Genomic DNA, 42591 nt, shown 5'->3' on the forward strand with positions numbered 1-42591 from the left:
TGGTGACAGTGAAGGCTATCAACTGTTCGAGTGACATGCCGTCCTCGGCATAGACGTCGAGCAGAGCGGGCGAGACAGAGGCGAGGCGCAGGCGCTGCTTCACCACGTTGAGAGAGGTGAAGAAGGCAGCGGCGATGTCTTCCTCGGTCCGGCCCTTCTCGCGCATAGCCTGGAAGGCTCGAAATTGGTCGAGCGGGTGGAGCGGAGCTCGCTGGATGTTCTCGGCAAGCGAGTCGTCCTCGGCGAGAATGTCGGTCGCGGAATCTCGCACGACGCAAGGCACCGGCGCACTCTTGGCGAGGCGCTTCTGCTTCACCAACAGCTCCAACGCCCGATAACGGCGCCCGCCGGCCGGAATCTCGAACATGCCGGTCTCTGCGCCTTCGGCGTCGAGGACCGGCCGGACGTTGAGGCTTTGGAGCAAGGTACGCCGGGCGATATCCTCGGCAAGCTCCTCGATGGAGACGCCGGCCTTCTCGCGCCGGACGTTCGACTGGCTGAGTACCAGTTTGTTGAAGGGAATGTCGCGCGAGGACGACAGGGTGATCTTCTGAACGGCAGCAGTCATCGGGGTAGTCTCCGCGGCGGGCAGCCGAGAGCCTCTCTCGGTCTCCAACCCGCCGCGAAAACCGGCGCAGCCCTCTCCCTCTCTTCTCTCGATGCCCTCACAAGGTCACGGGAAGAGCGTCACTTGCCCTCGCGTTGGACCGCACAGCGGCGTAGAGCATGCGCTCCGCCGCCCGTATGCTGCCGGTCTGCTGCGCTGCCTCGACCCAAACTGAAATCGGAACCATGCCCTCGAAGAGAAGGTCGCGTTCGATTGCCATGTCGAACGGCAGACGGACTGCCGTCATCTCCGCCAGGCTGAATGATCCCAGTTCAGGTTCGCCGAGATCGGCCAGGCCGAACAGAGTATCTCCGTCGGAGTCGAGCTCGGTCGCAAGCCAGACTCCTTCACCGAGCGGGTTGAAGAATTTGACCACGGGCACATGGTCGGCGTCAGGCTCACGGCCGTTGGCGAGCAGGCGCTCGCGCATCTCGGGAGTGAGGAGGATCATGCCGCCCTCCTGTCGATGCCGGGCCGGGTCTGGTCGTCGGCCGGCAGGAAACCGAGAATCCAATTGGCCGCCTTGCTGGCCTGAGAGGCGGCGCGGACCACGGCGCGATTGTCCTCGCGTAGCACCTCGAGCCAGGAGCCGATGTAATCGGCGTGCCGGACGGTCGGCACGATGCCGAGCGAAGCGCAGCAGAAGGCCGCGTTCATTTCGGCCACCAGTTCCTCGAACGCATACTTCTTGGTGCCGAAGCTGCCGGTGAGATCGCGGCCGAGCCTTGAGGCATGGCCGGTGGCGTGGCCGAGTTCGTGCAGGGCCGTGCGATGCCAGTTGATCGGCTCGAAATAGGCGTGCGGCGGTGGTACCATGACGAAGTCGGCGTCCGGCGCGTAGAAGGCGCGATTGCCGCCGATCCGAAAATCGATGGCGGTGGCCCGGATCAGCGCCTCGACCTGCGGCTCGATCAGGCCCGGCGGAGGTGGCGGCGCGATGATCGCCACGTCCTCGGGCAGGCCCTCGCACTGCGCCGCATTGAAGGCGGTGAACCGTTTCAGGAACGGTATCGTGGCGGCTTCTTCGCCGGTCTCACGTGCGCGCTTCTTCTCGTCGTCCGGCACGAAGCGGTCGGCGTAGACGACGGTCGTGCCGTGCTCACCCTTGCGGACGTTACCCCCGAGCGAGAGCGCTTGGCGGAACGTAAGCCAGCTCTGGCCGGGATAGCCATGAATGATGACGGCGCCCCAGAGGATCAGGATATTGATCCCGGAATATTGCCGACCGGTGGCGGCGTTCTTCGGCATGGCGAGCGGCGCCTTCGCCGCAGCCGTTCCCCACGGCTGGACCCAGGGCACGCGGCCGGCCTCCAGCTCGCCGATGATCTTGTCGGTGATTTCATCATAGAGGTTCGCCCGGTTCACGCCGGCACCAGCGGATGTGGTCGTTCTGGACATCGCGGATCTCCGCGACGGGCGCCGGAGGCCTCTCCTCCAGCCTGCAACCCGTCACGGCAAATCCGGTCCGCACTCTGACTCTAAGGTAGTTGCGGGGATCTCCTCGCAGAAGGGGGACGGCCGAGACCACAGGCTCGGCGTAGGGGGAAGGCTTTCCCCTCAAAGCGTATTGCCCGAATTCAGGTTGTCAGTATCGGCGTATTTCCGCTCTTCGGGCCGTTTCGGCCTGTCGATTCATTTCATCCCAACAGAATTGGATCATCCCAACAGAATTGGAGACCTCAATCTTGCGGATATTCATCGTGCAGATAAAGCTCTGAAGGAATCGGTCAGCGTGTCGCAGGCTCTGATTCAGAAGCGCGGGGCCGACCTCGCCGCAGGGGAAGGTGCTTCCCTCAAGTGACTGAGTTGTCCGAAGCTTGTATATCTATTTCGGACAAGGAACTTGTCCTGTGTCCGAAAAAGAGCTACAATTTTCGGACATGAACAGCCACTCGCCCGACCTCAAGACCGTTATGCTTGACCGCATCCGTGCGGACGCGCCGCGGAAGGTCTGGACGCCTAGTGACTTCGTCGACCTCGCCTCGCGGGACGCCGTCGATAAGACGCTGCAGCGGCTGGCGAATGCCGGAACCCTGAGGCGGATTGATCGCGGGCTCTACGATCGGCCTGGCTTCAACAAGCTCACGCAAAAACCTAACCCGCCCGATCCGCGCTCGGTCATCGACGCCGTCGGAAGACGCGACCAAACGCGAATGCTTGTCGACGGCATGACCGCGGCGAACGATTTGGGTTTGACTGACGCCGTCCCGGCCAAAATCGTGGTGCACACCGAGGCGCGTCGTCGCGCGATAAAGCTTGGTAACGTGACGATCACCTTTCGTCCAACCGCGGCCAGCAAGCTATTCTGGGCAGGGCGACCGGCAATGCGAGTTGTCCAAGCGCTTCATTGGCTGCGGGATCTCCTAGCGCGTGAAGGCGAGAGCGATCAGGTCAAGCGTAAGCTCGCTAGGCTTTTCGACGACCCGACGGCGGGATCGCCACTCAAAGCCGATCTCACCGCCGGCATGTCGGCTCTTCCGACATGGATGCGGGTGTTTCTAAAACCGCTCATCGAACCCGATGCCGGCCTTGGGCGCCGGCACAACGATGATCGTGATGATGCCGATCATGGTGGCGCTGATCATGCTCATCACCGACAAAGGAGAGGCGACAGCGATGATGGTCAGCGTCACGCGGCCGTCGCACGTCCGAAGCCGAAACCACGCTCCACGCGGAAGAAGCCAACCGCCAATCGCGGCACAACTCGGAGGGCGAAGGCATGAACCCGGCTTTCGATGAGGTTCTCGCGGCCGGGTCGGACGTGATGTTGAGCGCTTTCGATACGACGGCGCTGCGCCTCGGCACGGCATCCCAGAATATCGAGAAGGACTTTTGGGTCTGCTGGGCGCTGGATGCCTTGTTCCATGGCCTGAAGACGGGAGGACCCCGCCTCCTTTTCAAAGGCGGAACGTCCTTGTCTAAAGGGTTCGGCCTGATCAATCGCTTCTCCGAAGACATCGACGTGACGGTGTTTCGGGATGATATCGGCGAGCCGGCGACCATCGAGGAGCTTGACGCGCTCAGCGGCAAGAAACGTCGGGCGCGGCTTGATGCAATCAAGGACGCCTGCCAAGCCTACATTAATGGCTCGCTGCGCGCTGAGTTGACACAGATCCTCCAGGATCGGCTTCAGGCTGCCGGCCTCGATGCCGGCGCAGCACGCGTGGAAGCCGACGAGGCCGATCCCGACGGGCAGACGCTACTGATCTGGTATCCCACGGCGACGCCGCGGTCGGATTATGTGCGAGCGGCGATCAAGATCGAGTCAGGCGCAAAATCCGCGCTCGACCCAAATAGCGATGTGCCGATCAAACCCTATGTCGACGACGATCTGCCGACGCTTGACCTCACCGTCCCGGCCGTGCGCACCGTCGATCCCGAACGCACCTTCTGGGACAAGGTCGTCATCCTCCACGGGTTGCGCCGCTGGTTCGACCAGCGCGGGGAGCTGCGCGGCGGCGGCCAACGCGTGTCCCGTCACTACTACGACCTGCACCAGCTAGGTCGGAACCCGATCGGCGAAGCCGCTATGGGGGACACAGGGCTCGGCGCGGACTGCGTCGCGCATGCCCGCATGTTCTTCAATCGACCGGATTTCGATCTTGCGAATGCGGCGCCGGGTTCGTTCGCGCTGGCGCCGCATGACGCGATGATCGACCAGCTGCGCGTCGATTACAGAGCCATGCAAGGCATGATCTTCGGCGAACCGCCAAGCTTTGAAGCTGTGCTCGCCAGCATCAGTTCGCTCGAAGCCCGCCTGAACGAGAGCGGAGGGGGCCAACGAGAAGCGCGATGAAGCCGTAAGCGTCCACTCCGACGAATTGCGCCCGCTTTTCCTGAGGCGCGCGCCGCGCCGATCCTACACAGACCACCACGCCAGCGATTGAAAAGAAAATGACGCTCGATATCAGGGGAAGCACCAAGAGATTAGCTCGAACCGATGCTCCCTTTGTCTGACTGCCCGCGAGGTTAAACGCGAGTGCTGGATCGCCGAGCGCAGCGGAAGCCTCCCTGCCCATCAACTCGTCGCCGTCACGCGCAAGTATTTTTACTCCGCTTTGCTTAGCAGATCTGCTCCCGCCCACGACCACCATCGCAGGAGTGCGCTAACGCTCGATTCCGGCATTGATGTACTCGAAGAATCTCATTTTCATTTGCCGCTGTAGCGGCCAACATGAATTGACTCACAGCCCGCAGATCGAGATTTCCGTGAGCGCTTCGAAAAGGCAAAAGTCATGCGCCACCCTGATCCTGCAATGATCCCCGTCGGGTTGTGGCCGCAGCCAACGGAAGCTGTGGCCAAAGGACGATCTAGATCGGATTGTCGCGCCGGCGAAGGTCATGAAACCATGAAAAAATCCTTGCTGGGACGGGAGGGATCGAACCTGGAATCAAGCGCCGCAAGTGATTGCCGCCCGGCTGTAGCGCGGGCCGGCACTTTACGTTAACATCCGCTGGCCAGCTTGTAATGCGTACCCGAATCCGATCGCCTCGGGAGCAAAGGGCGATCATCCGACCGCTTGACCCTTCCCACCCTCAGAGCTGGGACAATCCCGATAATGAGGAAATTTGGCTTGAGCTGGCGCGCGCCATTGGGCGGCAGATTGCACGGGACGAAAAGGATGTCACGGGCAGCCGATAGGGGAACGGCATGATGGCAGCGTCACCCAAAATGAGAGCCGTACTATACGCCCGCTATTCCAGCGACATGCAAAAGGCGACCTCGATTGACGGTCAGCTATTGCTCTGCCGAAAGGTCGCCGAACGCAATAACCTAGATGTCATCGATGAATTCGTCGACGCCGCAAAGTCTGGTCTTACCGAAGATGCGCGGGACGGCTATCAACGATTGCTAAACGGTGTTCGAAACCATGACTTTGACGTGGTCATCGTTGAGCATTTCGACCGCTTGTCGCGCGATCCCGCAACGATCCAGCGCCTAAAGCAGGTTTTCGAGTTCAACGGCGTTGAGCTGATGGATCAGAAAGGCATTTACGCCACCGCTACCGATATCAGCATCGCAAGTCTCTATAACACGATTTACAAGCCGCAACTTGCCGACAAGGTTCGGCGCGGCCATGACAACGCTGTCGCTAACGGAAAAATTCCCGGCTCATACGCGTATGGCTATCGGCCGAGGCCTGGAGCGCCCGGCGAGCGTTTGATCGACAAGAACGAAGCAAAGATCGTACTCCGCATCTTCAAGGAATATGCTTCGGGCCGTTCAACCCGAAATATTGCAGCTGATCTCTCCCGCGAAGGTGTGCCCTCGCCTGGCGCCACCCGTCACAAGAACAAGGCCGGTCGCACCACTTGGAATCATCAGTGCATCACTGGCGGTCGTCATGGTCGCGGCATTATCGGCAACGAGTTGTATATCGGCGAGATACATTGGAACGTTCGCTCGACAATTCTCAACCCGGAAACGCAGAAGAAACAGAAGCGCCGCAATCCGGAAGAACGGCACATCATCGTCAAGAATCCCGAGTTGCGGATCATCCCGCAAGCACTCTGGGATACGGTGCAGAAGGTTCGCAGCGTGCGCGCTGTCCATATGTTCGGGCCGACCGGCAAGCCGCAGCGTCGCTCAATGATTCCGCGCAACAATGAGCACCCGCTTGCCGGTGTCCTCCGGTGCGGCGTTTGCAACGGCCATATGCGAATTGCGCAATCGTCCCGGAATGGCGCGCCGCGCGCCGCATGCGCCAACGCGCATCAGCGAGGTACCTGTGAGCACACCCGTAGCTTTGACATGGACGTTCTACTTGAGGATGTCTCCGTCAAGATCGACGTGAAATTGCTTTCGCCAAAAGCCATTGAAGAGGCGATGAGTGCTTGGCAGGAGGAACGCAAGAAAGATCGAAAAAAAGTTAGCGAACGCACCAACCTCGAGCGTCGACGCCGTACGCTAACTGCCGAGATAGAGCGCCTATCATATGCCATCGCAAACAGCCGTCGTAAACCCGATGAGCTGCTCAAGCGGATCGATGAGTGCGATATGGAGCGAGAAAACGTTGATGCGCGCTTGCGGCTGCTGGGCAACGGCAGCGAGAACGTGATCCCGTTCGACCACCCGAAGTTCGGCGAGCTTTACCGTTCGGAAGTTAAAAAATTGGTCACCGCGCTCAAGATCAATTCGAAAGCGATCGAAACCCGCGTCGCCTTCCGTAACTTGATTGACTGCATTGTGGTGCATCCAGTTCGCAAGCGGATGCCCTACGAATATACGCCCTACCTGAACAGTGCCGCCCTTTGCGGCATGAAGCTTTTCCCTGAAAACCGGCGCAAGGGAGAAGAAGTCGGCATGTTGGCCTACTACGATAACGGCAAATCAGGGAAATCGGTGTCTTCGTAGTAGACACGGACCTGCATATGGTGTCGGCCATCGCGGATCTGGCCGTCGAGAATGGGTGAGGTCATTTCGGAAACTCTCGTTCGATGTCCCTGCGGCCGTCGAGAACGCGAACGATCACGATCCGATCCGTTTCCACCAAATAGAATGCAATGTACCCCTCGATCAACAGTCCGCGCAATGATGGCCGCAGTTCGCTTCGGTCCGGACCAAGCAAGGGAAATTCGCTCAGGTTGTCAAATCGCTCGGACAGGCGAACGAGCATTCGGTCCGCAGCCGCGGGACTGCGGTCTGCGAGATAGGAATGAATATCGAGGATGTCGGAGCGTGCTCGCAGGGAGACAACGATCCGCAGGCTCATGGTCTATCGCCGGGTTCGCGAGCGCGCCTGCTTGAGGAATTCTTCGAGATCCCACGGAACGACGCGGCCCGCTTCGACATCGGCCATCCCTTCGTCGATCGCGTCCTTAAGCGCCCGAAACTTCCTGGCCTGAGAGAGGAGGTAGTCAGCCGCCTGCTCCTGCATGTCCTCAGGCAGCAACTCCAACGCTTCCACGGCTTTCTCAACGGCTGAACTCATAAGCATAGTATAGCACGGCGCGCCAGAATAGACAGCCATCAGCCTGGCTGATCAGGACACCACCGGCCCCTTTGCGCCAAGCGTGATCTGGACGATCTCGGGCGGCACGCCGAGGCGGAACGGCATGATGCTGCAGCCGAGGCCGCCGGAGACGACGACGTCGCATTTCAGCTTGATATGGCCATAGGCGAGCCGCATGCCGTGCTTCACCGGCACCGCCGGCGACCAGCCGAGCAGTCGCACCTGTCCGCCATGGGTGTGGCCGGACAGCTGCAACGCGACGCGCGAGGGCACGCGGAGCGCGACGTCGGGCTCATGCGCGAGCAGGATCACCGGCGCGTCGTCGGTGACCTTGGCAAGCGTCGCGTTAAGATCGTCGACGCCGATGCGCGAGACCTGGCGATAGGGCCGCGCCGCCATAAAGGCGAGCTGGTCGCCGAGACCGGCGAGCCAGAACGGACGGCCGTCCTTGGCGAGCCGCACCGCGTCGTTCTCGTAGACCGGAATCCCCGCCCCCTCCAGCGCGCGGCGCGCGAGCGGGATGCCGCGCCCCAAGCGCTGTACCGCCTTGTCTTCCCAGTAGTCGTGGTTGCCGAGCACGGCGTGCACGCCGAGCGGCGCCTTCAGGCCCTTCAGCACCGCGGCCCAGTCGGAGGCCGGAATGAAGCGCGTCACATGACGTAGCCCGGCGACATAGTCGCCGAGCAGCACGATGATGTCGGGGTTCAGGGCGTTCGTCCGCTCGACGATCTCAGCGATGCGATCGAGCGACATCCAGGGATCGCAGGCATGGATGTCGGCGAGTGCGGCGATCTTGAGCGGAAAGTCCGCCGGCCATTGCCGCGGCGACAGATCGTAGCGCGTGAGCGCGAGGCGGACGACCGGCTCGCTCAAGCCATAGGCCGCGGTCGAAGCGGTGGCGGCGGTCAATCCGCCGAACCCGCGCAGAACATGACGACGTGAAATCATGGATGTGTGATCGGTGATGCCTGGCGCTTGTCGAAAACACTCTGAGCTATCATAGGCCCTTGATTGGAGCGAAATTGGGCCGCGTTTGTGCGGACGGCCTGCAGGGATGCCGCAATGGTTAGTAGGCAAGGTTACCGGCAAGCGCGACGCGCTGCATCAACACGTCATTCACGTCTTTGGGAGCGGAGGCCTTTTGTTCGAGCATGAAAACCGCTTCACGCTGTTCCGGATCATGCGTCAATCCTCGTCGCCATTGCCGCCGAACAGGCCGAACTGCGAGGGGTCGCGGTTCGGCTCGGCGAGTCCGAGATGGCGGAAGGCATGCGAGGTCAGGAGCCGTCCCCGCGGAGTGCGCTGCAGATAGCCGCACTGGATCAGATAGGGCTCGATGATGTCCTCGATCGCATCGCGCGGCTCCGACAGCGCTGCCGCCATGGTCTCGACGCCGACCGGCCCGCCGCCATAGTTCAGGGCTATGGTGGTGAGATAGCGCCGGTCCATCGCATCGAGCCCGGCGCTGTCGACCTCGAGGGCGCTCAGCGCCCGGTCGGCGATGCCACGGTCGACGGAATCGGCGTCGGCGGCGGAGGCAAAGTCGCGCACCCGGCGCAGCAGGCGGCCGGCGATGCGCGGCGTGCCGCGGGCTCGGCGCGCGATCTCGTTGGCGCCATCCGGGCTCATGCCGATATTGAGCACGCGGGCGCCGCGGGTGACGATCTTCTCCAGCTCTTCCTCGGTGTAGAAATTGAGCCGGATCGGAATGCCGAAGCGGTCGCGCAACGGATTGGTGAGCAGCCCCGCGCGCGTCGTCGCGCCGACCAGCGTGAATTTCGACAATTCGATTTTCACCGAGCGCGCCGCGGGACCTTCGCCGATGATCAGGTCGAGCTGGAAATCCTCCATCGCGGGATAGAGCACTTCCTCGACCGCCGGGCTGAGGCGATGGATCTCGTCGATGAACAGCACATCGCGCTCTTCGAGATTGGTCAGCAGCGCCGCGAGGTCGCCGGCCTTGGCGATGACCGGGCCGGAGGTGGCACGAAAGCCGACGCCGAGTTCGCGCGCGACGATCTGCGCCAGTGTGGTCTTGCCGAGGCCGGGGGGACCGACGAACAGCACGTGATCGAGCGCCTCGCCGCGCTTCTTCGCGGCCTCGATGAAGATCGAGAGATTCTTGCGCGCCTGGGCCTGGCCGACGAACTCCGTCAGCGACTGCGGCCGCAGTGCGGTGTCGCCGACATCATCGGAGCGGCGTTCGGGCGAGACCATGCGCGAGGGCGTATTCATGATGCGAGACTAACACGAGATGATTGTTCTCCCTCTCCCCGCTCTTGCGGGGAGAGGGTTGGGGTGAGGGGCTCCCTCCGCGAGCGCGATGTGCGTCGAGACCTGTACCCCCTCACCCGGATCGCATCTGCGATGCGATCCGACCTCTCCCCGCAAGCGGGGCGAGGTGAAGAAAAGAGGCGCTCCAATGCACAACTCACTTCGACAATTCCTTCAGGCCCAGCCGGATCAGCTGCGCGGTCTCGGCCTTCTCACCGGCGCTGCGCGAGGCGGCGGCGATGGCGGCGGCGGCCTGCGGCTGGCCGTAGCCGAGATTGACCAGCGCTGAGATCGCGTCGGTGACTGGACGCGGCGCGCGATTGTTGTCGATCGCACCCGAGAGCTGCACCACCGCGGGATCGACATCGGCAAAGCCCGGCGCCTTGTCCTTCAATTCGCTGACGATACGCTCGGCGACCTTCGGCCCGACCCCCGGCGTCCGCGCCACCGCCGCCTTGTCGCGCAGCGCGATGGCGTTGGCGAGATCGGTCGGCGGCAGCGTGCCGAGCACCGCAAGCGCGACCTTGGCGCCGACCCCCTGCACGGTCTGCAGCAGGCGAAACCATTCGCGTTCGTGATCCGAGCGGAAACCGAACAGCTTGATCTGATCCTCGCGGACATAGGTCTCGATCGAGAGCACGGCGGCACCGCCTGGCGACGGCAGCGCCTGCAACGTGCGGCTCGCGCAATGCACCTGATAACCGACGCCGCCGACGTCGAGGATCACGTAATCCTCGCCATAGGAATCGATCAGACCCTTCAGCTTGCCGATCATAGGCTCGCCACCCTGAGCCGCAGCGCGGTGCTCTGGCGGTGATGCGCGTGGGTGATCGCGACCGCGAGCGCGTCCGCGGCGTCGGCGGACGGCGGCTCGGCTTTCGGCAGCAGGATCTTCAGCATCACCTGGATCTGGTTCTTCTCGGCATGGCCGGCGCCGACCACGGTCTTCTTGACCTGGTTCGGCGCGTATTCGGCGACCGAGATACCGAACATTGCGGGCGCCAGCATGGCGACGCCGCGCGCCTGGCCGAGCTTCAGCGTGGCAACGCCGTCCTTGTTGACGAAGGTCTGCTCGACCGCCGCCTCCGCCGGTCTGTAGTCGCCGAGCACGGCGGCGAGCCCCTCATGGATCGCGAGCAGCCGGCTCGCCAGCGGCAGATCGTCCGGCGGCTCGACCGAACCGCAGGCGATGTAGACCAGACGGTTGCCTTCAGTCTCGATCACGCCCCAGCCGGTGCGGCGGAGACCCGGATCGATACCGATGATGCGGACGGGAGAGCGAATCGGCTGGGATGTCATGGGCTAGTGATACCGCCTGCGCCGGGAGAACGAAACACAAACGGAGCCTCATCCCCTGCCGCGGTCGTTGTACTCGGCCCACTCGTCATCCCCGCCTAGTGCGCAATTGCGCACGGGCGCGGGGATCCAGTACGCCGCGGCTTCTCGGATCGAATGCAGGTCTCTGGAATACCGGGTCGCCCGGTCCAGCCGGACGACGACAGCAGTGCAAGCGACTAGCCGCCCATCTTCGCGATCAGAGCGTCGGACACCTCGAAATTGGCGAACACGTTCTGCACGTCGTCGTGCTCGTTGAGCAGGTCCATCAGCTTCAGCAGCTTTTCGCCGGTCTCGTCGTCGACCGCGACGGTGTTCTGCGGCTTCCAGGTCAGCGCCGCCTTGCGCGGCTCGCCGAACTTCGCTTCCAGCGCTTTTGCCACTTCGCGGAAGGTGTCCTGCGAGGCATAGACCTCATGGCCGCCTTCGCTGGAGACCACGTCGTCGGCGCCGGCCTCGATCGCGGCGTCCAGCATGGCGTCGTCGGAGGCGACCTTGGCGTCGTATTCGATGATGCCGGTGCGGTCGAACATGAAGGCGACCGAGCCGGTCTCACCGAGATTGCCGCCGGACTTGGTGAAAAAGGAGCGGATATCGGAGGCGGCGCGGTTGCGGTTGTCGGTCAGCGCCTCGACGATCACGGCGACGCCGCCGGGGCCATAACCCTCGTAGCGGATCTCGTCATAGTTCTCGCCCTCATTGCCCGCAGCCTTCTTGATGGCGCGGTCGATATTGTCCTTGGGCATGTTCTCGGCGCGGGCCGCGACCACGGCGGCGCGCAGCCGCGGATTCATCGCCGGGTCCGGGGTGCCGAGTTTGGCCGCCACGGTGATTTCGCGGGCCAGCTTGCCGAAAAGCTTCGACTTCTGGGCATCCTGCCGGCCCTTGCGGTGCATGATGTTCTTGAATTGGGAATGGCCGGCCATGCGACGTCTCTTCGGAGCTTAGGGTCTGAACAGGGATGGAAAACGCGGCCTTATAGGCCCCTCACGGTCAAAATCAAAGGATCGGCGGGGCCTTCCGGCGGACGAATACTACCGCAAGCCGGAATATGAGGCACTTGTTAACCATGACTTCATGCCCCGGTGCGAGGATCGCCCCGTCCCGCCGCAACTTTCCAGAGCCCCCAAAGAGCCCACATGGCGTTCGGTTTGTTTCGAAAGCAAGTGCCGGAGCCGGCTGCGCCGGCCGTCGCGTCGCAGGTTCCAATCGCGGCCGCGGCCCCTGACGTCTCGACCGAGACTGATTCGGCCAAGGATTCGGCTAAGGAAATCCTGGAATTGCTGGAACTCGAGCTCGGCGCGATGATCCGCCAGCTCGAACGCGCCGCGAGCTCGGTCGCCGATGGCGCCGAGGCGACCGCAGCCAAGCTCGCAACCATCCGCGCCCGCACCGACGCGCTGACCGGCCGCAGCAGCGATGCGCAGAGCACCGCGACGACGTTCTCGCAAGCCGCCGACCGCTTCACCCACTCCGCCGAAGGCATCGGGGCGCAGGTGCGCAGCGCGAGCCAGCTCGCCGACGACGCCGCGGCCGCGGCGCGCGAGGCCACCGCCAATGTCGACCGCCTGCGCGAGTCTTCAGCCGCGATCGGCAACGTCGTCAATCTGATCGCGCAGATCGCGCGGCAGACCACGCTGCTCGCGCTGAACTCGACGATCGAGGCAGCGCGCGCCGGCGCCGCCGGCAAGGGCTTTGCGGTGGTCGCAACCGAGGTCAAGGCGCTGGCGGTGCAGACCCAGAGCGCGACCGAGGAGATCACGCGGAAGATCGAGGCGTTGCAGAAGGACGCCACCGGATCGGCCGACGCGGTGCACCGTATCTCGCAGGCGATCGAAAAGATCCGCCCGGTGTTCGAGAACGTCAACGGCGCGGTCGCCGAGCAGAATGAAATCACCGGCGAGATGGGCCAGAACGCCGCCTCCGCCTCGCACTTCATCGTCTCGGTCGGCACCAGCGCCGGCGAGATCGATTCGGCAACGCGCGAAGCCGCCGCGCATGGCGACAATGTCGCCAAGGCCGGCAAGGCGGTGACCGACTTTGCGCAGAAGCTTAAAGCGCGCTGCGCTGTGCTGCTGCGCCAGGACGAGCGCGGCGATCCGCGCAAGAACGAGCGCCTGCCCTGCAGCCTCAAGATCGAGATCACGACCGCGCGCGGCATCGTCACCGCGTCGGTCTACGAGATCGCGATGGACGGCATTTTGATCGGCGGCGCCGATGCCGAGAAGCTGCCGGCGCAGGAGACCCTGAACGCGACCTTGCAGGAGATCGGCGCGTGCCGGATCCGGATCGGCGAGCGCTCCAAGGCAGGCAGCCAGGCCCGCTTCGAGGCGGTAACCGCCGAGCTGCGCGAAAAAATCGAAGACCGGATGTGGGCGATCCACGAGGAGAACGCCGAGCTCGTCACCCGCGCGATCGAAGCCGGCAGCGCGCTGAACAAAATCTTCGAGAACGGGCTGGCGAGCGGCGCGATCGCGATCGCCGACATGTTCGACACCGACTATGTCGAGATCGCAGGCACCAATCCGGTGCAGTACCGCACCAAAATGCTGGACTGGGCGGAGCGCACGCTGCCGGCGTTCCAGGAGGCATTTCTCGCCAGGGACAAGCGAATGGCGTTCTGCGTGATGATCGACCAGAACGGCTATCTGCCGGTCCACAACAAGCTCTACTCGCAGCCGCAGCGGCCGGGCGACGTGGCATACAACACCGCCAACAGCCGCAACCGCCGCATCTTCAACGATGCCGCGGGTCTCGCCGCCGGCCGCAACCAGCGCGCCTATCTGATCCAGACCTATGCGCGCGACATGGGAGGCGGCAACACGGTGATGATGCGCGAGATCGACGTACCGATCCGCGTGCGCGGCCGGCACTGGGGCGGGTTCCGCACCGCCTACAAGCTTTGAACACTTCGTAGCCCGGATGAAGCGAAGCGCAATCCGGGACACGTGTTTCCACGGGCAGGAGTCTCGGATTTCGCTGCGCTGCATCCGGGCTACACAGTGCGCGCTCAGGCAAGACCGGCAGCGCGAATCACGCTGTAGGATTGGAATGGGGAATGCTGCGGCGGCCGACAGGCCGCTGTAACGGAGGAAGCGTCGATATGTCGGCCGCGCAGCTTGCAGTTCTGGACACGTCATCGGACCGAACGCTGGCCGAGCGGCTGGTGGACCAGCTCGCCGACCGCATCGGCGGCCTCGGGGTGGAACTCGCCGACATCGCCGGCAACGTCCAGGAGGTCGCGAACCGCGTCAGCAGCCAGTCCGAGCGCTTCCATCACTTGCAGACGACGGCCGAGACGATGGTCGCCGCCAATCACGACATCGCCAACGCATCGCAGGCGGTGCAAACGACCGCATCCGCCGCGGTCGGCCAGATCGCGGAGTCCCGCCATGTGGTCGAGACGGCGGTCAGCCATATTGCAGAGCTCGTCGCGGCGGTCGGACGGATCGAGGCGCGGCTCGCCGCGGTCGGCTCCGCGCTGAGCCAGGTCGCCAAGGTTTCCGGTTCGATCGAGGCGATCGCCAAGCAGACCAATCTGCTGGCGCTCAACGCCACCATCGAGGCGGCGCGCGCCGGCAATGCCGGCCGCGGCTTTGCGGTGGTCGCGAGCGAGGTCAAGAACCTTGCGGAAGCGACCCGCCAGGCGACGCATCAGATTTCCGACACCGTGCGCGATCTCGACGGCCAGATCGGCAGCCTGATCGGCGAGAGCAGCGATGCCTCGTTGCGCGCCAAGAGCGCCGGCGAAGGCGCGCAGCAGATTTCGGGCATCATCATGCGCGTGCAGGAAGGCTTCTCATCTGTGGGCGCCGAGATCGGCAGCGTGGCGCGCGCCGCGACCTCCAATCTCGGCCATTGCGACAGCGTGATCGCCGAGCTGAACGAACTGGCCAAGGGCGTCGATCTTTCCTCGCGCGACCTCAAGCATGCCGACAGCCGCGTCGCGAAACTGCTCGAACTCTCCGAGAGCCTGATCGTGACCATCGCCGACAGCGGCGTGGAGACCAGTGATACGCCGCTGATCCGCGTCGTGATCGACACCGCAAGGCAGATCTCCGAGCTGTTCGAGACTGCCGTCGCGCGCGGCGAGATCACGCTCGCGCAATTGATGGACGAGAATTATCGCGAGATCTCCGGCACCAACCCGAAGCAGTACCTGACCGACTACGTCGCGTTCACCGACCGGGTGCTGCCCGCGATCCAGGATCCGATCCAGAAGAGCGACCCGCGCATCGTGTTCTGCGTCGCCTGGGCGCGCAGCGGCTATCTGCCGACCCACAATCCGAACTACCGGCAGCCGCAGGGGCCGGACCCGGTCTGGAACAACGCCAATTGCCGCAACCGCCGCCTGTTCAACGACCGCGCGGTGAGCAAGGTCGCGGCCAACACAAAACCGTTCCTGCTGCAGACCTATCGCCGCGACATGGGCGGCGGCAATTTCGTGCTGATGAAGGACCTGTCATCGCCGATCGTCGTGAACGGCCGCCACTGGGGCGCATTCCGGATGGGTTTTCGGCAGGGCTAGGCCAGCCCCTTGGCCGGGACGGGGGATGCAATGCCAAAATATGGAAAACAACCCCATGCAAAGTAAGCCGGCAGCTGCCGGCGCTCGACACTGCACTTGACACGTCGGGCAACTCAGAAGTATTTTTCCATTATTCCGAAATAATGCGAACACTCCTCGTCCCGGGCAGTCGTGAAATCCGCGACCCCATCCCCGTCATTGCGAGGAGCGACAGCGACGAAGCAATCCATGCCGCCGCTTGTGGTAAGATGGATTGCTTCGCTTCGCTCGCAATGACGAAAAAATCTGCAGCTAGCGAGCGCTGAAACTCACTTCACCCAGAATCCCGGCATTGCGGGCTCGAGCCGTCCGCCGGCGCGCACCGGCGCGACCTTCACCGCGAGCCCGGTCGCATCGTCGGTCTCGACCGCGACGCCGCTCAGCGTGGCCACACCGCCCGCCGGCTCGAAACGGCCGGAGGGAATGCCGGTGAGGAAGCGCTGCAGCGGCTCCTCCTTCTGCATGCCGATCACCGAGTCATAGTCGCCGGTCATGCCGGCATCGCTCATATAGGCGGTGCCGCCCGGCAGCACCTGATGATCCGATGTCGGCACATGGGTATGGGTCCCGACCACGAGGCTGACGCGGCCGTCGCAGAAGAAGCCGACGCCCTGCTTCTCGCTGGTCGCCTCGGCATGGAAATCGAGCACGATGGCGTCACAGCCCTCGCGCAGCGGGCAGGCCTCGAGCTCGCGCTCGATGGCGCTGAACGGATCGTTCGAGGACGGCTCCATGAAGACGCGGCCGATCGCGTTGATGACCAGCGCCCGCTTGCCGCTCTTGGTATCGACCAGCGTGGCGCCGCGGCCGGGCGAATGGCGCGGGAAATTCAGCGGGCGGATCAGGCGCGGCGCGCGCTCGATGAAGACCAGCGCCTCCTTCTGATTCCAGGCGTGGTTGCCGAGCGTGATCGCATCGGCGCCGGCGTCGAGCAGCTCCTGATAGATCGCCTCGGTGATGCCGAAGCCGCCGGCGGAATTCTCGCCATTGACGACCACGAGATCGAGCGACCAGTCCCTGATCATGCCGGGAAGGTGGTCGGCGATGGCGGTGCGGCCGGTCCTGCCGACGACGTCACCAACGAAGAGAATTCGCAAGGCTAGCTACTCCGGAAATCGAACGTCTTGCGCTCCGTTAGCACATAATCGAGCGGGACGTCGTGCGACAGCGCCGGAATCGCCTTGGTTTCCTGTGCAGCAAAGGCAAGTCCGACCCCGATCACATGCTTGGCCTTGCGCAGATGCGCGAAGGTATAGTCGTAATAGCCGGCGCCGTAGCCGATGCGGTGACCGAGCTTGTCGAAAGCCGCGAGCGGCACCAGCATCACGTCCGGATGCACCTCGGCGGCGGCCGGCGACGGCTCGGGAATGCCGAGCGGCCCGAGCATCAGCCGGTCCTGCGGCGACCAGCTGCGGAAGGTCAGCGACTGGCCGCGCGCGTTGATGCAGGGCAGCGCGAGCCGCGCGCCCTTGTCGGCAAGCTTCTTCATCAATGGCGCCGGATCGAGCTCGCTGCGGATCGGCGCATAGCCCGAGACGATCATGCCCTGCGCGATCTCGAACGGCGCGCCGCGCTTGGCGAGCGCTTCGGCAGCCGTCGCGCGCTGCTCGTCGCTCAGCGCATCGCGCTTGGCGAGAGCAAGTGCCCGAAGCTCGGCCTTCGATGGAGATGCGTGCATGATCCATCTTCCGCTGTCGTCGTCCGCGACAACGGACGATCCATCATTCCAGAGACGCTAGCTTTCGTTAAGGCCAGAGCTTTCGTAAGACCGCCGCGGCGCGCTGGACGCCCCGTATCGCGGGGCACAACACTGCTAGACAATTCAACCGCCGCAGCGCGACGACAAGGCAACAGCAAAAATCAGTGCGAAGCCGCAGAGGCCGTTGGAGCGCTCGATCCCGGAGTTCCCTACGAAAGTAGGTGGGCACCATATGTCCGGGTCCACGGACCCGGCCAGGGACAGTTCCCTAAAGGATCGATAAGGCCCCGGGGATATATGGCTCCTGACGCACGACGCAGCTTCGCGGGGCTAATCTAGCCATCGTTGCCGCAATCCGCCAGCGGTAAGGAAGACGCAGTCTTGGCTCCTGGAAGAAACTGTCATGGCCGGGCTTGTCCCGGCCATCCACGTCTTTCTTTTCATGGAGACAAATACGTGGATGCCCGGGACAAGCCCGGGCATGACGAATGTGTGGAAACACCGAGACCAACAGGGACGAACGAAGATCACCCGATCGCGATGCCGCCGCCGATGGTGCGGTTGAGCACCTGCGTGGTGCGCTCGATCCGCTCGGCGGCGGCGTTGAGCGCGTTGGAGACCGCGGTCTGGGTCGCGCGGGCGCGGTCGATGGCGGCAACGCGCGCATTGCGCAGCTGCTCGACCTCTTCCTCGAGGCTGCGGATGCGTGCGCTGGCGTCGACCAGTTCGTCGCAGGCGGTGAGCGCCGCCATCACCGTCAGCCGCGCATCGCCGATCTCGCCGAACTTGCCACGCAGCGATTCCACGCGCTGCTGGAGATTTTCCGCGAGCTTCAGCAGCCGCACCTCCTGGCCCTCCTCGCAGGCCATCCGGTATTGCCGGCCATTGATGGTGACGTTGATGTGGCTCATCTGCTGTCTCCGCCATCGAGCACGGCGCGAATGCTGCCGATTGCCGCGTCGAGCTTTTCCGCGATCTCGCGATTGGCGCGCTCGAGCTTGCGCGTCTTCACCAGCGAGCCGTCGAGCTCGTCGGCAAGCCGCGAGCGATCGGCGCCGAGTGCCTGGATCCGGCTCGCCAATTCGTTCTCGTCGCGGTTGGCCTCGCGGCGCCGCTCCACCGAGCTCTCCAGCGCATCAAGCGCTGACATCAGCCGCTTTGTCGCAGCATCGATATCGGCAAGCGGTGCCTCGGTATTGCCAGACCCGTTGGCGAGACGATCACTCATGACACGCGGCGTGGACCCTTCGGTTGGCTTGGTAGCCTGCTGCAGACAGGCCTGCCGCACGGCAAAACTGGCGGTTCGGCAAGCGTTTACGGGACGAAATTTACGTGGCAAGCGAGCCCAGCGCAACGGCGGCGCAGAACTATGCACCGTTGAATGAAATAGAGCGATTTCGGGCAACTTTTCCCCGTTTTGAGGCGTTTCATCGCCTTGGACTTGCGGAATTGAGGTGCTAATCCACCCGCAACCCGTAAGGCCATCCACGCGCGTATCGCGGCTGCCCGCCCCGATCCGTCCCGCAATCAGCTCCTCATTTTAGGCGGACTTTTCATCATGACGCAGGTCGATCACACCCGTATGGCCAATGCGATCCGTGGCCTCGCCATGGACGCCGTCGAAAAGGCGAATTCCGGCCATCCCGGCCTGCCGATGGGCGCCGCCGACGTCGCGACCGTCCTGTTCACAAAATTCCTGAAATTCGATGCGGCCGACACGGCGTGGCCCGATCGCGACCGCTTCGTGCTCTCGGCCGGCCATGGCTCGATGCTGCTCTATTCGTTGCTGTACCTCACCGGCAACAAGGACATGACGCTCGACCAGCTCAAGCATTTCCGCCAGCTTGGATCGCTGACGCCGGGACACCCCGAGAACTTCCACACCAAGGGCATCGAGACCACCACCGGTCCGCTCGGCCAGGGCATTGCGACCGCGGTCGGCATGGCGGTCGCCGAGAAGATGCTGGCCGCCGAGTTCGGCAAGAAGATCGTCAACCACCACACCTATGTGCTCGCCTCCGACGGCGACCTGATGGAGGGCATCTCGCAGGAAGCGATCGCGCTCGCCGGTGTCTGGCGGCTCAACAAGATGATCGTGCTGTACGACGACAACGGCATCTCGATCGACGGCCCGACCTCGATCTCCGATTCCGTCGACCAGGTGAAGCGCTTCAAGTCCGCAGGCTGGGCCGCCGAATTGATCGACGGCCACGATCCGCAGGCGATTGCCGCTGCAATCACCCTCGCGCAGAAATCCAACAAGCCCTCGATGATCGCCTGCAAGACCACGATCGGGTACGGCGCGCCGCACAAGGCCGGCACCGCCAAGGCGCATGGCGAGGCGCTCGGCGCCGACGAGCTCAAGGCCGCCAAGGAGAAGCTCGGCATCTCGCTCGAGCCGTTCTCGGTGCCCGACGATGTGCTGAAGGCCTGGCGCGAGGCAGGCGCCCGCGGCGCCGCCGAGCACAAGGCGTGGGACGAGCAGTTCGCGCAGCTCGGCAGCCGCAAGCGCGCCGAGTTCGAACGCCGCATTCGCCACGAGCGGCCGCAGTCGCTCGCCAAGGGGCTGCGCGCCTTCAAGAAGGGGCTGCTGGAAAATCCGCTCAACGTCGCGACCCGCAAATCGTCGGAAGCCGCGATCGAGGTGATTGCGGCTGCGATGCCGATGGAGTTCGTGGCCGGCTCGGCCGACCTCACCGGCTCCAACAACAACAAGGCGAAGTCGGCGACGGCGTTCGGTGCCAAGACGCCGAAGGGCCGCTTCATCCATTACGGCGTCCGCGAGCACGGCATGGCGGCGTGCCTCAACGGCATCTTCCTGCACGGCGGCTTCGCGCCGAACGGCGCCACCTTCCTGGTGTTCACCGATTATGCGCGCCCCGCGATGCGGCTGTCGGCGCTGATGGGCACCGGCGTCGTCTATGTCATGACCCATGACTCGATCGGCCTCGGCGAGGACGGCCCGACGCACCAGCCGGTCGAGCACCTCTCCGCACTGCGCGCGATGCCCAACATGCGCGTGTTCCGTCCCTGCGACGCGGTCGAGACCGCCGAGTGCTGGGAACTGGCGCTCAACCGCGTCGATGGGCCGACGGTGCTGGCGCTGACCCGCCAGAACCTGCCGCAGCTCCGCACCACGGCGCCGAACGACAACCCGTGCAGCCACGGCGCCTATGAGCTGGTCGCGGCGCAGGGTGACGCAAAAGTGTCATTGTTCGCGTCGGGTTCCGAGGTCCAGATCGCGGTCGAGGCGCAGAAGCAGCTCGCCGGACGCGGCATCGCGACGCGGGTGGTCTCGGTCCCGTCGCTGGAATTGCTGCTGGCGCAGCCCGCCGAGCGGCAAAATGCCATTATCGGCAACGCCCCGGTCAAGATCGCGATCGAGGCCGCGGTGCGCTGGGGCTGGGATGCCGTGATCGGTCATGACGGCGAATTCATCGGCATGCACGGATTTGGCGCCAGCGCGCCGGCGAAGGACCTTTTCCGGCATTTCGGCATTACTGCTGAAGCCGTCGTTAACGCTGCCACCAAGCGCGTCTGACGCTGGCCTGACACCCGTCGGCCAAGGTTGAGCTTGTCGCAAAAAAGGATTACCTAAGCTCCATCTTTTCCGTACGCGCCCGGCCGAACCGGGCGTTCCGCCGTAAAAACCTCGTGGGAGCGCTCCCGCGGGGCTGACAACAGCATTAGAGGAGACGAGCATGGCAATCCGCGTCGCGATCAACGGGTTTGGGCGTATCGGCCGCAACATTCTGCGCGCCATCGCCGAGTCCGGCCGCAAGGACATCGAGGTGGTCGGCATCAACGACCTCGGCCCGGTCGAGACCAACGCGCACCTGCTGCGCTTCGATTCCGTGCATGGCCGCTTCCCCGGCACCGTCACCGTCGACGGCGACTCGATCAGCCTCGGCGACAACAAGATCAAGGTTTCGGCCGAGCGCGATCCCTCCAAGCTGCCGTGGAAGGCGCTCGGCGTCGACGTCGCGCTGGAATGCACCGGCATCTTCACCGCGAAGGACAAGGCCTCCGCGCACCTCACCGCCGGCGCCAAGCGCGTGCTGGTCTCGGCGCCCGCCGACGGTGCTGACGCCACCATCGTCTACGGCGTCAACCACGACACGCTGACCAAGGATCACCTGGTGATCTCGAACGGCTCCTGCACCACCAACTGCCTCGCGCCGGTCGCCAAGGTCCTGAACGACACCGTCGGCATCGAGACCGGCTTCATGACCACGATCCATGCCTATACCGGCGACCAGCCGACGCTCGACACCCTGCACAAGGATCTCTATCGCGGCCGCGCCGCGGCGATGTCGATGATCCCGACCTCGACCGGTGCCGCGAAGGCGATCGGCCTCGTGCTGCCCGAGCTGAAGGGTAAGCTCGACGGCGTCTCGGTCCGCGTTCCGACCCCGAACGTTTCCGTGATCGACCTCAAGATCGTCGCCAAGCGCGCAACCGACGTCAAGGAGATCAACGAGGCGATGAAGCGTGCGTCCGAGCAGCAGCTCAAGGGCATCCTCGGCTACACCAACGCGCCGAACGTCTCGATCGACTTCAACCACGATCCGCACTCGTCGACCTTCCACATGGACCAGACCAAGGTGCAGAACGGCAACTTCGTGCGCGTGATGTCCTGGTACGACAATGAATGGGGCTTCTCGAACCGTATGGCGGACACCGCCGTCGCGATCGGCAAGCTGGTTTAAGTTCGACTGTTCGTGATGCCCGGCCAAGTGCCGGGCATCTGCGTGTTTGCCGCTCCGTCATTCCGGGATGGTCCGCAGGACCAGACCCGGAATCTCGAGATTCCCCGATGCGCAATTGCGCATCTGAGGTTCGATGCTCCGCATCGCCCCGGAATGACCCCAGGAGTTCGACACCCCCCATGACAAAATCGTTCCGCACCCTCGACGACGTCAACGTGAAGGGCAAGCGCGTGCTGCTGCGCGTCGACCTCAACGTCCCCATGGAAAATGGCCGCGTCACCGATGCCACCCGGCTCGAGCGCGTGGCCCCCACCATCACCGAAATTTCCGACAAGGGCGGCAAGGTGATCCTGCTCGCCCATTTCGGCCGCCCCAAGGGACGCGATCCCAAGGAATCGCTGAAGCCGGTCGCTGACGCGCTGTCGAAGGTGATCAAGCGCCCGGTCGCCTTCGCCGAGGACTGCATCGGCGATGCCGCAGCCAAGGCGGTCGCGGCCCTCAAGGACGGCGACATCCTCTGCCTGGAAAACACGCGTTTCCATAAGGAGGAAGAGAAGAACGACGCCGGCTTCGTCGCAGAGCTCGCCAAGCTCGGCGACATCTGGGTCAACGACGCCTTCTCCGCCGCGCACCGCGCCCACGCCTCGACCGAAGGCCTCGGCCACAAGCTGCCGGCCTATGCCGGCCGCACCATGCAGGCCGAGCTCGACGCGCTCGGCAAGGCGCTGGAAGCGCCGACCAAGCCTGTCATCGCAATCATCGGCGGCGCCAAGGTCTCGACCAAGATCGACCTCTTGGAAAACCTCGTGAGCAAGGTCGACGCGCTGGTGATCGGCGGCGGCATGGCCAACACCTTCCTGCACGCGCAGGGCGTCGCCGTCGGCAAGTCGCTCGCCGAAAAGGATCTCGCCCCGACCGCGCTGCGGATCATGGAAAAGGCCAACGCTGCCAACTGCGCCATCATCCTCCCCGTCGACGCGGTCGTCGCCAACCAGTTTGCCGCCAACGCGCCGTCGCATGCCTACGGCCTCGACGCGATCCCGGCCGACGGCATGATCCTCGACGTCGGTCCGCAATCGATCGCGCGCATCCATGCCGCGATCGACGACGCGGCGACGCTGGTCTGGAACGGACCGCTCGGCGCCTTCGAGCTGACGCCGTTCGACCGCGGTACCATGGTGTCGGCCAAGCATGCCGCCGAACGCACCAAGGCCAGGAAGCTGATCTCGGTCGCCGGCGGCGGCGACACCGTCGCGGCGCTGAACCAGGCGGGCGTCGGCGGTGATTTTTCCTACGTCTCGACCGCGGGCGGCGCGTTTCTTGAATGGATGGAAGGCAAGCCGCTGCCGGGCGTCGAAGTTCTGAAAAACCGTTGATTTAGGTCACATCCGCGAACTTGCACTACAGGGAGAAATGGAAATGGCTCGCATCACGTTGCGGCAACTGCTCGACCACGCGGCCGAGCATGATTACGGTGTACCTGCCTTCAACATCAACAACATGGAACAGGCGCTGTCGATCATGGCGGCGGCCTCCGAGGTCGACGCGCCCGTCATCATCCAGGCCTCGCGCGGCGCGCGGTCCTACGCCAACGACGTCATGCTCAAGCACATGATGGACGCCGTCACCGAGATCTATCCGCAGATCCCGGTCTGCGTGCATCTCGACCACGGCAACGAGCCCGCCACCTGCATGACCGCGATCCAGGCCGGCTTCACCTCGGTCATGATGGACGGCTCGCTGAAGGCCGACGGCAAGACCCCCGGCGACTGGGACTACAATGTCGGCGTCACCAGGACCGTGACCGGCATGGCCCATCTCGGCGGCATCTCGGTGGAAGGCGAGCTCGGCGTGCTCGGCTCGCTCGAGACCGGCATGGGCGACAAGGAAGACGGCCATGGCGCCGAGGGCAAGCTGTCGCACGACCAGCTGCTGACCAATCCGGACGAAGCCGTGAAGTTCGTCAAGGAAACCAAGGTCGACGCGCTGGCGATCGCGATGGGCACCTCGCACGGCGCCTACAAGTTCACCCGCAAGCCCGACGGCGACATCCTCGCCATGAACGTGATCGAGGAAATCCATCGCAAGCTGCCGAACACGCATCTGGTGATGCACGGCTCCTCGTCAGTGCCGCAGGAGCTGCAGGAGATCATCAACGCCAATGGCGGCAAGATGAAGCCGACCTGGGGCGTGCCGGTCGCCGAGATCCAGCGCGGCATCAAGAACGGCGTGCGCAAGATCAACATCGACACCGACAACCGGATGGCGATGACCGGCCAGATCCGCAAGGTGCTGAAGGACAATCCGGAAGAGTTCGATCCGCGCAAGTACCTGAAGCCCGCGATGGAGGCGATGACCAAGCTGTGCAAGCAGCGCCTGCAGGAGTTCAACACCGCGGGCCAGGCCAGCAAGATCAAGAAGGTGCTGACCACCGCGGAAATGGCCAAGCGCTACGCCGCGGGCCAGCTCGACCCCAAGGTCGCCTGACAAGGTTGCCTGACAACATATCGCCTGAAACATTACGGCGGGACACCGGCTCCAGCGCAGTCGGAAGTGGTGTCCCGAAGGCTTGATCGCCGGCTGCGACAAACATCGGCCGCGACGAACGTTTTCTAGGCATTTGCCCGAGAACCGCCTATTTTGGTTTGCAAAGGCAATGGCTTTGGAGGACGTCCCGATGAACCTCTCCGACCTCAACAAAATCGCGCTTGCCATGGTCACGCCGGGCAAGGGCATCCTCGCCGCCGACGAATCCTCCGGCACGATCAAGAAGCGCTTCGACGCCATCAAGGTCGATTCGACCGAGGACAATCGCCGCGACTATCGCGAGATGCTGTTCCGCTCGCAGGAGGCGATGAGCAAGTACATCTCCGGCGTCATCCTCTACGACGAGACGATCTGGCAGAATGCCAAGGACGGCACGCCGCTGGTCAAGCTGATCGAGCAGGCCGGCGCGATCCCCGGCATCAAGGTCGACGAGGGCACGCAGCCTTTGCCGAACTGCCCGGGCGAACTCGTCACCGTCGGCCTCGACAAGCTCGCCGAGCGGCTGAAAAAATATTACGAGCGCGGTGCGCGCTTTGCGAAATGGCGCGCGGTGATCGATATCGGGCCGCGAATCCCGACCCAGACCGCGGTCCGCGTCAACGCGCATGCGCTGGCGCGCTACGCCGCGTTGTGCCAGGCCGCGCAGATCGTGCCGATCGTCGAGCCCGAGGTGCTGATGGACGGCGATCACGACATCGACCGCTGCTATGAGGTGACGCAGCGCGTGCTGAACCGAACCTTCCAGGAATTGCGGGTGCAGCGCGTCGCGCTCGAAGGCATGATCCTGAAGCCGAACATGGCGATCTCGGGCAAGAAATGCCCGAAGCAGGCGTCGGTCCAGGAAGTCGCCGAGAAGACCATCCGCCTGCTCAAGAGCTGCGTGCCGGCCGCGGTGCCCGGCATCGCCTTCCTCTCCGGCGGTCAGAGCGACGAGGAAGCGACCGCCCATCTCGACGCCATGAACAAGATTGGCAATTTGCCCTGGAAACTGACCTTCTCCTACGGCCGTGCGCTGCAGGCGGCGCCGCAGAAGGCGTGGTCCGGCAAGCCCGACAACGTGCCCGCGGGCCAGCATGCCTTCTCGCATCGCGCCCGGATGAACGGACTCGCGAGCACCGGCAATTGGGAAGCCGGCCTCGAGAAACAGGCGGCATAGTTGGCGACCAAGCCCGTTCCGCCGCGGCCGGCGCCGCGCCTCTATCTGGCAACGCCGCCGGTCGATGAGCCCGCGCGGCTTGCGGCCGAGCTCACCGAGCTGCTTGCCGCGGCCGATGTCGCGGCCGTGCTGGTGCGGCTGCGCGAGAGCGATCCGCGCAGCATGATCTCCACCATCAAGGCGCTGGCGCCTGCGATCCAGAACGCCGGCGCGGCGCTGCTGATCGACGGCCATCCCGATATCGTGGCTCGCGGCGGCGCCGACGGCGCGCATCTGACCGGCATCGCCGCGATGGAAGAGGCGGCGCCGGCGCTGAAACCCGACCGCATTGTCGGCGTCGGCGGGCTTGCGACCCGCCACGATTCCATGGCCGCGGGCGAAGCCGGCGCCGACTATGTGCTGTTCGGCGAGCCCGACGCCAACGGACAACGGCCTTCGCGCGAGGCGATCGCCGAGCGGCTGGAATGGTGGGACGAATTGTTCGAGCCGCCCTGCGTCGGCTTTGCAACCTCGCGCGAGGAAGCCGAGGCGTTTGCGGCGGCCGGCGCGGATTTCGTGCTGGTCGGAGACTCCGTCTGGTCCGATCCGCGCGGCGCCAAGGCGGCGCTCGTCGAGATCGGCGACGCGATGGCGCAGGCGCATGCCGGCGCATTCGGCAAGGCCAAGGCCGACGGAAAGGCCGAGGGATGACGCCGGAATGAAATGCCTGCGTCCGATAGGTGTTGCGCTCGGCTGCACGATGCTGGCGAGCGGCGCGATGGCGCAGCTCTCGATCACGCCGCCGGCCCAGACGCCGCCGCCCGCGAAGAAGGAGGCTCCGAAGCCGAAGGTGCATTCGCCGGTCGCGAAGAAGCCGACGCCGAAGCCCGCCGCCTCCGCGACGCCGAAGCCTACCGCATCCCCGACGCCCTCGCCGACCCCGACCCAGGCCGTCGACGATCCCAATGTCGACCTCGTCTACGGCGCCTATCAGCGCGGCATGTACAAGACCGCGTTCGATCTCGCGACCGCGCGCGCGCAGAACAACAACGATGCCAAGGCCATGACGATGCTGGGCGAGCTCTATGCGAACGGGCTCGGCGTCAAGCGCGACTACGTCAAGGCCGACGAGTGGTACAAGCGCGCCTCCGATGCCGGCGACCGCGAGGCGATGTTCGCGCTCGCCATGATGAAGATTGCGGGCCGCGGCGGCGCGGTCGACAAGGATGCCGCGGTCAAACTGCTGGCGTCGTCGGCCAAGCTCGGCGAGCCCAAGGCGGCCTATAATCTCGCGCTGCTCTATCTCGACGGCCAGACCCTGCCGCAGGACCTCCGCCGCTCCGCCGAACTCTTGCGCATGGCCGCCGACGCCGGCAGCCCCGAGGCGCAATACGCGCTCGCGACCTTCTACAAGGAAGGCACCGGCGTGCCGAAGGACCTCGAGAAGGCGGCGCGGCTGCTGCAGGCCGCCTCGCTGGCCGACAATGTCGATGCCGAGGTCGAATATGCCATCGCGCTCTACAACGGCTCGGGCACGCCGCGGAACGTGCCGGCGGCGGTGGCGCTGCTGCGCAAGGCGGCCCGGCAGAACAGCGCGATCGCGCAGAACCGCCTCGCCCATGTGCTGGCGACCGGTGCCGGCGCCCCGGTGGACAAGGTCGAGGCGCTGAAATGGCACACGGTCGCCAAGACCGCCGGCAAGGGCGACCCCGATCTCGACGACATCCTCGCCGATATGAGCCCGGAAGACCGCGCCAAGGCCGAGGCAGCCGCGCGAAAATGGATCGGAAACAACGTCAAATGACGCCTTGACGGCGCCACTTCCAGAGGGCACCCAGTCCGAAACCCAGGGCGCCACAGGCCGTTTCCCGTCATCCTGAGGTGCGAGCGGAGCGAGCCTCGAAAGGATGCGCGGCCCCGGACCGGGCCGCCGATCCTTCGAGACGCGCGTTCCGCGCTCCTCAGGATGACGGGCAGGGTCTTGCCCACGCTGCCCGATCGATTTCCAACGCTCGAAAGCCACCAGCTTCCATCATGCTCTATTCCGCTCTCATCAATGTCATGGTCAAGGCCGCGCGCCGCGCCGGCCGCAGCCTCAAGCGCGACCTCGGCGAGATCGAACATCTCCAGGTGTCGCTGAAGGGGCCGGCGAACTTCGTCTCGCTCGCCGACAAGCGTGCCGAGGAGATGCTCTACACCGACCTCGAAAAGGCCCGCCCCGGCTACGGCTTCCTCGGCGAGGAAGGCGGCAAGCGCGAAGGCAGCGACAAGAGCCACACCTGGATCGTCGATCCGCTCGACGGCACCACCAACTTCCTGCACGGCATCCCGCAATTCGCGATCTCGATCGGCCTGAAGCGCGAGGACACCGTGATCGCGGGCGTGATCTACAATCCCGCCAATGACGAGCTCTATATCGCCGAGCGCGGCAAGGGCGCCTTCCTCAACGACCAGCGGCTGCGCGTCGCCGGCCGCCGCCAGCTCAACGAATGCGTGGTGGCCTGCGGCCTGCCGCATATCGGCCGCGGCAATCACCAGCTGGCGCTGCAGGAGATGGCCGCGCTGCAGACCAAGGTCGCGGGCTTCCGCCGCTTCGGCGCCGCCTCGCTCGACCTCGCCTTCGTCGCCGCCGGCCGGCTCGACGGCTATTGGGAGCGCAATCTGCAGGCCTGGGACGTCGCGGCCGGCCTGCTGATGGTCCGCGAGGCCGGCGGCACCGTCTCCGGCATCCAGGGCAATGACGACCCGTTGCAGACCGGCCATATCGTCTGTGGCAACGAGTTCGTGCACGGCGAACTGATCAAGATCCTGAAGCCGCTCGGGCAGTAACGCGACGGCGCGATTTAATCGTCGTCATCCTCATCATCGTCGTCCTGCCCGTCACGAAATTCACCGCCGGCGGTCAGGCCCTCGATGGTGGTGGCGCCCTTCGCCTTGATCACCCGGCGCGGCGGGACCGCGCTCTCGCTGCGCAACGCCTCCATCAGCTGCTCCGAATGGGTGACGATCCAGATGTCGGCGCGGCGTGACGCCTTGGCGATCAGCCGGGCCAATGGCGCCAGCAGCGATGGATGCAGGCTGGTCTCGGGCTCGTTTAGCGCGATGAATGGCGGCAGCCGATAGCCCATGAACACGGCGAGCAGGCAGATATACTTCAGCGTCCCATCGGATAGCTCGTGCGCCTTGAACGGACGCGGCATGTCCTCCAGTTGCAACTGGAATTCACATAGTCCATTTTTTTCCCAAGCCCGCAGTTCGGCGCCCGGAAATGCGTCCATCCTGCAGATCGCCGGCATCCTGCCTGATCGTGAACAGGGTTGCCAACACGGCAGCCAGATCGTGGCCATCGGCGCTCAGCGAAGGTGTCGTGATCGCGAGACACGGCTTTCGTATCGGCGACGCCGGATCGGTCCGGAAGTCGTGATAGAATCGCCAACTCAGCATTGCATTTCGGATCAGGTCGATCTCGGGACTTCCCTTACCATCCGAAAATCCGGCCAGCGCGGTTTCCGACGGCAGCACCGCATCCTTGTGCTGGCTCCAGGTGCCGTTCTCATCGCGGACACTGACGAGTGAGTTGGTGCGCTCCATCATCAGTATAGTTTTCTTGCCGTGGGTCGCCTCGATCGTTTCGGACTTGATCATCGGCTCACCGGGAAATGCCGCCACGATCGGGCTCGGGAATCCGAGCTCGATGGAATATCTGACGTGGTCGAATCTCACAGCCAACCGCAGACGCGCATCGTCTCCGCGTCTGCGATTGCCGGACCAGAAGACGGAATACAAACCGCCTTCGTCGGAGATCGTGCGTGTGATCCGGCCGGTCGCCGCGTCGCGTAGCAGCGACAGGGACTTGTAGAGATTGGATTTGCCGACACCGTTCTCGCCGACGAAGACTGACAGCGGCTGGATGGGCATGAAGAGCCGCCGGATCGAGCGATAATTCGAGATCGCAATATCGCTCGGCCGCATCGCACGCCCTCAATCCCCGGGTTGCCCAAACGCTTCCCGTTCAATCCAGAGCTGCAATCTGGATTGGTCGGCCTGCGAAAGCAAGCCGCTGATCTGACCGGCGTCGGTCCCTGATATCAGTGACCGATCCTCGCCGGCGCGGGCGGTCCGTACGCCTCACCCTGCTCCGGCGCCGTCTCGCGGTCGCCGGCCAGCACGCGCTGCACGCTGACGAAGAACACCGGCACCAGCAGCAGCGCGAGGATCACCACCGCGATCATGCCGCCCATCACCGACGTGCCGAGCGCCTGCTGGCTGGCGCCGCCGGCGCCGGTCGCGATCGCCATCGGCAGCACGCCGCAGACGAAGGCCAGGCCGGTCATCAGGATCGGGCGGAATCTGAGGCTGCACGCCTCGATGGTCGCCTCGACCAGCGGCTTGCCCTGCGCGCGCAGATCCTTGGCAAACTCGATGATCAGGATCGCGTCCTTGGCGGCAAGACCGATGATGGTGATCAGGCCGACGGTGAAATAGACGTCGTTGGAGAGCCCGCGCATCGTCGCCGCCACCACCGCGCCGAGAATGCCGAGCGGAATGGTGAGCAGCACCGCGAGCGGAATGGTCCAGCTCTCATAGAGCGCGGCCAGCAAGAGGAACACCACCAGCACCGACAGCGCGAGCAGGAACGGCGCCTGCGAGCCCGACAGCTTCTCCTGCAGCGACTGGCCGGTCCATTCATAGCCGAAGCCGCGCGGCAGCTTGTCGGCGAGCCGCTCCATTTCGGCGATCGCATCGCCCGAGGTGAAGCCGGGCCGCGCCTCGCCGGAGATGCGCACCGCCGGATAATAGTTGAAGCCCGCGATCTGCGTCGGCCCCTTGGTCCACTCGATGGTGGCGAAGGCCGAGAACGGCACCAGCTGGCCGCGGCTGTTCTTGACGTTGTAGTTGAGGATGTCGTCCGCGTTCATGCGGCTGGTCTTGTCGGCCTGCACGATGACACGCTGCATGCGCCCGCGGTTCGGGAAGTCGTTGATGTAGTTCGAGCCGAGATTGGTCGAGATCGTGTTGTTGATGTCCTCGAAGGTGAGGCCGAACGCGCCCGCCTTCTCGCGGTCGATCATCAGATTGACCTGCGGAGCCGGCGGCAGGCCTTCGACATAGACCTTCTGCAGGATCGGGCTGGCATTGGCCTCCGCGATCAGGCGATCGGACGCCGCGATCAGCGCCGAGTAGCCCTTCTGGCCGCGGTCCTGCAGGCGGAACGAGAAGCCCGAGGAGTTGCCGAGGTTGTCGATCGGCGGCGGCTGCAGCGCCGAGATCCTGGCGTCGCGGATCGACGACAGGTCGCGGTTGATGTCGGCGACGATGGCGGCGGCCGAATCCTTCGGGCCGCGCTCCGACCAGTCCTTCAGCGTGATGAAGGCCTGCGCGGTGTTCATGCCCTGGCCGAGGAAGCTGAAGCCGGTGAGGAACGTGACGTTCTCGATGCCGGCGCGGTCCTTGAGGTATTTCTCGACCTGCTCGACCGCAGCTTCGGTCCGGGCATAGGACGACTCCGACGGCGTCTGCACGTCGGTCGTGATGAAGCCCTGGTCGTCGACGGGCAGGAAGCCGCCGGGCAACCGCACGAAGCCGTAGGCGACGCCGAGGAACAGCACGAGGTAGATCAGCATCAGGCGGCCGGTGCGCTTCAGCCCGGCCTGCACCGTGCTGACATAGCCGGCGCGGCTGGTGTCGAGCACGCGGTTGAACCAGCCGAACACGCCCTTGCTGGCATGGCCGTGGCCCTTCTTGACCGGCTTGAGCAGCGTCGCGCACAGCGCCGGCGTCAGCGACAGCGCGAGGAGCGCCGAGAACGCGATCGCCGCCACCATGGTGACCGAGAACTGGCGGTAGATGATGCCGACCGAGCCGGGGAAGAACGCCATCGGCACGAACACCGCCATCAGCACCAGCGTGATGCCGATGATGGCGCCGGTGATCTGCGACATCGCCTTCTTGGTGGCTTCCTTCGGCGGCAGGCCTTCCTCCGCCATGATGCGCTCAACATTCTCGACCACGACGATGGCGTCGTCGACGAGGATGCCGACCGCCAGCACCATGCCGAACATGGTCAGCATGTTGATCGAGAAGCCCGCGATCATCAGCGTGGCGCAGGCGCCGAGCAGCGCCACCGGAACCACGATGGTCGGGATGATGGTGTAGCGGATGTTCTGCAGAAACAGGAACATCACGATGAACACCAGCACCACCGCCTCGACCAGCGTCATCAGGACCTTCTCGATCGAGGCCTTCACGACGGGCGTGATGTTGTAGGGGATTTCGTAGGAGATATTGGCCGGGAAGAAGCGCGACAGCTCCTTCATCTTGGCTTCGACCGCGCTCGCGGTCGCCAGCGCATTGCCCTTCGGCGACAGCAGCACCGAGAGGCCGGCGGTCGGCTTGCCGTCCAGGCGCGTGTTAAACTGATAGCTCAGGCCGCCGATCTCGATCCGCGCGACGTCGCGCAGGCGGACCGTCGAGCCGTCGGCGTTGGCGCGCAGGATGATGGCGCCGAACTCGTCGGGCGAGGACAGCTGGCCCTTCACCAGCACCTGCGCGGAAATCTTCTGGGTATCGGTGCTCGGCTCAGCGCCGATGCTGCCGGAGGCGACCTGGGCGTTCTGCGCCGTGATCGCCTTGTTGACGTCGTCGGCGGACAGGCCGTAGCCGACCAGCTTGGCCGGATCGATCCAGATCCGCAAGGACCGCTCGGTCGAATACAGCGTGGCGCGGCCGACGCCGGGGATGCGGCGCACCTCGCCCAGCACGTTGCGGATCATGAAGTCGCCGAGGCCCACTTCATCCAGCGAGCCGTCGGTCGAGTTCAGCGTGATGATCTGCAGCACGGCGGACGAGGCTTCCTCGACCAGGATGCCCTGCTGGATCACGGCGCGCGGCAGCCGCGCCTCGACGCGCTTGAGGCGGTTCTGCACCTCGACCGAAGCCTGGCTGGTGTCGGTGCCCGGCTTGAAGTTGGCGATGATTTCGACCTGGCCGAGCGAATCGGAGGTCGATTCGAAGTTCAGGATGTTGGCGGCGCCGTTGAGCTCCTCCTCGATCAGCCGCGTCACGCTGTTGTAGAGGTTCTCCGGCGACGCGCCGGGATAGTTGGTCGAGATCGAGATCGAGGGCGGCGCGATGATCGGATATTGCGCGACCGCGAGCAATGGAATCGAGATCGCGCCGATCAGACAGATGAACAGCGCGACGACCCAGGCGAAGATCGGCCTGTCGATGAAGAAGCTAGGCATGCCGGATCACCGCACTGCGTGCGCGGTCTGGTGCGGATCCGTCGGTGCTGCAGCTGCGTCGACCTCGCGCCAGGCTTGCGGCCGGACCTTGTCGCCGGCGGCGAATTTCTGGAACCCCTCGACGACGACCTTGTCGCCGGCTTTCAGACCGTCGGTCACGAACCAGGAACCACCCTGCAGCGAGCCGGTGCGCACCGGCTGCACCGCGACGTGATTGTCGGCCTTGACGACGAACACCTCGCTGCCGCCGCCGCCATTGCGCTGGATCGCCTGCTGCGGCACGGCAATCGCATCGCTGTCGATGCCCTGTTCGATCAGCACGCGCACATACATGCCCGGCAGCAGGATGCGATGCGGGTTCGGGAACTCGCCGCGCAACGTCACCTGCCCGGTATAGGCGTCGACCTTGGCGTCGGAGAACAGCAACTTGCCCGGCAGCGGGTAGATCGAGCCGTCGTCGAGCACGAGCCGCACCTTCATCGCGTCGGGCGCGATACGGTCGAGATCGCCGCTCTCGAAGGCACGGCGAAGCTGGTTCATCTCGGTCACCGACTGCTGGAAGTCGGCGTAGATCGGATCGAGCTGCTGGATGGTCGCAAGGCTCGCGGCGTCGTTCTGCACCACGAGGGCGCCCTCGCTGACCAGCGCAGCGCCGATGGTGCCGTCGATCGGGGCGCGGATCGTGGCGTAGTCCAGATTGAGCTTGGCGCGCGCGACTTCGGCCTCGCGGCCCTGCACGTCGGCTTCGGCCTGCTTCAGCGTCGCGATCGCCTTTTCGTTCTCGGCTTCCGGCGCCGCACGCTGGCTGGTCAAGGTGGCGATACGGCGGGCTTGCAGCGCGGCCTGTTCGAGCACGGCTTTGGCGCGCGCCAGCGCCGCCTCGGTCGACTGCAATTCGACTTCGAATGGGCGCGGATCGATCTGGTACAGGGGATCGCCGACCTTCACCTCGCTGCCCTGATGGAACATGCGGTTGACGACGATGCCCGAGACGCGCGGGCGGACCTCGGAAACACGGGTCGGCGCGATGCGGCCTGGCAGCTCGCGCAGCATCGCGCGCGCCTGCGGCTTCACGGTGACGACGCTGACGTCCGGCTCGGGTACTTGTACGGCGGCGGTTGCGGTGTTCGGCTCGTCGCAGCCTGCAAGCAGTGGCGCCGTCACGGCCAGCATCAATGCAATGCATGCCGATTGCGCGCGAAGTCCAGACATTGAGATAATCGCCCCTGAAAGGTTTGAACAAACGAACGGCGGTGTCACGGCGACACCGCTCGTGTTGCTGCGATGAAAATAAAATCTGCTTGCTGCGACGCAATGCGTTTTTCGGCGGCTCAATGTCACAGAACGCTATCACCCTGATTTCGCGGCATCTTTTACCTTGTCACCGCATTGTGAGCGGGTTCCATCGCAGGCTGTGGGAATGCGTTAAGGTCTGCGTAAGCGGGAACCCCGCCATTTTGCCTGCGCAGAATGCCGCACCTCGCAACATCGAGACGATCGGACCGAATCACCGCGGGCCGCGCGCGCCTCATCCGAGGGTGCGCAAACCGAGCTCATCTCGCGATCCGCGAGCGGGACGCGCAGCTCTGTGGATGGCGATCCGCCGATCGGTCGGAAAGCCGTGCAAAGCGGCAACGGCCCACGAGATTCCAACCCAAGGTGCTGTTTGCTGCCCTTGGAATCGGCTTTCCTCACTTTGCCGCTGTGCCATATTGCTGAAAGATGCGGCCTTCGCGAACGGATGACCCGGCAATGCCCCCTTCCCGCTCCGACATGGAGATCGAATTGAGCAAGCTGTCCTCGCCCCGGATCTTCCTGGTGCGGATGCTGGTGTTCCTGGTGCTCTGCGGCCTGGTCGGGGTCGTGCTGTACAAGCAGATCGTCACCGCCTTCTTTGCCAATCCGGGGCTGAACGCCCTGATCGGGGCGGTGCTGCTGATCGGCATCATCCTGGCGTTCCGCCAGGTGATCCGGCTTTATCCCGAGGTCGCCTGGGTCAACAATTTCCGCATCGCCGATCCCGGCCTTGCGATCGAGCGCCGCCCGACGCTGCTTGCCCCGATGGCCGCGATCCTCGGCGGCGAACGCTCGGGGCGGATGTCGATCTCGCAGCAGACCATGCGACATCTGCTCGATTCGATTGCAACCCGCCTCGACGAAGCCCGCGACATCTCGCGTTACATGACCGGCCTGTTGGTGTTCCTCGGCCTGCTCGGCACGTTCTGGGGCCTGATCGAGACGGTGGGCTCGGTCGGCAAGGTGATCGACGGGCTCAAGGTCGGCGGCGACTCGGGCGCGCTGTTCGATACGCTGAAGGAGGGCCTCGCCGCGCCGCTCGGCGGCATGGGCATCTCGTTCTCGTCCTCGCTGTTCGGCCTCGCCGGCTCGCTGATCCTCGGCTTCCTCGACCTGCAGTCGAGCCAGGCCCAGAACCGCTTCTACACCGACCTTGAGGACTGGCTCGCCGGCACCGTGCGCGGCATTTCCGGCGATGAAGCCGGCGTTTCCGGTAACATGCAGGGCGCGATCGACCGGCTCCGCACCGCGCTTGAGGAAGGCGGCGGCGGCCGCAGCACCACGGCCGCGATGGCCAATCTTGCCGAGGCGATCCAGGGGCTGGTTGCGCATATGCGCACCGAGCAGCAGATGATCCGGGAATGGGCCGACGGCCAGGGCGAGCAGAACCGCGAGATCAAGCGGCTGCTGGAACGCCTCGCCCGCCAGCCAGAGAAGAGCTAGCCGGGGAGCAAGCCCAAGGAGAGACCCATGGCCCTCGCCCGCTCGCGCCGCAGCGAATCCGGCTTCAACTACTGGCCCGGCTTTGTCGACGCATTGTCGACGCTGGTGCTGTCGATCGTGTTCCTGCTGTCGGTGTTCCTCGTCGTGCAATTCTTCCTGTCGCAGGAGGTCACCGGCAAGGACAAGGCGCTGGAACAGCTCACCGCCAAGATCGCCCAGCTCAACGACCTGTTGTCGCTGGAGAAGCTCTCCAAGCTGACGCTCGACGACCAGGTGGCGCAGCTCCGCGCCGGGCTTGCTTCCGCGGAAGGTGAGCGCGACCGCATGAAGGGGCTCTATGAGGGGCTCGCGAGTTCCGGCAGCGACGCGCAGGGCCGCGCCAACGAGCTCAACAAGGCGCTGGAGTCCGAGAAGGCCGTATCGTCGCGCGCGCTGGCGCAGATCGAGCTGCTGAACCAGCAGATCAGCGCGCTGCGCCGCCAACTCGCCGCGCTCGAAGAGGCGCTCGACGCCTTCGAGAAACGCGACAAGGAATCGCAGAACCGCATCGCCGATCTCGGCCAGCGCCTCAATGTCGCGCTGGCGCAGCGGGTACAGGAACTGTCGAAATACCGCTCGGAATTCTTCGGCCGGCTGCGTGCGATCCTCGGCAACCGTCCCGATATCCGCGTCGTCGGCGACCGCTTCGTGTTCCAGTCGGAAGTGTTCTTCGACACCGGCCAGGCGACGCTGCTGCCCGAGGGCAAGACCGAGCTCGAAACGGTCGCGAGCGCGCTGATCGATCTCGACAAGCAGATCCCGCCCGAGATCGCCTGGGTGCTGCGCGTCGACGGCCACACCGACGTGCGGCCGATCAACAGCCCGCTGTTCAAGTCGAACTGGGAATTGTCCTCGGCGCGCGCGATCTCGGTGGTGCAGTACCTGGTCTCGCTCGGCGTGCCGGCGCAGCGTCTGGTCGCCGCAGGCTTCGCCGAATTCCAACCGCTCGACACCGCACAGACCGAAGACGCCTACAAGCGCAACCGCCGCATCGAGCTGAAGCTGACGGAACGCTAGGACGACGGCGCCCGGCCAACCAGTCGTCATTGCCGCGTTCGACTGTGTTTGCGTGCACACGACACTATCCGTTCGTCGTCCTGGCGAAAGCCAGGACCCATAACCACCGCATTTGATGATGAACGGGATCGCGGCTCCAGCGTCGCGCAACAATTGAGATTTGGGATAATGGGTCCTGGCTTTCGCCAGGACGACGGTGAGGATGGGTTGCAATTCAAGATGTCAAACAGCGCGGTGTCGTCACCCGCGCATGCGGAGGCGGCGAGCCGGGCGATGACGGTGCGGATGCCACACACACGATCGTCGTCCTGGCGAAAGCCAGGACCCATAGCCACCGCACTTGATGATGAACGGGATCGTGGCCCCAGCGTCGCGCAACAATTGAGATTTGGGGTAATGGGTCCTGGCTTTCGCCAGGACGACATTGAGTGTGTGGCGCGGTCCGTGAGTCACACATCCGCATTCTCGCGACATGAATGTCCAAACTTCATGCCGAAAGATCCGCAACGACCGGCGAGGCGTCGCCGTGATCGGTCGAGACCCTTCATTACACGGATATTTGCTTCGTCCTGGCGAGGCGTCCGGGAACGCATCAAATGCGGCTGGCGTTATGTTGGTATCGCAATCTCGCGGGCTTGGCGGATATCTCGTCTCCGTCGCGGCTGTGCGTATGCCCCAGCCTCACCGCGCCATCTCGGACCTGCGCATGCTCAAGACCAAATTCGCCATCATCATCGCCGCCGGCCTCATCCTCGCACCAGCCCAGCTTCTCGCGCAGAACACCGGCGGCACCCCGCTGCCGCCGAGGCCAGGCGACCGCGCCGCGCCGTCGAACGGCGTCGGCGGCACTGCGCTCCCGACCCAGTCCGGCCAGCGCGTCGCACCGTCCTCCGGCACCGGCGGCGGCAGCGCCGCACCGGCGCTTCCGGGAGGCCCGACCGGCACCACCGGCAATGCCGACACCCCGCAGCGGCGATGACGTGAGCCACGCTTGCGGGACGTTCTGGCGTGAACAATTGAACGCGCAGCCGATGCGATCGGCGATGTCTGCGCCGACGTCCCTTCGAACATTGATTGATGAACGCTGCGCTAGATCGCGCCGGCCGGCTCCGCGGCCGGTTCAACCGGCTCGACTTCGGCGGTCACGAATCTGAGCCCGTAGGTCTTGCCGCGACGCCAGACCACCTCGCAAGGATAGCGCTTGGCATGATCGGCGAGCAGCGTCAGCGCGAGGCGGTCCTTCACCTCGAACTCGACCTCGGTCGTGATCTTGGCGCCGCCGGGCGAGATGTCGACCACGGCGCATTCGCTCTCGGTCGCGCCATCACCGACCGTGATCCAGGCCGCACGATTGTTGAGCTGGCGCCGCGGCTCGCGACTGACCTTGATCCGTGCTCCATTGCTCGCCATCGTCGCCGTCCTTGAAGCCATTGGTCCTTGAAGGCATTCGTCCTTGAAATACATTGCATGCCGCGCACGTCGATCGACGCGCCCGGCATAGAACCGCAACGGCCACAATGCCGGCCCCCCGTAAAGCCCGGCTTAGCGCGATCGCTTGAACTTTACCGGAATCTTGACGGGGCTTTTAGCGAACAGGGATTCTACAATTCCATCAGCGGGATACCGGCCGCGTCGGCAGCCATCGGCTTGACACGGAGACCGCACTCTTGGTGAAGTGGCGGCTGTGGCCTTGGCCACATCCCTGCAACAAGAGCGCTTCAAGCCGCCTTTTCCGACGGAAACGACCCATGCTGATCCCCCTCGCCGACGTGCCGCGCTGGTATGCCGAACGCAAGCCCACGGATGCGATCGCCATCAGTCATGGCGCGGATGCGTTGACCTGGCTCGAGCTCGAGCGCCGCGCCAATGCACGGGCGCGCGCCTTCGCCGCCAAGGGCGTCAAGCCCGGCGACTTCGTCGCGATCGGGCTGCCCAACAGCAACGCGTTCTTTGAGACGACCTTCGCGGTGTGGAAGTGCGGCGCGACGCCGACCTCGCTGTCATGGCGGCTGCCGCGCGGCGAGGCCGCTGCGGTGCTCGAGATTCTGAAACCGTCGCTCGTGGTCGGCGGCGAGGCCGACTGGAATGCGCCGAATTCGCTGCCGGTGAATTTCGTGCCGGATGGATTCTCCGGGGAGCCGCTCGATGCGCCGGTCGCGCGCTACTGGAAGGCGATGACGAGCGGCGGCTCGACCGGACGGCCGAAGGTGATCCTCGATCACAACCCCGCGGTGATCGAAACCACGGCCGAGGCGACGCTTGGCATTGCGCGCGACACCTCGCTGCTCAATCCAGGGCCGCTCTATCATAATGCGCCATTCATCCTCTCGCACTTTGCGCTGTTCGGGGGCGGAAGGGTCACCGGCATGGTGAAGTTCGACGCCGAGGAGACGCTGCGGCTGATCGAGCGCGAGCGCGTGCAATGGGTGAATTTCGTGCCGACCATGATGCACCGGATCTGGGCGCTGCCCGAGGAGGTGCGCAGCCGCTACGACGTCTCCAGCCTGAACATCGTGTTTCACATGGCAGCTCCGATGCCACCCTGGCTGAAGGAGAAATGGATCGAATGGCTCGGCCCCGAGCGGATCTGGGAGCTCTATGGCGGCACCGAGCGGCAGGGCGCCTGCGTGATCTCGGGCACCGAATGGATGGCGCACAAGGGCTCGGTCGGCAAGATCGGCGAGACCGCAAAGCTGCGCATCATCGGCGAGGACGGCAACGACGTCGCGCCCGGCGAGACCGGCGAAATCTATTTCCTGCCCAATGACGGCGCCGGCTCGACCTATCACTATCTCGGCGCAACGCCGAAGCGGCGGCCGGACGGCTGGGAATCGCTCGGCGATATCGGCCGGCTCGACGAAGAGGGCTATCTCTATCTCGGCGACCGGCTCGCCGACATGGTGCTGCGCGGCGGCGCCAACATCTATCCGGCCGAGGTCGAGGCCGCGGTCAGCGAGCATCCCGAGGTGCGCTCCTGCGTCGTGGTCGGACTGCCCGATCCGGAATTCGGCCAGCGCGTGCATGCGATCCTCGAGCTCGCCGACTGCGCCGATGCACAAGCGATCGCCGACGGCATGGGCGATTTCCTGAAGGACCGGCTCAGCCGCTACAAGCATCCGGAAAGTTTCGAGCGCGTCGCCACCGCGCCGCGCGACGATTCCGGAAAGGTTCGCCGCACCATGCTGCGCGACGAGCGCGCCGCGTGGATCAAGGACAACCGTGCCTTCCGCATCATGCCGGCGCGTGCGGCAAAAACCGAATAGGTTCAATTATCTTGCGAGGGACAGGTCTGCACGCCACATGAGCTGTGCAGGCGGCTCTGCAAGGTATATCATTCCATCTTCCCTGCCGGCAGAACCTCGGTCTACCTTGAGGTTCCAGCGCCCTGCACGCCAGGAGATCCCTTGATGCCCTCCACGACCGAATGGAAAGTGCCCGCGGCCTTTCAGCCTCGTCCCGAAGATTACCGCTACGATCTCGATCGCGCGCTGATGAGTGTGGTCGGGCTGCACTCGATCATTCCGCCGGATGCTTTCAGCGCCGAGACGCTCGGCACCGAGCGCGCCGGCAATGGCGTCCTGATCGACGACGGGCTGGTGCTGACGATCGGCTATCTGATCACCGAAGCCGCCACGGTGTGGCTGCATCTCGGCGACGGCCGCGCGGTCGAGGGCCACGCGCTCGGCTTCGATTTCGAATCCGGCTTTGGCCTGGTGCAGGCGCTCGGCCGACTCGATCTCGCACCGCTGCGGATCGGCTCGTCGGCGGCGACCCAGGTCGGCGACAATGTGGTGCTCGGTGGCGCCGGCGGCCGCACGCGCTCGGTCGCAAGCCAGATCGCGGCGAAGCAGGAATTCGCCGGCTACTGGGAGTATCTGCTGGACGAGGCGATCTTCACCTCTCCGTCGCATCCGAACTGGGGCGGCACCGGGCTGATCAACAATGCCGGCGAGCTGATCGGCATCGGCTCGCTGCAGCTCGAACGCGAGCGCTCGGGCCACGCCGAGCATGTCAACATGATCGTGCCGATCGATCTGCTCAATCCGGTGCTGGACGATTTGCGCAAGTTCGGCCGGGTCGACAAGCCGGCGCGGCCGTGGCTCGGCATGTTCACGACCGAGATCGACAACCGCCTCGTGGTGGTCGGCGTCGCCAGCAAGGGACCGGCGGCGCGCGCCGAACTGAAGACCGGCGACGTGATCCTCGCGGTCGACGGCGACAAGGTGACGAGCCAGGCCGGCTTCTACCGCAAGCTCTGGTCGCTCGGCGCGGCCGGCGTCGACGTGCCGCTGACCATCTATCACGAGGGCGTCACCTTCGACGTCACGCTGACCTCGATCGACCGCATAAAGCTGTTGAAGGCGCCGCGGCTGCATTGATGATCTTCGGACCGATCCCTTTCTCTTCACCTCTCCCGCTTGCGGGGGAGGTCGCATTGCATCGCAGATGCAATGCGGGTGGGGGCTCTTTCCATGTAACGGTTCTCGCTTGCAGTGCGTCTGCGGCCACGAATCAAGCTCTCCTCTTCAAGCTCTAACCATCAAAGGACAGCAACGATGAGCGAGGCGGTGGTTGACGACATCGTGGCCGTGCTGCCGCCGCTGCTGCAGACGCTGGAGTCGCTGTCCTTCGTCGCCCGCAACCTCAACCCGCCGGACTTCGATCGCGTGATGCAGATCGCGGGCGAGCCCGAGGAGGCCTTGCAGGCGGTGCGGCCGCGGCTTGCCGATTGGCCGGAGAAATTCGCGCACATCAAGACCGCGCTGGAAGCCGCGATCGAACCGGCGCTGTCAGGCTATGCGGGCCTGCGCGCCGTGCAGAACGGCGAAGGCGATCTGGTCAGCGTGTTCCGCGCGCTGCGCTATCTGCCGCGGGCGCAGGAGGCGCTCTATCCCTTGACCGAGTTGCCGCCGGTCAGCGGTTTCTTCATCGCGCCCGATCTGCGCGAGAATACCGAGCTGCAGGCGAAGCTCGCCGCCAAGCCCAACGCCGACACCGGCATCTTCCATGAGCGCAACGAGCCGGGCAGCCGCGGCGGCTTCTCGATGTACGTGCCGGAATACTACACGCCCGATCGCACATGGCCGCTGGTGATGGCGCTGCATGGCGGCAGCGGCAACGGCCGCGGCTTCCTGTGGAGCTGGCTGCGCGATGCGCGCAGCCGCGGCGCTATCCTGGTGGCGCCGACCGCGACCGGCCAGACCTGGGCGCTGATGGGCGAGGACACCGACACGCCAAACCTCAACCGCATCCTTGACCAGGTGCGTGCGCGCTGGAAGATCGACGAGACGCGCATGCTGCTGACCGGCATGAGCGACGGCGGCACCTTCAGCTATGTGAGCGGGCTCGACGGCGCCTCGCGCTTCACGCATCTGGCGCCCGTTGCGGCGACCTTCCATCCGCTGATGGCGGAGATGGCCGACGCGGAGCGGCTGCGCGGCTTGCCGATCTTCATCACCCATGGCCGGCTCGACTGGATGTTTCCGGTGCAGACCGCGCGGCAGACGCAAGGCCTGCTAGCGGCCGCCGGCGCCAAGGTGACCTATCGCGAGATCGACGATCTCAGCCACACCTATCCGCGCGAGATCAATGCGGAGATCATGCAGTGGATGAACGGAGCAGCTACTGGCGACACATGAGGAGATCTCTTCCGTCACCCTGAGGAGCGCGAAGCGCGTCTCGAAGCTGTCTCTTATACACATCTCCGAGCCCACGAGACTTAGGAT

Annotated in this window: 38 protein-coding genes, 1 other RNA gene and 2 pseudogenes (1 of these 41 cut by a window edge); 20 read left to right on the top strand and 21 right to left on the bottom strand. The window is 64.7% G+C overall.

Translation table 11 applies throughout. The features are described 5' to 3' along the window. The 3 genes from PMN64_RS03805 to PMN64_RS03815 form a co-directional block, all read right to left on the bottom strand. On the bottom strand, window positions 1-568 hold the start of the coding sequence (locus PMN64_RS03805) for a ParB/RepB/Spo0J family partition protein (protein ID WP_411779773.1). 1562 nt of this gene lie to the left of the window's left edge; the window shows 568 of its 2130 coding nt (coding positions 1-568); it begins with the start codon at window positions 566-568; its stop codon lies off the left edge, out of view. A 97-nt stretch (window positions 569-665) separates the two neighbouring features. Beyond that, window positions 666-1058, bottom strand: a complete 393-nt coding sequence (locus PMN64_RS03810) for a DUF2958 domain-containing protein (protein ID WP_411779774.1) — start codon at window positions 1056-1058, stop codon at window positions 666-668. Then, window positions 1055-2005 carry an ArdC family protein gene (locus PMN64_RS03815; protein ID WP_411779775.1) on the bottom strand — a complete coding sequence of 317 codons (951 nt, stop codon included), beginning with the start codon at window positions 2003-2005 and terminating at the stop codon, window positions 1055-1057. The genes PMN64_RS03810 and PMN64_RS03815 overlap by 4 nt, the downstream gene beginning before the upstream one ends. A gap of 184 nt (window positions 2006-2189) precedes the next feature. On the opposite strand from PMN64_RS03815, the gene PMN64_RS03820 reads away from it, so the two are divergent. The 4 genes from PMN64_RS03820 to PMN64_RS03835 all read left to right on the top strand — a co-directional run bounded on the left by PMN64_RS03820 (window position 2190) and on the right by PMN64_RS03835 (window position 6962). Further along, complete coding sequence (locus PMN64_RS03820; protein WP_411779776.1) at window positions 2190-2408, top strand: hypothetical protein; 219 nt, start codon at window positions 2190-2192, stop codon at window positions 2406-2408. A 49-nt stretch (window positions 2409-2457) separates the two neighbouring features. Next, window positions 2458-3330, top strand: a complete 873-nt coding sequence (locus PMN64_RS03825; RefSeq protein WP_411779777.1) for a DUF6088 family protein — start codon at window positions 2458-2460, stop codon at window positions 3328-3330. Continuing rightward, complete coding sequence (locus tag PMN64_RS03830) at window positions 3327-4403, top strand: nucleotidyl transferase AbiEii/AbiGii toxin family protein (RefSeq protein ID WP_411779778.1); 1077 nt, start codon at window positions 3327-3329, stop codon at window positions 4401-4403. Before PMN64_RS03825 ends, PMN64_RS03830 begins: the two co-directional genes overlap by 4 nt. Window positions 4404-5258: 855 nt before the next feature. Then, window positions 5259-6962 carry a recombinase family protein gene (locus tag PMN64_RS03835; protein ID WP_411779779.1) on the top strand — a complete coding sequence of 568 codons (1704 nt, stop codon included), beginning with the start codon at window positions 5259-5261 and terminating at the stop codon, window positions 6960-6962. On the opposite strand, the pseudogene PMN64_RS03840 reads toward PMN64_RS03835, so the two are convergent. From PMN64_RS03840 to PMN64_RS03880, 9 genes and pseudogenes are all read right to left on the bottom strand, one after another. After that, a pseudogene (locus tag PMN64_RS03840) lies at window positions 6944-7027 on the bottom strand (acyl-CoA thioester hydrolase); the annotation flags it as partial. The gene PMN64_RS03835 and the pseudogene PMN64_RS03840 overlap by 19 nt on opposite strands. Beyond that, a complete protein-coding gene (locus PMN64_RS03845) occupies window positions 7024-7320 on the bottom strand; it encodes a type II toxin-antitoxin system RelE/ParE family toxin (protein WP_411779780.1) in 297 nt (98 codons plus the stop codon). The pseudogene PMN64_RS03840 and the gene PMN64_RS03845, both read right to left, overlap by 4 nt. 3 nt (window positions 7321-7323) lie before the next feature. Further along, the gene (locus PMN64_RS03850) at window positions 7324-7515 is read right to left on the bottom strand and encodes a hypothetical protein (protein ID WP_225647888.1); all 192 of its coding nucleotides are present in this window, start codon (window positions 7513-7515) and stop codon (window positions 7324-7326) included. A 75-nt stretch (window positions 7516-7590) separates the two neighbouring features. Continuing rightward, window positions 7591-8508 (bottom strand): metallophosphoesterase, encoded by a 918-nt coding sequence (locus tag PMN64_RS03855; RefSeq protein ID WP_411779781.1) that lies wholly within the window; start codon window positions 8506-8508, stop codon window positions 7591-7593. A gap of 118 nt (window positions 8509-8626) precedes the next feature. Further along, complete coding sequence (locus tag PMN64_RS03860) at window positions 8627-8749, bottom strand: hypothetical protein (RefSeq protein WP_411779782.1); 123 nt, start codon at window positions 8747-8749, stop codon at window positions 8627-8629. Then, entirely contained in the window at window positions 8746-9795 is a 1050-nt protein-coding gene (gene ruvB, locus PMN64_RS03865) for a Holliday junction branch migration DNA helicase RuvB (protein ID WP_016842550.1), read from the bottom strand. Before ruvB ends, PMN64_RS03860 begins: the two co-directional genes overlap by 4 nt. A gap of 196 nt (window positions 9796-9991) precedes the next feature. Beyond that, window positions 9992-10609, bottom strand: coding sequence for a Holliday junction branch migration protein RuvA (gene ruvA, locus PMN64_RS03870; RefSeq protein WP_038386561.1), 618 nt, complete (start codon window positions 10607-10609; stop codon window positions 9992-9994). Continuing rightward, on the bottom strand, window positions 10606-11133 hold the full coding sequence (gene ruvC / locus PMN64_RS03875; protein ID WP_411779783.1) for a crossover junction endodeoxyribonuclease RuvC: 528 nt from the start codon (window positions 11131-11133) through the stop codon (window positions 10606-10608). The genes ruvA and ruvC overlap by 4 nt, the downstream gene beginning before the upstream one ends. Before the next feature lie 215 nt (window positions 11134-11348). Next, the gene (locus PMN64_RS03880; protein ID WP_016842553.1) at window positions 11349-12095 is read right to left on the bottom strand and encodes a YebC/PmpR family DNA-binding transcriptional regulator; all 747 of its coding nucleotides are present in this window, start codon (window positions 12093-12095) and stop codon (window positions 11349-11351) included. A gap of 213 nt (window positions 12096-12308) precedes the next feature. Here PMN64_RS03880 and PMN64_RS03885 point away from each other — a divergent pair, with 213 nt between their 5' ends. After that, complete coding sequence (locus PMN64_RS03885; protein ID WP_411779784.1) at window positions 12309-14075, top strand: methyl-accepting chemotaxis protein; 1767 nt, start codon at window positions 12309-12311, stop codon at window positions 14073-14075. Between the two features lie 197 nt (window positions 14076-14272). Next, window positions 14273-15697 carry a methyl-accepting chemotaxis protein gene (locus PMN64_RS03890; protein ID WP_411779785.1) on the top strand — a complete coding sequence of 475 codons (1425 nt, stop codon included), beginning with the start codon at window positions 14273-14275 and terminating at the stop codon, window positions 15695-15697. A gap of 308 nt (window positions 15698-16005) precedes the next feature. Here PMN64_RS03890 and PMN64_RS03895 read toward each other — a convergent pair whose 3' ends face one another. The 5 genes from PMN64_RS03895 to PMN64_RS03915 all read right to left on the bottom strand — a co-directional run bounded on the left by PMN64_RS03895 (window position 16006) and on the right by PMN64_RS03915 (window position 18663). After that, the gene (locus PMN64_RS03895) at window positions 16006-16833 is read right to left on the bottom strand and encodes a TIGR00282 family metallophosphoesterase (RefSeq protein WP_411779786.1); all 828 of its coding nucleotides are present in this window, start codon (window positions 16831-16833) and stop codon (window positions 16006-16008) included. A 2-nt stretch (window positions 16834-16835) separates the two neighbouring features. Beyond that, on the bottom strand, window positions 16836-17414 hold the full coding sequence (locus PMN64_RS03900; RefSeq protein ID WP_028332813.1) for a 5-formyltetrahydrofolate cyclo-ligase: 579 nt from the start codon (window positions 17412-17414) through the stop codon (window positions 16836-16838). A 186-nt stretch (window positions 17415-17600) separates the two neighbouring features. Then, window positions 17601-17761, bottom strand: a non-coding RNA gene (ssrS, locus tag PMN64_RS03905) — 6S RNA. A gap of 201 nt (window positions 17762-17962) precedes the next feature. Beyond that, complete coding sequence (locus tag PMN64_RS03910; protein WP_028332812.1) at window positions 17963-18346, bottom strand: cell division protein ZapA; 384 nt, start codon at window positions 18344-18346, stop codon at window positions 17963-17965. Beyond that, window positions 18343-18663 (bottom strand): DUF4164 domain-containing protein, encoded by a 321-nt coding sequence (locus tag PMN64_RS03915; protein ID WP_411779787.1) that lies wholly within the window; start codon window positions 18661-18663, stop codon window positions 18343-18345. The genes PMN64_RS03910 and PMN64_RS03915 overlap by 4 nt, the downstream gene beginning before the upstream one ends. A gap of 330 nt (window positions 18664-18993) precedes the next feature. Between PMN64_RS03915 and tkt the strand changes: the two genes are divergently transcribed. From tkt to PMN64_RS03955, 8 genes are all read left to right on the top strand, one after another. Continuing rightward, the gene (gene tkt / locus PMN64_RS03920; protein ID WP_411779788.1) at window positions 18994-20976 is read left to right on the top strand and encodes a transketolase; all 1983 of its coding nucleotides are present in this window, start codon (window positions 18994-18996) and stop codon (window positions 20974-20976) included. A gap of 160 nt (window positions 20977-21136) precedes the next feature. Continuing rightward, window positions 21137-22144: a type I glyceraldehyde-3-phosphate dehydrogenase gene (gap, locus tag PMN64_RS03925; protein ID WP_028343978.1), complete on the top strand. Its 1008-nt coding sequence runs from the start codon at window positions 21137-21139 to the stop codon at window positions 22142-22144. Window positions 22145-22323: 179 nt separating this feature from the next. Beyond that, the gene (locus PMN64_RS03930; protein ID WP_411779790.1) at window positions 22324-23520 is read left to right on the top strand and encodes a phosphoglycerate kinase; all 1197 of its coding nucleotides are present in this window, start codon (window positions 22324-22326) and stop codon (window positions 23518-23520) included. A gap of 43 nt (window positions 23521-23563) precedes the next feature. After that, on the top strand, window positions 23564-24631 hold the full coding sequence (gene fba / locus PMN64_RS03935; RefSeq protein ID WP_074129453.1) for a class II fructose-bisphosphate aldolase: 1068 nt from the start codon (window positions 23564-23566) through the stop codon (window positions 24629-24631). Window positions 24632-24821: 190 nt separating this feature from the next. Next, window positions 24822-25847 (top strand): class I fructose-bisphosphate aldolase, encoded by a 1026-nt coding sequence (locus tag PMN64_RS03940; protein WP_411779791.1) that lies wholly within the window; start codon window positions 24822-24824, stop codon window positions 25845-25847. Then, a complete protein-coding gene (locus PMN64_RS03945; RefSeq protein ID WP_411779792.1) occupies window positions 25848-26537 on the top strand; it encodes a thiamine phosphate synthase in 690 nt (229 codons plus the stop codon). Between the two features lie 7 nt (window positions 26538-26544). Further along, complete coding sequence (locus PMN64_RS03950) at window positions 26545-27630, top strand: tetratricopeptide repeat protein (protein WP_411779793.1); 1086 nt, start codon at window positions 26545-26547, stop codon at window positions 27628-27630. Window positions 27631-27860: 230 nt separating this feature from the next. Further along, a complete protein-coding gene (locus PMN64_RS03955) occupies window positions 27861-28655 on the top strand; it encodes an inositol monophosphatase family protein (RefSeq protein WP_092087995.1) in 795 nt (264 codons plus the stop codon). A gap of 14 nt (window positions 28656-28669) precedes the next feature. On the opposite strand, the pseudogene PMN64_RS03960 reads toward PMN64_RS03955, so the two are convergent. From PMN64_RS03960 to PMN64_RS03970, 3 genes and pseudogenes are all read right to left on the bottom strand, one after another. Further along, window positions 28670-29798, bottom strand: a pseudogene (locus PMN64_RS03960) (AAA family ATPase). A gap of 116 nt (window positions 29799-29914) precedes the next feature. Then, on the bottom strand, window positions 29915-33070 hold the full coding sequence (locus tag PMN64_RS03965) for a multidrug efflux RND transporter permease subunit (RefSeq protein WP_411779794.1): 3156 nt from the start codon (window positions 33068-33070) through the stop codon (window positions 29915-29917). Between the two features lie 6 nt (window positions 33071-33076). Further along, window positions 33077-34282, bottom strand: coding sequence for an efflux RND transporter periplasmic adaptor subunit (locus tag PMN64_RS03970; RefSeq protein WP_411779795.1), 1206 nt, complete (start codon window positions 34280-34282; stop codon window positions 33077-33079). 540 nt (window positions 34283-34822) lie between these two features. Between PMN64_RS03970 and PMN64_RS03975 the strand changes: the two genes are divergently transcribed. The 3 genes from PMN64_RS03975 to PMN64_RS03985 all read left to right on the top strand — a co-directional run bounded on the left by PMN64_RS03975 (window position 34823) and on the right by PMN64_RS03985 (window position 37844). Then, window positions 34823-35809 carry a hypothetical protein gene (locus PMN64_RS03975; RefSeq protein ID WP_028342555.1) on the top strand — a complete coding sequence of 329 codons (987 nt, stop codon included), beginning with the start codon at window positions 34823-34825 and terminating at the stop codon, window positions 35807-35809. Window positions 35810-35836: 27 nt separating this feature from the next. After that, on the top strand, window positions 35837-36865 hold the full coding sequence (locus tag PMN64_RS03980; protein ID WP_411779796.1) for a peptidoglycan -binding protein: 1029 nt from the start codon (window positions 35837-35839) through the stop codon (window positions 36863-36865). A 706-nt stretch (window positions 36866-37571) separates the two neighbouring features. Continuing rightward, window positions 37572-37844: a hypothetical protein gene (locus PMN64_RS03985; RefSeq protein ID WP_304498557.1), complete on the top strand. Its 273-nt coding sequence runs from the start codon at window positions 37572-37574 to the stop codon at window positions 37842-37844. Window positions 37845-37954: 110 nt separating this feature from the next. On the opposite strand, the gene PMN64_RS03990 is transcribed toward PMN64_RS03985, so the two are convergent. After that, window positions 37955-38275, bottom strand: coding sequence for a PilZ domain-containing protein (locus PMN64_RS03990; protein WP_411779797.1), 321 nt, complete (start codon window positions 38273-38275; stop codon window positions 37955-37957). Window positions 38276-38613: 338 nt separating this feature from the next. Between PMN64_RS03990 and PMN64_RS03995 the strand changes: the two genes are divergently transcribed. From PMN64_RS03995 to PMN64_RS04005, 3 genes are all read left to right on the top strand, one after another. Further along, window positions 38614-40128, top strand: a complete 1515-nt coding sequence (locus PMN64_RS03995; RefSeq protein ID WP_411779798.1) for an AMP-binding protein — start codon at window positions 38614-38616, stop codon at window positions 40126-40128. Between the two features lie 144 nt (window positions 40129-40272). Further along, complete coding sequence (locus tag PMN64_RS04000) at window positions 40273-41244, top strand: S1C family serine protease (RefSeq protein WP_411779799.1); 972 nt, start codon at window positions 40273-40275, stop codon at window positions 41242-41244. 177 nt (window positions 41245-41421) lie between these two features. After that, complete coding sequence (locus PMN64_RS04005) at window positions 41422-42504, top strand: phospholipase (protein WP_411779800.1); 1083 nt, start codon at window positions 41422-41424, stop codon at window positions 42502-42504. Window positions 42505-42591: the final 87 nt, after the last annotated feature.

Origin of the sequence: Bradyrhizobium sp. UFLA01-814, from assembly GCF_046718885.1 — a bacterium.
GTDB lineage: Bacteria > Pseudomonadota > Alphaproteobacteria > Rhizobiales > Xanthobacteraceae > Bradyrhizobium > Bradyrhizobium elkanii.

Excerpts from the sequence above, each read along its gene's own strand:
- PMN64_RS03810 (WP_411779774.1), bottom strand. The coding sequence starts at position 1,058 with ATGATCCTCCTCACTCCCGAGATGCGCGAGCGCCTGCTCGCCAACGGC.
- PMN64_RS03815 (WP_411779775.1), bottom strand. The coding sequence starts at position 2,005 with ATGTCCAGAACGACCACATCCGCTGGTGCCGGCGTGAACCGGGCGAAC.
- PMN64_RS03830 (WP_411779778.1), top strand. The coding sequence starts at position 3,327 with ATGAACCCGGCTTTCGATGAGGTTCTCGCGGCCGGGTCGGACGTGATG.
- PMN64_RS03835 (WP_411779779.1), top strand. The coding sequence starts at position 5,259 with ATGATGGCAGCGTCACCCAAAATGAGAGCCGTACTATACGCCCGCTAT.
- PMN64_RS03845 (WP_411779780.1), bottom strand. The coding sequence starts at position 7,320 with ATGAGCCTGCGGATCGTTGTCTCCCTGCGAGCACGCTCCGACATCCTC.
- PMN64_RS03855 (WP_411779781.1), bottom strand. The coding sequence starts at position 8,508 with ATGATTTCACGTCGTCATGTTCTGCGCGGGTTCGGCGGATTGACCGCC.
- ruvB (WP_016842550.1), bottom strand. The coding sequence starts at position 9,795 with ATGAATACGCCCTCGCGCATGGTCTCGCCCGAACGCCGCTCCGATGAT.
- ruvA (WP_038386561.1), bottom strand. The coding sequence starts at position 10,609 with ATGATCGGCAAGCTGAAGGGTCTGATCGATTCCTATGGCGAGGATTAC.
- ruvC (WP_411779783.1), bottom strand. The coding sequence starts at position 11,133 with ATGACATCCCAGCCGATTCGCTCTCCCGTCCGCATCATCGGTATCGAT.
- PMN64_RS03880 (WP_016842553.1), bottom strand. The coding sequence starts at position 12,095 with ATGGCCGGCCATTCCCAATTCAAGAACATCATGCACCGCAAGGGCCGG.
- PMN64_RS03885 (WP_411779784.1), top strand. The coding sequence starts at position 12,309 with ATGGCGTTCGGTTTGTTTCGAAAGCAAGTGCCGGAGCCGGCTGCGCCG.
- PMN64_RS03890 (WP_411779785.1), top strand. The coding sequence starts at position 14,273 with ATGTCGGCCGCGCAGCTTGCAGTTCTGGACACGTCATCGGACCGAACG.
- PMN64_RS03900 (WP_028332813.1), bottom strand. The coding sequence starts at position 17,414 with ATGCACGCATCTCCATCGAAGGCCGAGCTTCGGGCACTTGCTCTCGCC.
- PMN64_RS03910 (WP_028332812.1), bottom strand. The coding sequence starts at position 18,346 with ATGAGCCACATCAACGTCACCATCAATGGCCGGCAATACCGGATGGCC.
- PMN64_RS03915 (WP_411779787.1), bottom strand. The coding sequence starts at position 18,663 with ATGAGTGATCGTCTCGCCAACGGGTCTGGCAATACCGAGGCACCGCTT.
- tkt (WP_411779788.1), top strand. The coding sequence starts at position 18,994 with ATGACGCAGGTCGATCACACCCGTATGGCCAATGCGATCCGTGGCCTC.
- gap (WP_028343978.1), top strand. The coding sequence starts at position 21,137 with ATGGCAATCCGCGTCGCGATCAACGGGTTTGGGCGTATCGGCCGCAAC.
- PMN64_RS03930 (WP_411779790.1), top strand. The coding sequence starts at position 22,324 with ATGACAAAATCGTTCCGCACCCTCGACGACGTCAACGTGAAGGGCAAG.
- fba (WP_074129453.1), top strand. The coding sequence starts at position 23,564 with ATGGCTCGCATCACGTTGCGGCAACTGCTCGACCACGCGGCCGAGCAT.
- PMN64_RS03940 (WP_411779791.1), top strand. The coding sequence starts at position 24,822 with ATGAACCTCTCCGACCTCAACAAAATCGCGCTTGCCATGGTCACGCCG.
- PMN64_RS03950 (WP_411779793.1), top strand. The coding sequence starts at position 26,545 with ATGAAATGCCTGCGTCCGATAGGTGTTGCGCTCGGCTGCACGATGCTG.
- PMN64_RS03955 (WP_092087995.1), top strand. The coding sequence starts at position 27,861 with ATGCTCTATTCCGCTCTCATCAATGTCATGGTCAAGGCCGCGCGCCGC.
- PMN64_RS03965 (WP_411779794.1), bottom strand. The coding sequence starts at position 33,070 with ATGCCTAGCTTCTTCATCGACAGGCCGATCTTCGCCTGGGTCGTCGCG.
- PMN64_RS03970 (WP_411779795.1), bottom strand. The coding sequence starts at position 34,282 with ATGTCTGGACTTCGCGCGCAATCGGCATGCATTGCATTGATGCTGGCC.
- PMN64_RS03975 (WP_028342555.1), top strand. The coding sequence starts at position 34,823 with ATGCCCCCTTCCCGCTCCGACATGGAGATCGAATTGAGCAAGCTGTCC.
- PMN64_RS03980 (WP_411779796.1), top strand. The coding sequence starts at position 35,837 with ATGGCCCTCGCCCGCTCGCGCCGCAGCGAATCCGGCTTCAACTACTGG.
- PMN64_RS03985 (WP_304498557.1), top strand. The coding sequence starts at position 37,572 with ATGCTCAAGACCAAATTCGCCATCATCATCGCCGCCGGCCTCATCCTC.
- PMN64_RS03990 (WP_411779797.1), bottom strand. The coding sequence starts at position 38,275 with ATGGCGAGCAATGGAGCACGGATCAAGGTCAGTCGCGAGCCGCGGCGC.
- PMN64_RS03995 (WP_411779798.1), top strand. The coding sequence starts at position 38,614 with ATGCTGATCCCCCTCGCCGACGTGCCGCGCTGGTATGCCGAACGCAAG.
- PMN64_RS04000 (WP_411779799.1), top strand. The coding sequence starts at position 40,273 with ATGCCCTCCACGACCGAATGGAAAGTGCCCGCGGCCTTTCAGCCTCGT.
- PMN64_RS04005 (WP_411779800.1), top strand. The coding sequence starts at position 41,422 with ATGAGCGAGGCGGTGGTTGACGACATCGTGGCCGTGCTGCCGCCGCTG.